The sequence below is a fragment of the Youhaiella tibetensis genome (assembly GCF_008000755.1).
Lineage (GTDB): Bacteria > Pseudomonadota > Alphaproteobacteria > Rhizobiales > Devosiaceae > Paradevosia > Paradevosia tibetensis.
Window position 1 is genome coordinate 2,533,645 of sequence record NZ_CP041690.1, and the last position, 56,569, is coordinate 2,590,213.

Consider the following 56,569-nt stretch of genomic DNA (forward strand, 5'->3'; position numbering starts at 1 on the left):
GCTTGGCAGGCTGCTCGATGTCCTGGGAGCCGTCGGAGACGGCGGCCCCGCCCTGCCCGCCGATACACCGCGCCGCGCCATCCACCAACCGGCTCCGCCACTCTCCGGGCCGCGGGCCAGCACTGATCTCTTCACGACCGGCATCAAGGTCATCGACCTCCTTGCCCCATTGGCGCAGGGCGGCAAGGCCGCCATGTTCGGAGGCGCCGGAGTGGGCAAGACGGTGCTCGTGACCGAGCTGATCCACGCCATGATCACCAGCTATGACGGCGTGTCGGTATTCGCCGGTGTCGGGGAGCGCTCGCGCGAAGGCCACGAGATGCTGCACGACATGAAAGGGTACGGCGTCCTCGACCGCACGGTGCTGGTCTACGGCCAGATGAACGAGCCCCCGGGCGCGCGCTGGCGCGTGCCGCTGACGGCGCTGACCATGGCCGAGCACGTACGCGACCAGCAGGGACGCAACGTGCTGCTGCTGATGGACAACGTCTTCCGCTTCGTTCAGGCGGGCGCCGAGGTCTCGGGGCTCCTGGGCCGCATGCCCTCGCGCGTCGGATACCAGCCCACGCTTGCCACCGAAGTGGCGGACCTGGAGGAGCGCATTGCTTCGTCCGGCCGCGCCTCGGTCACCGCCATCGAGGCGGTCTACGTGCCTGCCGACGATTTCACCGATCCCGCCGTCGCCGCGATCAGCACGCACATGGACAGCACCGTAGTGCTCTCCCGCGAGCTTGCAGCCCAAGGCATCTATCCTGCCGTAGACCCGATGCGCACCACGTCTTCCCTCCTCGACGCCACCGTGGTCGGGGACGATCACGCCCGCGCCGCCGCCGAGGTGCGCGAACTGATCGAGCATTACAACGAGATGCGCGACGTCATTGCGCTGCTCGGCGTGGAGGAACTCAGCCGCGACGAACAGTTGCTCGTGGGACGCGCGCGGCGTCTCCAGCGCTTTCTCACCCAGCCCTTCTTCGTTGCCGCCGCCTTCACCGGCATGGCTGGTCGCACGGTGCCCGTCGCCGAGACCGTTGCTGGATGCCGGGCCATCCTGTCCGGCGAATGCGACGACTGGGACGAAGGCTCGCTCTACATGATCGGCAATCTGGAGGAAGCACGCACCCGAGAGAACGCCCGCAGGAAGGCCGCCGCATGACCGGATTGCTGCAACTGACGGTCAGTACGCCGCTCCAGATCGTGCTGGTGGACAATGCGGTGGCCTCGCTTCGGGCGGAGGACGCGAGCGGCAGTTTCGGCATCCTGCCGGGTCACGCCGATTTCCTGACGGTGATCGATGCCGGCGTGATGCGCTGGCGAGGCGCGACCGAAGACTGGCGGTACTGCGCGCTGCGCGGTGGCATCTTCGCCGTGACCGGAGGCACGCACGTGCGGATCGCCTGTCGGGAGGCCATCGTCAGCGACGAGCTGGCGGCCCTGGAGTCGCGCGTCGCCGCAGCGCGCCTGGAAGCAGAAAATGCCATCCGCAACGCCCGCACCTCCGACACGCGCCTCCACGCCCGCGCCATCCGCCAGCTCATGCATGAGCTCTCGGCCGGAGGCGACACGCTGGGTCTGTTCCCGGAGGGCGACCCGTGAGGGACCAGGAGCATCTCGACCGCACCGGGGAGGCTGCCCACCGGGCCGAGGAGCGCGAACGTGCCGGCCGCGCCGACCCCGAACCCTCGCTGGCCCGCCGTTTCGGCCAGATCGGCGTCCTAGGCTGGATCATCGTACTACCGACGCTGGGCGGCCTGGCGCTCGGCCACTGGCTCGACGCGCGCCTCGGCGGCGGTATCACCCTGGCCGCTGCCCTGTTGATGGTTGGGGCAGCCCTCGGCCTTTGGCTGGCCATGCGCTGGATGCACGAACAATGACCCTTTCTGACCCTGCCGCGCTCGCTATCCCCCTGCTCGCCCTCCTCGTCGGCCTGGCTGCCGGCTGGGCCCATTTCGCAAGCCTTCGCTACGTGACCGGGCTGCTGGCCGCCGGACGGCTCTCCGCCGTCATGCTGCAAATGGTGCGGCTCGCGCTGCTCGCCGGCCTGCTCGTGCTCTTCGCCAGGAACGGAGCTCCAACCCTGCTTTTTGGCGCGGCCGGCATTCTCGCCGGCAGGTATTGGGTCTTGAGGAGAACGCGATGATCGCCTCCCCGCTGACTGCGGCACCGGCATTTGCCATCGGACCGCTGACGATCACTTGGCCGGTCGTCACCACCTGGGCGATCATCGCGGCCCTCGCCCTCGCCTCCTTCCTGGCGACACGACGCCTGTCGCTGCGGCCCGGCCGAGCCCAAGCCGTTCTCGAACTGCTCGTAACCACGCTCGACAAAGAGATCACCGCCACGGTCCCGGGCAATCCGGCGCGGTTCCGCGGCCTCATCGGCATGCTTCTGATCTTCATCCTTTGCGCCAACTGGTCGACGCTCATTCCGGGCGTCGAGCCCCCGACGGCGCACCTCGAAACCGATGCGGCGCTCGCGCTGGTCGTCTTCGTCGCCGGCATCTACTGGGGCATTCGCCTGCAGGGAGTAGGTGGATGGCTGGCAACTTTCGCGCGTCCGAGCTGGATTATGATCCCGCTCAATTTGGTCGAGCAGATAACGCGGCACTTTTCACTGATGGTGCGCCTGTTCGGCAACGTCATGAGCGGCGTCTTCGTCATCGGCATCGTCGGCGTGCTGGCCGGGCTTCTCGTCCCGATTCCGCTGATGGCGCTCGATCTGCTCACCGGAGCCGTCCAGGCCTACATCTTTGCGACCCTGGCGCTGGTCTTCATCGGCTCGACCGTAAATGAGGCCTAGAAACGGAGAATTGGCGTGAATGACCTGATCCAGATCATCAGTATCATCTCAGCGGCGCTGGCCGTAGGCCTGGGCGCGATCGGGCCTGCACTGGCCGAGGGGCGCGCGGTGGCGGCGGCCCTCGAGGCCATCGCCCGCCAGCCCGAGGCCGCCGGGACCATTTCGCGCACGCTGTTCGTCGGTCTGGCCATGATCGAGACCACGGCCATCTACTGCCTCGTCATCGCCCTCCTGGTGCTGTTCGCCAACCCGTTCGTCTCATGACCTTCGACTGGACCTCCTTCGCCTTCCAACTGATCAACGTCCTGATCCTGCTGGCAATCCTCCACCATTTTCTCTTTCGACCGGTGGCGGAGGTCATAACGCGCCGGCAGGCCACGACGGACGCCGCCCTCAAGGCTGCCGAGGATGCCAAGGCCGAGGCGGAAGCCGCCAGGGCCAAGGCCGACGCCGAAGCCAAGGCCAATGCAGATGCCCGCCAGCAGGTATTGGCCAAGGCCAGGACCGATGCGGAGGAACGCCGCCAGGGACTGCTCGACAAGGCTCGCCAGGACGCGGCCAGGATCGTCGCCGATGGCGAAACGGCCCTCGACCATCGCTCCGCCGACGCGCAGGCCCAGGCGCTTGACCGTGCGCGCGACCTCGCCGAGACCATTGCAAGGCGCGCGCTGGCGGCCCAGCCATCCGGACCGCTTGGCTACGCCGAACGCCTGACGCGTTCGCTCGCCGGCATGGGGCACGCTGAACGCGATGCCCTGCTCAAAGGCGACGGCCTGCGTCTCGTCGCGCCAAGCGCACTCGACGACGACGCTCTAAAGGCCGCACAGGCCGCCCTCGCTCCCTACGGCGCCAGCCCGCAAGTCGATATCGACCCGGCCCTGATCGCAGGTCTCGAGCTACGGTCCGCCAATGGCGTGATCCGCAACTCGCTGGCCCACGACCTCGATACCATTGCAGAGGCGATGCGCGATGAACGGGCCGCCTGATCCCGCTCTGGACAAGCTGCGCGGGCGCATCGCTGCCGCCCGCCTGGGCCCCGAACTGGAGGAACAGGGCACGGTGATCGCCATCGCGGATGGGCTGGCGACGATCGCAGGGTTGCCCGGCGCCCAACTCAACGAGGTCGTCACTTTCGGTGGAGGCGCGAGAGGGTTCGTGCTGACGCTCGATGAAGACCGGCTCCACGCCGCCTTCCTCGATCCAATGGCCGGCGTGACCGCGGGGGACATCGTGACTCGCACGGGTCACCTGGCGTCTGTACCGGCCGGGACGGAACTCCTCGGACGCATCGTCGATCCCCTCGGGCGCCCGCTCGACGGAGCACCACCGCCAGACTGGGCGACCATTCTGCCCGCGGAGCGCCCTGCCCCCCAGATCATCGAGCGGGACTTCGTTTCCGAACCGATGGAAACGGGCCTGCTGGTGGTCGATGCGCTCTTTGCGATCGGGCGCGGGCAGCGCGAACTCATCATCGGGGAGCGCAAGACCGGCAAGACCTCGATCGCGGTCGACGCCATCATCAACCAGGCCGGCAGCGACATGATCTGCATCTATGTCGCAATCGGCCAACGCATGTCGGCAGTGCGGCGCGTCATCAATGCCGTGCAGCGGCTTGGCGAGCCGGCACGCACCATCTTCGTCGTCGCCGAAGCCACGGCCCCGGCGGGCCTGCAATGGCTGGCTCCCTTCTCGGCAACCTCCATGGCCGAGTGGTTCCGCGACCAGGGCAAGCACGTGCTGATCGTCTACGACGACCTCACCAAGCACGCCGCCACCCACCGTGAACTAGCGCTGCTCTCCCACCAGCCGCCTGGGCGAGAGGCCTATCCCGGCGACATCTTCTACCTCCATGCCCGCCTGCTCGAACGGGCCGCCAAGATGGCCCCCGAACGCGGCGGCGGATCGCTGACCGCCTTGCCGATCGCCGAGATCGAAGCGGGTAATCTCTCGGCCTACATCCCTACCAACCTGATCTCGATCGCCGACGGACAGATCGTCACCTCCCAGGCGCTGTTTGCCGGAAACCAGCGACCGGCGGTCGATGTGGGGCTTTCGGTCAGCCGCGTGGGCGGCAAGGCCCAGTGGGGAGCCATGAAGGCCGTGGCCGGCAGGCTGCGGCTGGACTACGCCCAGTTCCTCGAAATGAAGGTCTTTTCCCGGTTCGGCGGTTTCGGCGACGCGGCGATGAAAGCCCGGATGACCAGAGGCGAACGCATCGCTGCGCTCCTGTCCCAACCCCGCTTCGCGCCCCTGCCGCTGGTGACCCAGATCGCCCTGCTGTCCGCCCTCAACGAAGGACTGCTCGACGCGCTCGACCCGCCCCGCATCGCTGCCCTCAAGACGGCCCTCCCCGCCCTGCTCGACGCCGATGCACGTCTTGAGGAGTTGCGGACGCATATGCAAACGCTGGACGATGCCACCCGGGCGGTGCTGATCGAAGTGGTGCGCAGTGGCCTGGAGCAGCCATGACCGAGCGCCCCGAAGATATCCAGAAGCGGCTCGCGGGGCTCGATGACATCGGCCAGGTCGTGGGCGCGCTGCGGGCCATTGCGGCGGGGCATGTCGGGGAAGCCCGCACGGCCACCAAGGCGGTGGCAACCTATGCGCAAACCGTCGAGGACGCGCTCTCCCTGCTGACAGCGGAGGACCGCAGCCCTCTCGGCCAGGGCCCCGGCCTGCTGCTGATCGTCGGAACTGCCCAGGGTTTCTCGGGGTCGCTTTCCGCCCGCATCGCCGAGGCAGCCCGTCTGGCGATGCGCGACGAGCCGGGGCTCATCGTCGTCGGCAACCGGACGCTCGAAATGCTCAGGGCCGAGGGGACAGAGGTCCTCTGGTCCTCCGACCTCCCGGGACACCCGGCGAGCGTCGCGGAGCTGGCGAGCTCGGTGACCGATGCGCTGGTGCGCCATGCCGTCGACAACCCCGGCCCCATCCGAGCCGTCATAGCGCCCCTTCACGCGGGCGTGCCGCCGGAAGTCCGCAAGCTTTTCCCACCGCCTCCCCTTCCGGAAGGAACCGCACCACGGGGGACGCGCCCCATCACCACAATGACGGCGGCGGACCTGATCACCGGACTGTTGCAGGAAGCCCTGTTCGCCGCCGTGATCCGCGCGCTCCTGGAAGGCGCGGCGGCCGAAGCGCAGGCGCGTGTCGAGGCGATGGCCCGGGCCCAGAGCAATCTGCGTTCACGGCGTGAGGACGTTGAGCGCCAGTACCAGCAGGCCCGACAGGAAGGCATGACCACCGAGATGATCGAGCTTGCTGTTTCACGCCTGTGAGGCGCCGCCCTTCGGCTCCCATCTCCAGTTCCGGATCTCGGGCATGTCCTCGCCGTATTCGCGCACATAGGCCCGGTGTTCAGCCAGCTTTCCCTCAATCTGCGCAACCACCGGCCCGGCGCGGCCCGCGAGATGCGGCAGGCGCGCGATCGCGCCCAGCGCCAGGTGATACCGGTCCAGCCCGTTCATCACCGCCATGTCGAACGGCGTCGTCGTCGTGCCCTCCTCCTGGAAGCCATGGACGTGGAAGTTGTCGTGGTTGTTCCGCTTATAGGTCAGGCGGTGAATGAGATAGGGGTAGCCGTGATAGGCGAAGATCACCGGCTTGCCAGTGGTGAACAGGGCATCGAATGCCGCTTCGGTGAAGCCGTGCGGGTGAGTGGTGTGCGCCTGCAGGGTCATCAGGTCGACGACATTGACCACCCTGATCTTGAGATCGGGAAAGGCATGCCGCAGCAACTGCACGGCGGCCAGGGTCTCGATGGTCGGCACGTCGCCTGCGCAGCCCATCACCAGGTCGGGCTCGTCGGCAGCCGCACAGGTGCTCGCCCATTCCCACACCCCTGCCCCCTCCCGGCAGTGCTGTTCCGCCTCCGCGGCAGACAGCCATTGCGGCTGTTTCTGCTTTCCGGCCGTAATGACGTTGATGCGGTTCCAGGTGCGCAGGCAATGATCGGTGACCCAGAGCAGGCAATTCGCATCCGGCGGGAAGTAGAGGCGCACCGTGTCCGCCTTCTTGTTGGCGACGAAATCGGCGAAGCCCGGATCCTGGTGGCTGAAGCCGTTATGGTCCTGCCGCCAGACATGTGAGGTCAGCAGATAGTTGAGCGAGGCGATCGGAGCTCGCCAGGACAGCTCCTCGGAGGTCTGCAGCCACTTCGCATGCTGGTTGACCATCGAATCCACGATGTGGATGAAGGCCTCGTAGCAGGAAAAGAGCCCGTGCCGGCCGGTGAGTAGATAGCCTTCGAGCCAGCCCTGACACATGTGCTCGGAGAGCACTTCCATGACCCGCCCCTCGCGCGCCAGATGCACGTCGTAGGGCTCGATTTCTTCCATCCAGACACGGTCGGTCGCCTCGAACACCGCATCCAGCCGGTTGGAGGCGGTCTCGTCCGGCCCCATGAGCCGGAAATTGCGGGTCTCCCGGTTTGCCTGCATCACCTCACGCACCAGGGCGCCCATCACGCGTGTCGCCTCGGCATCGAGTGCGCCGGGCACATGCACGTCGAGCGCGAAGCCGCGCCAATCCGGCAGCACGAGGTCACGCTTGAGCAGGCCACCATTGGCATAGGGCGTGGCGCCCATGCGCTTCTGCCCTGAAGGCACGAGGCTTGTGATGTCCGGCGTCGGCTCGCCACGGTCATCGAACAGTTCGTCGGGACGGTAGCTGCGCATCCATTCCTCGAGAATGGCGCGGTGTCCATCGTCACCCCGGGCGTTGGAGACCGGCACCTGGTGGGCGCGCCAGAACCCTTCCACCTTGAGGCCATCCACTTCCTTGGGACCGGTCCAGCCCTTGGGACTGCGCAGCACGATCATGGGCCAGCGCGGCCGCTCGGGCTCGTCAGCGCCCGCCCTCGCCGCGCGCTGGATCTGCGCGATGCGATCGAACGCCCTGTCGAGGGTCCCCACCATGACCTGGTGCATGGGCATGGGCTGGTCCCCCTCAACGAAGAGCGGTTCGTACCCATAGCCGGCAAAGAGGCTGCGCAACTCTTCGTCGCTCATCCGGCCGAGGATCGTGGGGTTGGCGATCTTGTAGCCATTGAGGTGCAGGATGGGCAACACGGCCCCATCGACGCGGGGGTTGAGGAACTTGTTGGAATGCCACGCCGTGGCCAGCGGACCGGTTTCGGCCTCGCCATCCCCGACCACGCAGGCGACCACCAGATCGGGGTTGTCGAATGCGGCCCCATAGGCGTGGACCAGCGCGTAGCCGAGTTCGCCCCCTTCGTGGATCGATCCGGGCGTCTGCGGCGCCACATGGCTGGGGATGCCGCCGGGAAACGAGAACTGCTTGAAGAGTCGACGCATGCCTTCGGCGTCACGCGAGACCTGGGGGTAGATCTCGCTATAGGTGCCCTCGAGCCAGGTATTGGCGACCATCCCCGGCCCGCCATGCCCCGGCCCGCAGACATAGAGGATGTCGGTGCCACGCTCTCGGATAATGCGGTTGAGGTGCACGTAGATGAAGTTGAGACCGGGCGTCGTACCCCAGTGGCCGAGAAGCCGCGGCTTGACGTGCTCTGCCCTCAGGGGCTGGCGCAGCAACGGGTTTTCCATGAGGTAGATCTGACCGACGGAAAGGTAATTGGCGGCCCGCCAGTAACGATCCATCGCCTCGAGGGTCGCGCTATCGATGCCCATGCCAAGCTCCGCGTAGATGCCTCGTATCGGTCGATGATGACCTGTTTTGCCCGGGGGTTGAACCCCTGGCCCTATTGTCAGTTCGCTTTGATGGTGCCGCAGACCAGGTCCACCTTGACGACGAATGTCAGCATCCCCCCGTTCGCGAAGGGCGCGAGCAATTCCGTCAGTTGTCCGTCAAATTCCGAGAAATGGCTCCCGAGACGATCGGGCGCGAAGCTCTCTCGCGAGTGCTGACAGCGGACGAAATCGTCAACGCTCTGCACGACTGGCGCCGCGAGAAAGCGTTGCTCGCCCGTGATTTCCAGATGATCCTTGTAAGCAGCCCACTGGGTGCTTTTTCCCTTTGGGTCGAACGGCTCGCCTGTCAGCAGAGGAAGCCAACGGACCAGGAAGGCTTGCCACGCCTCGGCCCAGGGCGGCTCGAAGGGATCGTCTCCCGAGACGACGGCAACGCGATGATCGGGCGCGACGCAACCGGCAAGCCGCGGGAACAGGCGTCCGGCATCCATCCAATGGATGCTGTTGGCAGCAACGACGAAATCCACGCTGGCCGGCTCGAGCTCGACATCCTCGCCCCGACACTCGACCCACGTGATGTTCCCGCTGCGTCCATTTTCCAGCGTCCGCGCCAGCGCGAGCATTTCTTGAGACGGATCGACCGCGATCACCCGATCGAAGCTCGCCGCCATCGGTCGCGCCACCTTGCCCGGTCCGCAACCGAGGTCGAGGAGGCAATTCCTGCGTGGAGCGAGGCTGGCGAGATGCTCGAAGAGGGCTTCCGGGTATGGAGGACGAAACGCATAGTTTCGAACAACATCCACTTCCCCAAACGACTTGCCGTCTACCGCTCTGCGATCCATGTCCTCGTCCATCACCTTCTCCAAGGTCGAAGTAGGTCGCACGGGGGCGCATCGTGTCAACGTCACCGGTTGGTTTCGCCCCGGCGACGCACCACGACGTCGACCGTTATGGAGGCGAGCAGCACGACGGCGGTAGCCATGAGCTGGATGGCGGCTGGCAGCCCAAGAAGCGCCATGCCGTTGACGATGGCAGCAATGACGAGCCCCCCGAGGACCGGATGCAGGGGGTGGCCGCGGCCACCAAACATGCTCGTGCCGCCGATGACAGCGCTGGCCACGACGTAGAGAACGATGGTCCCGCCATCAAAGCTCGTGGACATCGAGCGCAGGCGTGAGGCGTAGACGATGCCCCCAATGCCGGCGATCAACGCCGCAATCATAAAGGCGACGGTGCGGATGAGCTTGAGGTTGATGCCCGCACGCCGCGCTGCCTCGGCATTGCCGCCAATAGCATAGATGTAACGCCCGAAGCGGGTGTTGCCGACCAGAAGAGACATGGCCACGAGAACCGTAAAGACGATCGGCACCACCCAGGGCATGCCGCTGACCGGAAAGGCGGGCACGCCGCGGTCCGCATTCACCAGCAGGACGAGAACCAGAGCTGCCAAAGCGGCACCGCAGAGCTTGAGCAGCGTCATCCGCATGGGCGGCGTCACCAAACCGGCAGTGCGGCGTTGATGGTCACGCCAAAGGCTGTAGAGCGCATAACCCGCTACCACGATGACGGCCAGGACCCAGCCACCCATGGGGGTGAGCGTGCCGTTGGCAAGATTGTTGATGACGTCATCCCGGATCGGGATGGTGCCGCCCGTCCCCAGGAGCTGGATCATGATGCCCTGGAAACCGAGGAGGCCGGCGAGAGTGACGACGAAGGACGGCAGCCGCAAGCGGGCAACCAGCGTGCCCTGAAAGGCGCCGAGCACGACGGCTACCCCGAGGCCCGCAAGGATGGCGGCCCACCACGGCCAGCCGAATCCATACTGGACAAGGATGGTGACAATCGTCCCGGAAATACCGGCGATGAAGCCCAGCGCCAGATCGGTTTCCCCCAGCAGGAGCACGGTGGCTTCGCCCATGCCGATGAGCATGAAGACCGAACCCTGGACAAGAAGGTTGACGAGGTTCCCGGGCGACAGGAACCGGGAATTCTGGCTCTGGAAAATGGCAGCGATGGCTATCGCGCCGATAATGACCGGCAGCACCCCGCTCTGCCCCGCCGCGATGCGTGCCCACTGGGCCCGAAGGTAGTCACCGACCGTACCAGGCCGTCCTGCGCCGGCGCCACGCGCCCGCTCGGCGGCGTCCTCGCCCTGCCCTTCGGGTTTGCGGATTTCTCCGGAGCGGAAGATGGCTTCGGCCCGCGACCTGCTGGTGCTGTCCGGTTTCCTGTCGGAATGACCCAGCGTCATCAGCTCGACGACCATCTGCGGATCGAATTTGTCCGTTTCGCCGGAGGCGACCATCCGGCCGAGCCGCAGGACGGCGAAGCGGTCGGCCACCGCAAAGACGTCGTTGAGATTGTGCGAAATCATCACGACGGCCAGCCCCTGCTCGGCGAGCCGCCTGACGAGCGAGAGCACCTGCCTGGTCTGGGCCACCCCGAGCGCCGCGGTCGGCTCATCGAGGATCACCAGCTTGGAGTTCCACATCACGGCCTTGGCCACCGCGATCGATTGGCGCTGCCCGCCCGAAAGCGAGGCGACGGGCTCGCGCGCCGATTGGAGCGTGGTGACACGTAGGTCGGCCAGGGCCTTGGTCGCTGCGGTTTCCATGTCGTCCTCGTTGAGGACGACCCCGCCTATCACGCGCTCGCGGCCCAGGAACATATTCTCGACGACGTCCAGGTTGTCGCAAAGCGCCAGGTCCTGGTAGACGACCTCGATGCCGAGCTGGGCGGCGTCGCGAGGGTTGCGGATCCGCACCTCCCGGCCCTCCCAGAGGATCGTGCCTGCATCCGGCTCGTACGTGCCCGCGATGCACTTGATGAGCACCGACTTGCCCGCGCCGTTGTCACCGACGAGGGCCGTAACCTGCCCTGCCGGAATGTCGAGATCTACGCCGGCAAGCGCCACCACGGCGCCGAAGTGCTTTTCGATGCCGCGCAGCCTAACCAGACACTCTGTTGCGCCAGTCGCCATGTTCTTGCCTCGGACAGGCATCCACCCTGCCGGTCAGGCAGGGTGGATGCAGGTTGGGTTCGCGTTCGGCCGTCAGCCCCCGATCTGGGCGGCCTTGCAGGCATCGCCCAGGTCGCCGGCGCAAAGCGCCTTGGCATCGACGAAGCCGTCCTTGACCACCGTTCCGGCCATGTTGTCGCTGGTGACCCAGATTGGCGTCAGCAGGACCGAGGGAACGTCGACTTTCGCGCTGCTGTCAGGCGTGCTGCCGTTGACCAGTGCCTTCGGTGGCTCGACGCCCGCTGCCAAATGGATGGCCAGCGCCGCCGCCGCCTGCGCTTCGAGGTAGATCGCCTTGTAGACGGTGCCGCACTGATATCCGGCCAGGATATTCTGAAGGCCGGTCAGGGTGGCATCCTGCCCGGTCGTCGGGAACGACTTGGGCGGAACCTTGAGCGTCTTGAGGTAGGAGATCACCGCATTGGCGTTGTCATCGTTCGGGACGAGAACCGCGTTGATATCGGGATGAGCGGTATACTGCTGCTCGAACGTCGTGCGGGCCGTCGCCGGGTCCCACGTGCCGGCAGGTTCGCCGGCGTTGACGTATGACTTGTCATCGAACTTGGGCTGGAGCACGCCCATGTAGCCCTGGGCGAAGAGAGTCGCGTTGTTGTCCGTGGGCGCTCCCCGCATCACCAGGATGTTGGGCGAAGCCACGTTCCAGGCCGTCAGGCACTGCACCATGCCATCGCCGATGAGCTTGCCGACCGCTACGTTGTCGAAGCTGACGTAATATTCGCGATCGCCACCCAGGGTGAGCCGGTCGTAGTCGATGACCTTTACCCCGTGCTCCTTGGCATACTGCTCGATGGAGGCGCCGACGCCCGAGGAAATCGGATCGAGCACAAGAACGGTCGCGCCCTGGGCGATGGCCGATTGCGCCTGAGTCAATTCGGTCGATTCACTGCCCTGGGCGTTGGTGATCGTGAATTGATCGGCGGTGAGGCCCGCACTCTCGAAAGCCTTTTGCAGATAGGGCGCATCGAAAGACGTGTAGCGCGCCGAAGTCGTGGTTTCGGGCAGGAGAACGGCGATCTTGCCCTTCACGTTCGGCGCCATCGATTTGAGCCCGGCCATGGCTGAGAAATCGGCGGTGAACGAGTTGGCCGTCAAATCCTGCGCTCGCGCCGCTGGCGCGAAAGCGGCGGCGCCGATGGCGAGCGCGGCACATGCCAGCTCCCAGCGGCGGCGGTGAGATTTGATCTGGTCCTTCGGATAATTGGCAAAGGTAACCATTTGGATGTTCCTTCATTTCCACGGACGCTTAAGTCCTGAGGAAAAGGCTAGCGCTCGCCGGCGGGGCAGGATTGATCCTGGTCAACCCTGCCCCGCCTCCGTGGGTTGGCGCAGAGCTACCTGGCGGTGTAGCCGCCATCGACCAGATGGTAGCTGCCCGTGATGAAGGAGGCCTCCCTGGAAAGCAGGAAGCAGGTGAGGGCCGAAACCTCCTCGACAGTGCCGAGACGACCGACCGGATGCATGCCGGCAATGCCCTTGAGCGTTTCGGCGTCCAGGTGCTTTGTGACCATCGGCGTGTCGATGAACCCCGGTCCCACCGAGTTCACCCGGATCTTCTTGTCCGCATATTCGACGGCCGCGGTCTTGGTGAGACCGATCACTCCATGCTTGGCCGCAACATAGGCCGGGGCCGTCGCAAACGCGACCGAGCCGAGGATCGAGGACATGTTGACGATGGCGCCGCCGCCGCGCCGGATCATCGCGGGCAGTTCGTAGCGCATGCAATAGAAGACGCCGTTGAGATTGATGTCGATGACCTGATGCCAGCCTTCGATGGTGTACTCGCCGGTGAAATGCGCCTCCCCGCCGATACCGGCGTTGTTGACCGCCAGGTCGAGGCCGCCGAGCTTCTCGGCAAATTCCACCATCGCCTGCACCTGGTCGGGGGACGAAACGTCCACCTCGAAAGCCGACGCCTGGCCGCCACTCGCCTTGATCCCGTCGGCAACGTTTTCGAGGTGCTTGCCGTCGCGGTCCGCCAGCACAACATGCGCGCCGCCCGCTGCCAGTTCCCTCGCGATCGCCGCTCCAATGCCGGACGCGGCCCCGGTTACCACCGCGATCTGATTTTCAAACCTCGTGCTCATGGTCGATCCTCTTTGTTGATCCGGACCGATACTAGCGAGGCGCCTTCGCACACTTATGATCCAGATCAAGCTGCGCAGGGCGCACTTTGGCGCGGTCGAAGAACGGCTATCGGCTTCTATGGACAAGGAAAGTCCGGCCAGACTATCCTTCACCTACATTCCGCATGCCCTTTCCGAGCATTGGGGTCAGTTTGTGAGAAACGCAGATCGCAAAGGACCAGCGATCTCGATCGGGACGGCCAGGCAATGACTGCGCCAGCGAAACGCGCTCACATCGTCGTCGTCGATGACGAGCCGCGCATTCGAAACATGCTGGTCCACTATTTCGAGGATGAGGGTTTCCGCGTCGGGGCCGTCGCTTCGGCGGAACAGCTCCGCGCCTATCTGCGATCCGAGCACCCCGACATCGCCCTTCTCGATCTCAACCTGCCCGATGGGGACGGTCTTTCGCTGGCGCGCGAACTGCGCGCGCTTTCCGACATGGGCATCATCATCGTCACGGGACGGGCCGACGACGTCGACCGCATCGTCGGGCTGGAGGTTGGAGCGGACGACTACATCACCAAGCCCTTCAACCTGCGTGAGCTTCTGGCACGCGTGAAGAGCCTGCTCCGTCGCCTGCAGCCAGCCACGCAGGCGACGGTCGAGCCAACCGGCACCCCCCAGCTTTTCGATGGCTGGAGGCTCGATCGCCAGCAGCGCCGCCTCTTCGATCCGGTCGATCGCGAAGTCAGCCTCACCACCGGGGAATACGACATGCTCTGCGTATTCATCGACAATGCCGGGCGCGTGCTGACCCGCGACTTCCTGCTCGACCAGACCAAGGGCCGAACCTGGGAAGCCTATGACCGCACCATCGATACGCAGATTTCCCGTCTCCGCCGCAAGATCGAGGATGATGTCGATCACCCCCTCAAGATCAAGTCGGTCCGGGGTGTCGGGTATGTGTTCACCGCCAAGGTCGGCGCCGGCTGACCCTATCTTTCCGCATCGAGCACGGCACGCAGTTTTCGCGCCAGCTCGGCGGTCGAATACGGTTTGCGAAGCCAGTTGACGTTGCCCTTCGAACTGCGCGCGATGGCCTCGGGCTCGGCGTAGCCGGACGTGAGGAGGATGCGGACCTCCGGGCGCCGCCGGGCCAGCTCTTCAGCCAGTTCCGCCCCGTCGACGCCGCCGGGCATGACCATGTCGCTGAAAACGAGATCGAGGGCTGTGAGGCCATCGAGCATATCCAGCGCTACCGAACCGTTCTCGGCCTGAAGTACCCGGTAGCCCAGGTCGACAAGGCGCGCTACCGCAACGCGCCGCACGCGTTCCTCGTCCTCGACGACCAGCACTGTTTCTCCGTGCGACTGGGGCATGACCGTGTCGATTTGGGCGACGGCACGATCGCTCGGCTCGGTCAGCCTTGGCACCGGCAAATAGAGGCGGATGGACGTGCCCCGCCCCACTTCGCTGTAGAGCGCCAGATGTCCACCTGACTGCTTGACGAAGCCGTAGACAGAACTCAACCCGAGGCCGGTCCCGGAGCCGGCCGCCTTGGTGGTGAAGAACGGCTCGAGCGCCCGCTCCCTGACCTCGGCGCTCATCCCCACCCCGGTGTCGCGCACCTCGATGACCTCATAGGCTCCGGGTGCGACTTCCTCGTTGGCCGTGGCGTAGTCCATGTCGAGTTCTGCCCGCTCCACGGAAATCGTCAGGGTGCCGCCCCGTGGCATGGCATCCCGCGCGTTGATGGCGAGGTTGAGCAGCGCGTTCTGGAGCTGGCCAGCGTCCACGATGGCGCGATGGCTCCCGGGAACCCTGATGATGACTTCGATGGTTTCCCCGAGTGTGCGGCGGATCAACTCCCCCAATTTGAGGACGAGGGTGCCGATATCGGTATCCTGCGGATCAAGAGGCATCCTGCGACCGAACGCGAGAAGGCTCGCTGTGAGGTTGGACGCAAGATCGGCTGCCTCCTGCGCGTCTCGGATCAGGCCGTGGTGCCGCCCCTCCAGACGCCCCTCGATCATCTCGAGATTTCCCTTGATGACCGTCAGCAAATTGTTGAAGTCATGCGCCACGCCACCGGTGAGCTTGCCGATGGCCTCCATCTTCTGGGTCTGGCGCAGCTCCTGCTCGATGCGCTGCTTATCCGTCAGATCGCGCAGGAAGCCGGTAAACAGCGGTTCGCCCCCCGCGTCGGCTCGGCCCACGTGAAGTTCGACCGGAAAGCGCGTTCCGTCCTTGCGCAGGGCCGTGACTACACGTCCAAGCCCGATGATGCGCCGTTCGCCGGTTTCGAGATACCGATGGATGTAGCCGTCATGGTGTCCCCGGTCGGGCTCGGGCATCAGGACCTTGACGTTTTTCCCGATCACCTCGCCCGCTTCGTAGCCGAACTGCCGTTCGGCCGCCGCGCTAAAGGAGAGGATCGTGCCATGTCCGTTGATCACGATCATGGCGCTGGGGACGGTATCGAGGATGCTCTGAAGGTGGTTGGCGCGGTCTCGCATCTGGGCGGCGACACCACTGAGGATTTCCTGAACCTCCCTCACCTCGCGTACCCGTATCGGAGGCTCCGCCTTGCTTTCGTTATGCGCAAGGGCCAGGCCGCTGCGGCTGAGCGAGTAGATGGCACCCGAAAGACGCGAGGCCATCCAATACGCCGCCCCTGCCCCGAGAGCCAACATGGCAAGGCCAAGCCCACCGACGAGCCACACCGTGTTCCACAATGGAGCGTCAAAGAGCGCGCGCGGCACTGTGACCACGGCCGTCCAGCCGGTCAGGTCGGAACGACTATAGGCCGCCATGCTCTCGGTGCCCGAAGCATTCTGACCGAACCACAACCCTTCCTCCCCGGTCGCACGCGCAAGCCAATCCGGACTGGCGTCGTGCCCGGCCAGGGTCTCCTGATCCTCCGTTCTCAGCAGAACGCTGCCCGAGCCATCGAGCACCACCCCGATCCAGCCGGGCTCGAGATTTATGGGTGCGAAGGCAGCCCCGAGTTTCTTGCTCGTTGCCCATGCCGCCATGACGCGCCCGCGTCCTGCCACCGGCACGGCGATCCAGGCGCCATCCATTCCCGTCTCATTGTCGACCGTCCGGTTGCTGACGGACGGCTGCCCGGCGGCACCGGCTTGTTCGATGAACTTCGTGAGGTCTTCGCCCAGACTCGCTGGCGGCGCTGGAGCGATCGATGCGAACGCCACCCGTCCGTTCTCAAAGACGGCGATGGGCATATCGAGTTGATTGGCCACGATTTCAGCTTGGCGGCCGAGAGCGGTCATGTCGCCCTGATCTGACGCCGCCAGGATTTTCAACGACGCGATCGGCACCGCCGCCACGCCATCGAGCGCGGTTGCCAACTCCCGGGCGGCCGCCCTGGCGGTAACCTCCCTGCCATGGCGTTCCGCGGTGACATATAGGTAGGCGACGGTCCCGACCAGAACCAATAGCGGAACCAGCAGGCCCATGACGAGCACCAGCAGGTGCGTGCGGGTCGACATGTAACTGTTGGGCGGTCCGGCCCTGCTCGCCCCATCCCGGTTGCGTTCCGGCACTTCCGGTGACCCATCCTCGGCCATGAGACCCTCATGCTCGCGCACCGCCGTCGGACGATCCAGAAATCAGGCGGCCACCGCGGCCGGGATCGGCTTGGACATCACGTATTCAAGCACGCTTTCATCGCCCTCGGCCAGTTGCCGGAGCATATGCGGCTTTTCGATCCTGACACGCGACGGCCCGTTGAGCGAGATCACGCCCCGATCGCGCAGCTTGGAAATGCTCCTGGAAACCGTCTCGATGGTCAGGCCGAGATAGTCGGCTATGTCGATGCGCGGCATGGCCAGGCGCAACTCGGAGCCCTTGTCGAGGGTCCGGCCGGTGCGGTCCGCCACAAAGGCGAGAAAGGCGGCGACCCGTTCATCGGCGGAGCGGCGCAACACCAGCATCATCTGGTCCTGGGCGGCGCACATTTCATCGCGTGGCTGCGAGTGTGCGAAACGGTCCTGCAAGGGCGTCCGTGCGACGCGGTCGTAGAACTGGGATTTGGCGATTCTCTGCAGCTTCACCTGCGAAACGGCCTCTGCCGTATGGCGCTGCTCCTCCTGCCAGGAGAGCCCCATGTAATCCCCCGCAAAGAGGAAACCCACGATCACGCGACGCCCATCCGGCAGCATGCGGTAGAGGCGAACCAGCCCCTCGAGTACGAGGAAGATATCCTCCGAGCTGTCCTCTTCCCAAAAGATGCCGTGCCCGGGCTGAACTCTCTCGATTGCAGCGTTTGAAAACAGGTCACTGAGGCATCCGTCCACCTCGCTGCCCGGCATCTGCTGCGCACAATCTATCCTGCTGAAGGTATACATCCGACGCTCCCTGCGCTTGTTCAGCTAGGGATAGCGGGCAAAGGTCACACGGGTTGTCGCCGCACTGTGCCAATGGGTGCTGGATTGTAACGGACTGTGACAGCAGCCAAGGCGCGCCAGATCAGGCCCGTCGACGCATCCCCGCCTCTGCCGCGGCCACCGTCTGCTTCACCGCCACGAAACTGTCGGGACTGACGGAGATCGAGTCGATGCCGCAGTCCACCAGGAACGCGGCAAAGCCGGGGTTGTCGCTTGGAGCCTGGCCGCACAATCCGATCTTGGCGCCAGCCCGATGAGCCTCGGCGATGACCTGAGCGATCATCTGCTTGACCGCCTCGTTCTCCTCGCTGAAGAGATGCGACAGCTCTGCGGAATCCCGGTCGACGCCCAGGACCAGCTGGGTCAGGTCGTTCGAGCCGATGGAGAAGCCATCAAAGCGCTCGGCAAACTGGCTGGCGAGAACGACATTGGCCGGAATTTCGCACATGACGTAGACCTGCAGCCCGTTCCGGCCGCGCTGGAGACCATTCTCGGCCATGACCTCGAGCACCTTGTCCGCCTCCTCGGGCGAACGGCAGAACGGGATCATCACCACCACATTGTCGAAGCCCAGTTCCTCGCGCAGGCGACGGACGGCTTGGCATTCGAGCGCGAAGGCATCGCGATACTGGGGCGAGTAGTAGCGCGACGCCCCGCGGAAGCCGATCATGGGGTTGGCTTCCTTCGGCTCGAACTGGGCGCCACCGACAAGGTCGGCATATTCGTTGGTCTTGAAATCGCTCATGCGCACGATGACAGGATGCGGATAGACACTCGCGGCCAGGCGAGCCAACCCCAGCGAGAGCTTTTCCACGAAGTAGTCGGCCTTGACCCGGTAGCCTTCCGTCAACTCCGATATGCGGCGCCTGGCTCCTTCGTCCTTCAGTTCATCAAAGTGCAGCAAGGCTTCCGGATGGACGAGAATTTCGTTGGCGATCACGAACTCCATGCGTGCGAGCCCCACGCCATCCGTCGGCAACCGCCACCAGCGGAAAGCCGCGCCGGGATTGGCGAGGTTGAGCATGATCTGCGTGTGGGTGGGCTTGAGCGAGGAGATATCGATGTCGTTCGCCTTGACTTGGGCCCGTCCCGCATAGACGAAGCCCTCATCACCCTCGGCGCACGAAACAGTAACCTCCTGCAGTGAATGCAGGGTTTGGGTAGCGTCCCCCGCACCGACGATCGCCGGTAGCCCCAGTTCGCGGCTGACGATGGCGGCATGTGACGTACGTCCCCCCAGGTCGGTAACGATCGCCGCGGCTCGCTTCATGATCGGGAACCAGTCCGGATCGGTCGTGCGTGTCACGAGCACCGATCCGTCGACGAACTTGTCGATATCCTTCACGTCTTCGATCAGACAGACATCGCCCGAAACCACAGCATCGCCCACCGCCACACCACGGGCCAGCAAGGCGCCCTTGCCTGAAATGGAATAGCTGCGCAGCACCCCCTCGCGACGCCGCGTGTGAGAAGTCTCAGGTCGTGCCTGGACGATGTAGAGGCGGCCGGTTTCACCGTCCCGTGCCCACTCCATGTCCATGGGCTGGCCATAATGCTTCTCGATAAGGACCGCCCACCTGGCCAGCGCCAGGATGTCCGCATCACCCAGGACGAAGGCCTTCCGCTCGCGCTTTGAGGTCGGCACGTTCCGCGTGGGGTGCTCGCCCTCCTGGCAGATCATCTTGATCGCCTTTTCTCCGCGACGCTTCTGGACGATGGGACTGAGTTGCTCATTGGCCAGCAGAGGCTTGAAGACCTGGTACTCGTCGGGATCGACCGCCCCCTGCACGATGTTCTCGCCCAGCCCCCAGGAGCCGTTGATCAGGACGACCTTGTCGAACCCGGTTTCCGTATCGATCGAGAACATCACGCCCGCGGCGCCAAGGTCGGACCGGACCATCTGCTGGATGCCGATCGAAAGCGCCACGGCGGTCTGGTCGAACCCGTTCGCCTGCCGGTAGCTGATGGCGCGGTCGTTAAAGAGCGAGGCAAAGCAGCGTTTGCAGGCCAGCAGCAGCGCCGCCTCCCCGCTGATGTTGAGAAAGGTATCCTGTTGTCCGGCAAAGCTGGCGTTTGGCAGGTCCTCGGCGGTCGCGCTGGAGCGAACGGCGACATGGACGCCATCCACGCCAACCCGGCGCGAGAGCTCGCCATATCCCGCCTTTATCTCTTCGGCGAGCTCGCGCGGCCATTCCGCCTTCAGGATTGCCTTGCGGATGGCGCCTCCTGTTTCCCCGAGGCTGGCGGTACCGCGCTGCCACTCATCGATCCTCGCAGCGATCACCCGGCGCAGGTCGTTGGCGTCCAGAAACGACCAGAAAGCCTTGGCAGTAGTAGCAAATCCGGGCGGCACCGTAACGCCCGCTCGCGACAGATGGCCGATCATTTCCCCCAGCGAGGCGTTCTTGCCACCCACCCGGGGCACATCGTCCCGTCCAAGGTCCTCGAACCAGACGATCGAAGCTGAAGCAGTCATTTCCGGTTTCTCCGCAATCTCTCGCGGCCAGACTGCCGGACCACCTCGGGCCGCTCGTTGACGCCGGTCAATTGACCCTGGCGACCATGCGCTAGGCCTAGTGTCATCTTTGCCGAGGAAGGATCATCCCGATGAACGACTACTCGCGCCGCGCCCTCGTGGCAGACATTGGCGGTACGAATTTCCGCCTCGCGATCACCGACATCGACCGGCTGACGATCGAGCACTTCGCGCTGCTCAGCACCGGCGACTTCACCCGGCCGCAGGACGCCATCGAGCGGTATCTCAAGACGGTGCCGTTCCGCCCCGAGATGGTTGCCCTCGCGCTCGCAGGCCCGGTGGACAACGACACGGCGCGCCTGACCAACCGTCCCTGGGAATTCACCAAAGCCGACATCCAGGCGGTGACCGGCGCCGAAACAGTCCTGTTGATCAACGACTTCGAGGCACTGGCTCTCGCAGTGCCTACGCTGACCGACTATGACCTGCACGAGGTCAAGCGGGGCAAACTCGCCAAAGGGCACAACAGGATGGTCGTGGGACCCGGCACGGGACTGGGACTGTCGGGCCTGCTTTGGCAGAACGGCGAATGGCTGCCCATCGCCAGCGAAGGCGGGCACATGAGCTTCGGGGCGCGCGACGCTGCCGAACTCGAACTCGTCGAGGCGATGGATCTCAAGCCCGGCGTGGTGACGGCCGAAAGACTGCTGTCTGGCGCAGGACTGGCGGCCCTCTACAACGCGCTGGCGGGTGGCAAGACCGAGCCGCGCGACCAGTTCAGCGCCGCGCGCATCACCAAGGCGGCCATCGCCCGCCAGGATCCCGTGGCGGTTCGGGCCCTTGACCAGTTCGTGATCTGGCTGGCGCGTTTCGCGAGCGACATGGCGCTCGCTTTCGGGGCGCGTGGTGGCATCTATATCGGCGGCGGCATCGCTCCGAACATCATACCGGCCCTGGAAAGCCCGGCATTCGCGCGTGCGTTCTCCGAAAACCACGAGGTCGCGGGGTTCTTCGAGGACATTCCGGTCTGGGTCATCAAGGACGGCGCGGATGCGGAACTGAAAGGCGCGGCACTGGCGCTCGCGCGCCTGGCGCCCTCAACGGCGCCGGTAACGCTCAAGGCGTGACCAACCGATTGAATGCAATCACTGCTTCAGGATGCCGGACACGATGTGGTCGACGAACCCCGCGGTGCCCGGCGTCGCCTCCGCCACGATGCGCACGACGTCCCTCTCCGCTTCCGACAGGCGCCCGCCCCAGAGGTGGACGACTGCATTGGAAACGGTCAACTCGGGTACGTCGTGGAGCAGCCCACGCACGGAGAGACGCGCCTTGACGCTGCGGCACAGCGCCTCGTCGCCGCGAATGGCCTGCTCGGGCTCGACCCAGGTGATGACCCAGAGCAAATCCGCCCTGCTCACGATGCCAACGAGCCGCCCGTCACTGATCACCGGCAGGCGCTTGACCCCGTTGGCGATCATAGTGGCGGCAATCTCTTCGACCGGCATCTCCTCGCCCGCCGAGATCACCTTGGTCGACATCACGTCGCCGACGCTCCAGGCATTCTCTCTGACATAGGCATGGAGAGAACCGTCGCGGTCCGGCGAAGACGTAGAAGCGCGCTCGGGTGTGCCGTTGCCCAATTCGACCCGGCGCAGCAGGTCACCCTCGGTGATCACGCCCACCACGGCCTCGCTGCCATCCACGACCGGAAGGCCGCTGACGCCACGCTTGAGCATGATCCGAGCCGCGTGGCGGATACTGTGGCCAGGCCCCACCGTCCAAACCTCGGTCGTCATCAGGTCCTTCGCTCTCATGGCTCAACCGCACCGCAACATTGCACCTGCCTTAGGATGGGCGAGTGGCGCGCGAAGGCGTTGACGAAGATCAAGTCGCAGGCCGGAATTCCGCGCCCTCTCCCTCGTCCCGGATGATACGGAAGTAGCGGTCGGTGGCGTCGCGGTCGCAGAGATGGGCAATGTCGGTGCCGACGGCAGAGGCGGCGGCCGCAACCCCGTAGCGCAGCGCATCCTTCATCGACCAATCGCGCTGCAGCGCAAGGGTGAACGCTCCCAGAAAGCTGTCGCCGGCGCCGACGCCGCTGACCACCTCGACCTTCGGCGGCCGCACCTGACATTGGGCGTCCGCGGTTGTCAGCAACGTACCCTCCGCACCATTGCCCACCAGCAAAGCATCGATCGGATAGCGCTCGATCAGTTGCCGGGCGAGGCCAGGCAGGGTTACGCTCGAAATGCTGGCAAGACGCGCCAGTTCGTTGGCCTCGATCGCGTTGATCCGCACCACGAATACCCGCTGCTCGAGGGCGGCACGGAGCGGAGCACCATGCGTATCGAGAATGAAGAAGGCGCCCCGTTCGTGGACCAGGCGCGCCAAACGGCCATAGAAATCGACCGGCATTCCCGGCGGCAGGCTTCCGCTTCCCACCACGAACCGGCAACCGCTCGGCATCGCCCTCATGATCGATGACAGCAGCCCATCCACCTGTTCGGCTGCAAACTCGGGGCCAGGCAGCACGAAACGGTAGTGCTGCCCTGCCCCGCGGTCGATGACGGTGAGCGAAAAACGAAGCTCCCCTTCCACGTGCCAATAGCGCACGTTTAGCCCGGATTCGCGCACGAGCTTGCGGTACCGCCCCTCCATGCCGCCACCTGTGGCAATGAAGGCCCGGCTTTCCCCGCCGAGCTCCCGGATCGCCCTTGAGACATTCACGCCTCCACCGCCAGCCTCGTATTGAGGAGCTTCGCAGCGCAGCTTCCTGACCGGCGCCAGATGCCCAACCGAGGTCGTGACGTCCAGCGCGGGATTAAGGGTTATCGTCAGTATCTGAGGAGCGACCCGGCTTGCGGTCATGCCTGCACCCGCTTTTCAGCAGCCCCATAGACACCGGCGATTTCATCGAGAAGCGCAAGCGCCTCGTCGTGGGTACGCTGGAAGCTATTGCGCCCCACGATGGAGCCGTGACCACCGCCGCGCGCAATGGCGCGCACCTGCTCGACCAGTTCCCGCTGATCGGCCAGCGGACCGCCTGAAAAGACGACGATCCTCTTCCCCGCGAAGGCGGCCTGCATCACATGCGCAACGCGGGTTTCGAGGCTGCGCCAGTTCCTGCCCGCATAGGCATCCTGCGCCTCGTGCTGGGCGATGCGTTCGGTCGGGAGCTTGACCTTGATGATGTGGGCGCCCAGGAGCGCCGCGATATGGGCCGCATAAGCAACGATGTCGAGCGCCGTTTCATCCTCATGCGCCAACGCCCCTCCACGGGGATAGGCCCAGATCATCGCCGCCAGGCCGTTGGCCCGCGCCTCCGCTATTCCGTCGCGGACTTCCTCGAACATTTCGTACTGCCGGTCGGCGCCCGGATAGATCGTGTAGCCGATGGCGGCACACCCAAGCTCGAGCGCGTCCCTGACGGTCGCCGTGACTGCCTGATCGTGCTCCTGCGCAAGGCTGTCGGCGCTGTTTGCCTTGAGGATGAGTGGCACCTCACCGGCAAGGCGATCCGCGCAGGCGCCAAGCAGCCCGACCGGACCGGCCAGAGCGCTCAGCCGCGCATCGATCGCGAGTTGGAAAAGATACTGGGGATGGTAGGCAGCCGGGTTCATGGCAAAGCTGCGCGCCGGACCATGCTCGAACCCCTGGTCGACCGGCAGGATCATCAACTTGCCGGTTCCTGCCAGCCGGCCGTGCATCAACAGGCTGGCCAGCTTCGCCTTGGTCCCCGGGCGCTCGCCGTCGAACCCTTCCAGTATGCGCCTGACCGGTTCGCTGATCGCCATTCGTACCCTCCCACTGAGAGAACCTAGAAATGGAGGTTTTGCTGCGCCCGGCGTTGACGCAGATCAAAGGCGGTGGACGGCGAAACGGCATCCTTGCCGGCAGTCGAGCCCAGGGAGATCGAGATGAGCAACATGGCACAGCGCGAACGCGCTCAATTGGGCCTTCAATACATCGAGGACGCAATCGTCGACCTGCTCTCCCGCCATGCTGAAGGCATGACCGAAAGCGAGATCGCCGACGCCCTGGGGTTGGAAACGGACCTGCCCGATCGGGATGCCATCGCAGCAGGCATCGTTCGCCTGCTGGTCGAAACCGGCCGCATTCTCTGGGACGACGAGACGCGGCGCTACCTGGACAATCCCGACCGAACCTGAGCGTCCCGCTCAGTCCCCGCTCGCATGGAAAGCGCCGCCACTCTCTTCCCCGTCGTTCTCGATCCTGCCTTCGGAGGCGCCAGTTGTCGCGGTCAGCAAGAAAGTACCCGGCAGCAGCGCACAGGCGCCGAGCAAGCCAAGCCACATTGGCTCTACGATGACAGCGCTTTTCAAGTGCTGGAGCGGCACCTGCACCGAGAGCGCTCCGTCTTCCCGCTCGATGGTCAGGGCATCAAGGGCCGGCGTCATAAGGAGATGGTCGATCTCGCCCATCAGATCGGCGGCATCGACACGCTTGACGATATTGGGCTGGTGCTCATCCGGTTCGCTCATCGCGCGCTCCCGTGCTCCATGATTGACCTGGAGGATGCTACGCGGCGAGAACTGCCAGCGGTTGATGCCGGTCAATGATAGGTTCTGCCTGCAACCGAGGAGCAAACGATGACCGATCTCAAGATACGGGTATTCCGTGGTGACGAACGCCACCTCGCAACAACGGTGACTATTCCGGGCGGAATACTGGGAATCGCAGTCCGGCTGATACCGCGCCGCGCGCTCAGCGCCCTGCGCGACGAAGGCATCGAGGTCGATGAACTGGTTCGCCTGTCCAATGATCCGGCGGCGCGCGGCGACCTGGTGCGAATTGAGGATCATGACAAGAACGAACTCGTGGTCATCTCGCTCGAATAGCGCGGCGCAGACCGGACGCTGAGGCATATTGTTACAGCTCGCGACGGTGGACGATCGGGCGCTCTCTTTCTAGAACCTCGGGAGCCGACCGCTTCGCTCGCCTCCCGTGAGTGCGATCCTCGTGGAGCGTCAAGCGGTTGGCTGACAGCCAAGGCCTATCCTGCTAGAGATCGCAATATTCGTATCCCTGCTCCCCCTCCGAGTTCCGCGATGCCCGCCGCTATCAGCGTCGAAAACCTCTTTGCCTCATACGATGGCAAGACGGTTCTCAATGATGTCTCGTTTTCCATTCCGCGCGGCGCCAGCTTCGCCCTGCTAGGCCCCAATGGGGCGGGCAAGACTACGCTGGTGTCGATCCTGTGCACGCTGCGCCTGCCCGATCGCGGCACGGCACGCATCAGCGACTTCGACGTTGTCAGGCAGCCTACCAAGGCCCGCGAGACCATCGGCGTCGTCTTCCAGGACTCGAGCCTCGACGACCGATTGAGCGCCTGGGAAAACCTCGAGTTCCACGGGCTCGTACACGGGCTGGCGCCAAGGCTGCGCCGCCAGCGCGCCGAGGACGTGCTGGCGCTCGTCGAACTGACCGAATGGAGCGACGAGATCGTGCGGAGCTTTTCCGGGGGCATGCGGCGCCGCCTCGAGATCGCCCGTGCGCTCATGCACCAGCCGACGATCCTCTTCCTCGACGAACCCACAGTCGGCCTCGATCCCCAGACCCGACAGCGCATCTGGAGCTATCTCGAGCGCCTGCGTCGCGAACAGCACCTGACCGTGCTCACCACCACGCACTATATCGAGGAGGTCGAGAGCGCCGATCAGGTCTGCATCATCGATCACGGCCAGATCATCGTCCAGGGAACGCCCGCGGACCTCAAGGCGGCACATGGGTCGAGATGGCTCCACGTGGTCCCGCGTGACGAGGCCACGGCCACGGAAATCGCAGCCCGCTACCCGCAGGTCCAGCGCCTGGGCACAGCCCTCGCACTGCCGGTACCGGACGATGCCATGGCGGACGCCTTTCTGGCCACCTACCGGACCCGTCTCGAAGAGATCCGCTTCCAGGAGCCGACACTCGAGAGCGTGTTCCTGTCCTTGACGGGCCGCGAACTACGTGACCGCGCAGATGGGCAGCGAGATGCACAACGCAATGCCGGTCGCCGGGGAGGTCAACGATGAACCGCGCCATCACCCTGTTTCGCGGCGTTTATGGCGTTTGGTTACGCGAAATCACCCGCGCCACGCGCGATCGAAGTCAGATGATCGGCGGCATCAGCCGCCCGCTGATCTGGCTGTTGGTGCTCGGCGTCGGCCTCAACCCCTATTTCCGGGGCGAGGTGTTCGGCGAGGTCAAGTACGTGATCCCCTTCACCTACCTCCAGTTCCTGTTCCCGGCGGTGATCGTCCTCAACATCATGTACACCTCGATCCAGTTCGCCGTTTCGGTGATCTGGGATCGGGAATTCGGCTTCCTGCGTGAAGTGCTGGTCTCCCCCATGCCGCGCTCGCTGATCCTACTGGGCAAGGTGCTGGGCGGCAGCACCGTGGCCATGATCCATGGCGGCCTGGTGCTGATTCTGGCCCGCTTCGCCGACGTCACGCTCGGTATCGATCAGATGGCGATGGCGTTGGGGTTGATGTTCGCCCTCTCGTTCGGCCTCACCTGCTTCGGGGTAGTGCTGGCGTCGCGCGTGCGCAGCTTCGAGGGGTTCGGCGTCTTCTCCAACACCGTGATCCTGCCGCTCTATTTCACTTCGTCCTCGATCTTCCCGCTCGATCCCACGCTCTCGCGCACCCAGACCGCTACCGCCTACCCGGAATGGCTGGTGTTCATGGTCCAGATCAACCCGATCACCTATGCGGTCGATGCCCTGCGCGGCACCATCATCGGCTTCAATCAGTTCCCGCCCTACTATGGACCGGCGGTCATCTTCGCCATGGCGGCCATCTTCTTCGTCTGGGCCCTGATCGGCTTCCGACGCCAATGACCCCGCCCCGCCGACATCGCTGGCGTCGCGCCGCTCTCAACTTCCTCGTCGTCGTCGCACTGCTGGTCGCGGCCAGCTTCCTGCCGCCCGATACCTCGTTGCGCGACCGACAGCAGGCCGGCGTGATCAAAGCCTGCGTGCCGCCGAGCTATCCTCCTCTGGTAACAGGCGATCCGGCCCGGCCAGGTTTCGATATCGAACTGCTCGAAGCGATCGCCAGGGAAATCGGCCTCCGCCTTTCGGTCAACACGCTCACCTCTATCGGCAGCGACTTCAATCCGCGCAACTGGATGCTGACCCGCGCCCAGTGCGACATCATCGCGGGCGGCGTAGCCGACACAGAACAGACGCGCGGTTTCCTGCAGACGATACCCACCCCTGCCCAGACCGGCTGGATGGCCGTCTCGCGAACCGGCGAGTTGCCTGAACGCGGCGGCACGGTTGCCGTCCTCCCGGGAACGGCCGGCCTGGACCGCGTCAAGCTCTCGACCTGGGTGCGCGCCAATGGCTGGACGGCCCGCGGCACCCCCTCGCCGGCCCAGTTTCAAGCGGCCCTGGATGACCCGAACCTGGGAGCCGGCATCGCCGAGCGATTCGTGATCGACTCGCTCCATCTCGAAAATGGAAATTTCAAGCGCTTTTGGCTTCCTGAGCAGGATTTTCCTCGCTACCGAATGGCGCTCGGGCTCTGGAAAGGCGACCAAACCCTCAAGCGGGCAGTGGCCGACGCACTCGATCGCGTCAGCAAATCCGGGGTCCTTGCCAGTATCGAGAAGCGATACGACCTGGCCGCTCCGCCGGAGCAATAGAGGTTCTGCTTATATCGGCTATTGCGTAAGTCGCTGTGAATTTTGCACAAACGGCTCTTTGCGTCATTGAGCGTTTATAATCGGCATGGCAGACGAATGGCTCCAATTCAAACTTGGGCGACTCGCCCATGAATTGAACATAGACAACTACCTTGTGGGGTTATCGTGCCTTTCAACTCGCTGCGGTCTACCGCTTCCGCCGCCATCCTCGCGCTTAGCGTGATGGGTGCCTCTTCTTCCATGGCCGCGGGCTTCACTGCAGAGCAGGCCGACGCTGGCCAGACGGCGTACAATTCCAATTGCGCGCAGTGCCACGGTCGTCAGCTCGAAGGTCCGGATGCTCCTGGCCTGTTCGGTTCGGACGTCATGCAGAACTGGGACACCGCCGGCGGCATCTATGACTTCATCTCCGTCGCCATGCCGCCCTCCGCGCCCGGCAAGCTGGGTGAAGACACCTACCTCAACATCGTCGCCTACATCATGCAGTTCAACGGCGCCGCTCCCGGCGATGCTCCGCTGACCACCGACACGATGGCGAGCGTCTCGCTCTCCGCCGAAACGGCAGCCGGAGCCGCCAGCATGGCTGCCGCGGCGCTCGACGCGGGTGGCGCTGCCACCGCGGACGCCACGCCTGCCGCCACCGCCGTTCCGCAGGCCTTCACCTGGGGCAAGCAGCTCCCGGGCGGCCTCGCTCCTGAGCAAATGGCGCCCGCCGCAGCGGCCGCACCTAGCGTCCCGCAGGCTTTCACCTGGGGTCAGACGCTTCCCTCGGTCGCCAACTAGCTCCCGCTTTCTCTTGGCGTCCAAAGCGCCATTCTACTGGAGGTATCGATGAAAATCGAACTGATGAAAACCCTTTTTGCGGCGACGACCGCACTGGTGGCCCTGTCGGGCACCGCGTTCGCGCAGGGTATCGAGAACTACAAGCCCGTGACGGCCGACATGCTGGCGAACCCGCCGGCCGAGGATTGGCTGATGTTCCGCGGCGCCTATAACAACCAGGGTTATAGCCCCCTCGACCTGATCAACAAGGACACGGTCGGCAAGCTGCAGCTCGCCTGGGCCTGGCCGATGGCTGAAGCCGGCATTCAGGAAACCGCGCCGCTGGTTCACAACGGCATCATGTTCCTGCAGACGAACAACAACATCGTCGAAGCGCTGGACGCCAAGACCGGCACCCTGATCTGGCAGTACCGCCACACCCTGGCCGAGCTCCCGACGACCTGGAGCTACCAGATCAACCAGGCTCGCCGTCAGAAGAACTCGATCGCGCTCTACGAAGACAAGGTCATCCTGACCACGGCTGACGCCAAGATCGTCGTGCTGAACGCTGCCGACGGCAAGCTGGTCTGGGAAAAGCAGGTCCTCGACTACAACAAGGGCTACAGCTACACCGTTGGTCCGCTGGTCGCCGATGGCAAGATCATCTCGGCCATCTCGGGCTGCTCGATCGCCGGCACCGCTGGCGGCTGCTACATCATGGCCCACGACGTGAACACGGGCGATGAAGTCTGGCGCTTCAACACCATCAACGATCCGGACAATCCGGCCCAGCAGGCCAGCTGGGGCGACGTTCCGCCGGAAAACCGCTGGGGCGGCACGCCGTGGACGACCGGCGCCTACGATCCTGAGACCAACACCACCTACTGGGGTGTCGGTATGCCTGGCCCCTACTCCGAGCTCATCCGCGGCTCGGGCGACGGCTCGGTGCTCTACACCAACTCGACCCTCGCCATCGACGTTTCGACCGGCAAGCTCAAGTGGTACTACCAGCACCTGCCCCGCGATAACTGGGACCTGGACAGCCCGTTCGAGCGTATCCTGGTTGACCAGGAAATCGACGGCGTGAAGCACAAGCTCCTCGTCACCGTCCCGGGCAAGAACGGCATCGCCTTCGCTCTCGATCGCGACACCGGCAAGTACCTGTGGTCCAAGGAAACGGTCTACCAGAACGTCGTCAAGTCGATCGACGCCGATGGCACCGTCCACATCAACGAAGACCTGATCTCGAGCGCCGTTGGCGAAGAGCACCTCATCTGCACCTCGGTGTCCGGTGGCAAGCTCTGGCAGGCCGGCTCCTACAGCCCGCTGACCCAGGCCTACTTCGTCCCGCTGACCGAGGCCTGCAACACCGTTGCTCCGACCCAGACCGAGTTCACCGCCGGTAACGCCGTTGGCGCCGTCAAGTTCGGCCCGCGCGTCCTGCCCGAAGGCATCACCGATGCCGGTCTGATGCAGGCTCTCTCGGTCAACCCGACCCAGGGCGAGTCCAAGTGGCAGTACCGCAGCCGTCCGTCCATGACCTCGTCGGTCCTGGCGACCGCCGGCGGCCTCGTGTTCGGTGGTGACGCCGCTCGCGACGTCAAGGCCTGGGACCAGGAAACCGGTGACGTGCTCTGGTCGCAGACGCTCAACGCTCCGATCGGTGGCTACCCGATGACCTACGAGATCGATGGCGAACAGTACCTCGCTATCCCGACCGGCTACTCGAACGCCGCTTCGTCGATCTCCTCGGCCTTCCCGGAGATCCCGCTGCCGACCGGTGCCGGTAACTCGATCTTCGTGTTCAAGCTGCCGAAGTCGGCCAGCTAAGCCTTCCGGCGAATAGCGAAAGGGGCCCGTCGGGCCCCTTTCTTCTTTGTATGGAGACTACAATGTTGCGCTTCGTGGCCCCGGCCCTGTTCCTGCTTGGAACTGGCGTCGCCTTCGCCCAGACTTCGGGCATCCCCCCCGAGGAACTGACCAACACCCGCCGTCAGGCCGGCGACAGCATCACCGTGTGCGTGGACGCCACCGGCCAGAGCCGCGCCTTCGATCTCGACGTGGCGCAGGCCATCGGCGACGCGCTCTTCCTCCAGGTCAAGCCGATCGAGGGTTTCGGCGGTTTCCCCGTCAACGGGGACGGTTTCATGGACGAACTGACGCTGGCCATGAACAACACCTGCGACCTCTTCATGGGCGTATCGGTCTCGACCGAAGTGCAAGTTTCGGAAGTCTTCTCGATCACGCGCCCTTACGTGACGATCCCCTTCGTGCTCGCAGTGGCCAATTCAGACTGGCAGAAGCTCGCTGACATTCCGCTTGACCAGCGGCTTGGCACTTCCATGTCCAGCATCGGCGAAATGACCTACATCACCTGGGCCCAGCAGCGCGCCAAGAGCGAACGCTGGGTGCGCCTGCCCTACGCCGATCCCGACCTCATGGCGACCCGCGTTCTCGACGGCACCATTGCAGGCATGATCCTGTGGCAGCCGACCCTGGCCAAGCTGCAGGCCGATCGCCCTGACGCGCAAAAGCTGCGCACGATCGCCACCGACCCGGTTGCCGAAACGGCCATCCGCGTGGGCGCTCTCGTCTCGAGCCGTGACAGCTTCCTGCGCAACCAGGTTGACCAGGCCATCGACGCACTGGTGGCGGATGGCACCATCCAGGGGCTGCTCGACAAGCACCACTATCTCGGCCACGCCGGCGAATAGGCGATGGCAGACCGCCTGCGGGCTAGACGGCCCGCAGGTAAGGCATCACCGAAGAGGCAGGGTTGGGGATGAGGCCGGCGACGATGGCGGCGAAGACCAGCCCCAGCCCGATGGGCACCAGCCGTTCAAACCGCCGCTCGTGCCCTTGCCATCCCAATTGCGTCAACGCACCTGCCGCCAGACCCGGAACGGGGAGGCAGTTGAGGATGACCGATCCCACCGTTATCGCCTGAAACTGGTTAAGCACGTAGAGCGCCGCGTAGCCGGCCGTCCGCGGCAAAAGCAGCAGCAGCGGTCGCAAGAAGTCGGCCAGCGGCACCAGTGCCAGCATCAGGGCGAGACCCGACGCGACCACCAGTAGCAGCCCCCATCCGCCGAACCGGATGGCGCACGGCTCGTATCTGACCGGCCTTATCCATGTCAGCGCGAAGAGCACGCCTGCGATCACCCCCCACATCGAAACCTGCGTGAACGGATTGACGGTCAGCCGCCCCTCGTTCTGCGGGCGGGCATCGCCCAGGAGGCGCGCCAGCGCCGCGAAGAGGGCGCCTTGCAGCGCGGCATAAATGAGGACCGCCGCAATCCGCGTCACGATTTCGCTCAGGCTGAGGGCGCCAAGCAGGGCCATGGGAAATCCAGGATGGCATCCCACACCCTTTGTGCGGCCGTCAGGCAGCTGCCCGGGAGAGGCCAAGGGTGGGGGAAGCGAAGGTTCGCGAAGCTCCATAGAGCACCCTGCCCGGCCGCCGGGTGGGCAGCTAGGGAGCTGCCATAGTGATCCCGAGATGTCAACGAAACGGAAGGTGTCTGCGCCGCGACAGAGCTTCAAAGCCCGCCCGTATGTCAGGGCCTGACCACCCGCGCTCCCCGCCAGATCTCGTGGAATTCATAGACGATCTCCGGCTTGCCCCATTCCTTGTAAAGGCAGCGCGCCTCGACGGCCAGGTTGTAACCGATAACCGGCCGTCCCTTGGCAAGGGTTAGGCTGGGTGCCATGCCGTTCCACACCTCCCCGTCGCATGTATAGGGAATCGCGGTTGGCCGATCAGCTGCGGCAACCTCGGAGCGCTCCGCAAAGTCCGACGTCCACGACGCCGATTTGCTGTCTTCGCATCCGCCCGTGCAGCTGGCAAAACCGAGCTCGAAGCCGTTGGTGGTGAAGGCCACATGCGGCACGCCATCCGCATCGAGCTTGATATCGGGGCTCTCCCCTACGCCATTGCCAAGCCCGAGCGGATAGCCGAACCAGTTCTCACCCTCGGGCGCGGTGCAACCCTCGTCGCAGTAGATGTAGAGGAGTTGCTGATCGAGCCCCTCGATCTCGGTGCCGTAGCCGGTAAACAGCGCCACGCGCGGCCGCCCGTCCTCCGTCAAATCCATGCTCCAGGTGGGGTTGGGGTAAGACCCGCTCCCCTGGTCGATGACGCGGGTCCGCTGCCAGTTCGCCCGCGTTTCGCAACCATGGTCGCACTCGTAGTAATAGAGCCCATCCGGCAGATCATTGCCCTCTTCGTCGAACGCATAGACGCCGGCAATGAGGCGCGCGCCGCCACCCGGGCTGAGCGCCAGGACCGGATAGCTGAAGCTCTCGGAGCTATAGCCTGCCTGGTTGGCGAGGTTCGTCTCACTCCAGTTCCGCGCCTCCGTGCAATAGCTCTCGCAGGACATGTAGAAACCGCCATAGTGGTCCGGTTTGACCGAGTAATTGGAATCCGAAACCATGAAACGTGGATTGCCGTGTTCGTCGAGCGCGAAGGACCGTTCGGGAAGCCGATGGCGCCCGATGTTGGACATCAGCCCATCCGCCGTCGACATGACCTTGCCGATTTGCCAGTTGTCAGCATCCAGGCAGTCGGAATCGCATTGGGCGAAATAGTAGCTCGTGCCATTTGCCTGCTCGGAGTTCCAGCCGGCGCCAAGGATACGGGGTTTGCCCTCGGCCGTCAGCGCGAGCTGGGCCTTGACCGCCTGGTGCAACGGCAGCGACACGGTCTCCCAATCCTCGTTCTGCTCGCAACTGTCGTTGCGGCAGACCGCGTAATAGAGAGTGTCGCCGTTGCTCTCGCCGAAGCCGACAAAGGCCGCCTGCAAGCCAGTGGCCTCGTGGTGCGCGAGCGAGACGCTGGAACTGTCCTCATCCGGCAGAAGGTAGGCGCCGTGCTCGCTTGCCGCAGTCTCGGCCAGCGCCGGACCGGCAAGAAGCAGCCCCAGGCCCAGGAATATCGTAGCGCGCAGCATTCAAGCCCCTCGAAGCGAAACGGATCGGAAAAGAGGCCTTCTACACATGCGCGAGGGCGTCCGCCCTAGGTAAACGACTAGGTTCGCCTAGCGGGCGTAAGCTACCCAGCCCCGGAAGCTGAAGCCGGCGTAGAAAAGCTCGATACCATCAAAACCAGCCTCGGCCAGCAATGCCTCCTCCTCTTCAGGAGCGAGAATGGTGAGGCGAGTGGCTATCGCCTGGCGCGAACTCTCCAGCTGCGCCGGGTCGGCGCCGTCGGGCGCGCCAAAGGCGACATGCCGCGCGATCCATTGCGACCGCTCCGGCTCGGTCTGCGGAAAGCTGATATGGGCCAGGACGAATGGCGCGCCAGGCTTGAGGCGCCGATGGACCTGCCGCAGAGTTTCGAGCCGCTTGTCGGGCGCAATGAAGTGAAATGTCAGGAGGCTGGTCGCTCCATCGAAGGGGCCGTCGGGCGCGTCCTCAATGTAGCCATGATGGAGACGCACGCGCCCGGCATACTGCTCGGTCGCCTGCTCGGCGATCCCCAGCATATCGGCGGAGGGATCTACGCCATCGAAGGACCAACCCGGATGCGCTTCCGCGAAAGCCTTGAGTTCCAGCCCGCCTCCGGCGCCAAGCACGAGCACCTGTCCGTCGGCCGGCACCCGCTCGGCGAGCAACATGGTCGTCATGCGGTGAAGGCCCAAGAAGCCGGGAACCTGGCGCGGCGGCCCCGCGGAATAGGCGTGGACCGATTGACCGGAAAAGGCGGGCGTCTTCATCGTCGTACCTTGCTTTCGTTTCGACGAAGATGAGGTTCGCATCCTTAAAATTCAAGGCAACGCAGGGACTTGACCAGGCGGGTTGACACGTTGCCCTCAAGCAAAAAGGGCCCCGACCGGGGGCCCTTTCCTCGCTAGCGCTGCACCGATCAGGCGGTAGCCTTGTCCAGCGTCACCGACGTATCGATCGTCTTGCCGCCGCGCAGCAGCGTCAGATCGACCTTGTCGCCGGCGCGCATCAATCCGATGTCCGTGCGCAGTTCCGAGGAGTTCGCGATCGGCTTGCCGTTGAGGGCGGTCACGATATCTCCCGCCGCAAGGCCGGCTCCAGCCGCGGCGGAATTCGCCCCGACATCGGAAACCAAAGCACCCTGCTGCCGATCAGGCAAACCCATGGCTGTAACCAGATCGGGCGTCAGGTTCTGGATCTGGATACCCAATTGCCCACGCTCGACATCGCCATACTTCTCGATCTGGGCCACGACCTGGTCGATCATCTGCGTGGGGATAGCAAAGCCGACGCCAACGCTGCCGCCGCCGGGGCCAACGATGGCAGTGTTCATACCGACCAGATTTCCGTTCATATCAACCAGCGCGCCACCCGAATTGCCGGGGTTGATCGAGGCGTCGGTCTGGATGAAGTTCTCGTAGCCTTCAATGCCGAGGCCCGTGCGACCGAGGGCGCTGACGATGCCGGAGGTCACGGTCTCACCCAACCCGAACGGGTTGCCTACCGCCACGACATAATCTCCGACGCGAAGGCTTTCGGGCGTCGCCATCTTGATGGCGGTCAGGTGATCGGCCGGCACCTGCACAAGGGCGATGTCGGTCGCCGGATCCTTGCCGAGAACCTTGCCGGTCAGGACGCGACCATCCGAAAGCGTGACGGAGATCTTGTCGGCGAAGTCGACGACATGGTTGTTGGTGATGATCAGGCCCTTGTTGGCATCCACGATCACGCCGGAGCCCTCGCCCTGAACCTGCTTCTTCACCGGCGGGCCGGAATTGGGCAGGCCGAACTGCTGGAAGAGCGGGTTGTCCCCGCTCTGGTTGACCGGTTGCACCATGTTGCCCTGCACGGCGATGGCGACAACGCTCGGCAGCACCTCGCCGACAACCGGCGCCAAGCTCGGCAAGGCGGTGCCGGCCGCGGGCGGCGGCACGCTGATTGCAGATTGGGCAGCAACGATGCTGACGGCGGAGCCGGCCATGACGGCCGCCGTCAATCCAGCCAGGATAGGCAAAGTCTTGGTACGCATGATCCGTCTCCAAACGAAAAGGTTGCCACCATCTTAACCATCCCAGCTTTCCCCGACATTTCGTGGAATTTACATCTGCGTAATGTTTGAGGCACTCGCTGGGCGAACCGTCTAGGACCGCAATGCTTGACAGAGGGCACCTGCATGGGGACTTTCCAACCAAGATGCCCGGCGCCCTGCGCCGCGCCGGTCCAGGACAGCGACTTCACGACATGAACCTGATTGCAGACTTCGACCTCTCCGGGCTCAACACGCTCGGCCTCGCCGCACGCGCCCGTTTCGGGGCGCGGATAGAGTCGGCCGAAGCCATCGAAGAACTGGCCGCACTGGCATCAGGAACAGGCTTGCCGTTGCGCATCCTCGGCGGCGGCAGCAACGTGGTGCTTCGCGAAGAGGTTGCCGCCGTCGTCGGCTTCATGGCGACCAAGGGAAAAAGCATCGACCAGCGCGCCGATGGCTCTGCTACGGTGACGGCGCAAGCGGGCGAAGACTGGTCCGAATTCGTCGCATGGACCATCTCGCAGGGGCTACCGGGCCTCGAAAACCTTGCAGGCATCCCAGGCACGGTGGGGGCAGCGCCGGTACAGAACATCGGCGCCTACGGTATCGAGCTGGCCGACCGCATGGAATCGCTGCTGGTCTGGGACACCCAGGAACGCCGCCAAGTACGCCTGGGACGCGAGGACTGCGATTTCTCCTATCGCCAGAGCATGTTCAAGCGTTCCGGCAACCGGTTCATCGTTCTTGAGGTGACGTTCGCCCTGCCCCGCGACTGGACGCCCAACCTCTCCTACCCAGGCCTCGACAGCCTCCCGTCGGACGCGGACGCCCGCACCATTATGGAGCGGGTCCTCGAGGTGCGTAGAGCAAAACTGCCCAATTGGCGCACCCTGGGCAATGTCGGCTCCTTCTTCCACAATCCCATCGTCCAGCCAGAGCTTGCGCAAGGCATTGCGGGCGTGCCGCGCTATCCGCAGCGCGACGGCTCGGTCAAGCTTTCCGCCGCCTGGCTGATCGAGGCCTGCGGCTTCAAGGGCTATCGGCACGGCCAAGCCGGTGTCTACGATAAGCACGCCCTGATCCTCGTCAATCACGGTGGCGCCACCTATGGCGAGATCACCCAGCTTGCTGCGAGGATCGTCGAGACGGTACGCGACCGGTTCGGCGTCACCCTGATCCAGGAACCGATCGAACCCTGACGATCCGCGCTCCGACCGCTGCCGCTAGTTGTCGGCGCCGTCGAGGTTGAACCAGATCGCCCTTTCGCTCAAGCCGGCGCCCGTTTCAGGAGATCGTTGAGGCCCACACCAAACGGCTGCCTTCGAATTTCCTCACTTTCGCCACGCCTTCAGAGTTGCGCCGCCAAGAGGTCGCCCGCTTTCGTCGCCCAGATGGAACTACCTCAAAAGGCGTACGTTGGATTCGTCCTGAAGGGGTAGCCCGCACCACAGAGGAGCCCTGAGAGGATGCCGAAAGTCCGCCACACGCTGAACGAAGACGTCGGCGACCCCAAGGAATGGACCTTTACCTGGGAAATCACCGACGATGTAACGCTCGGCAGCGCCTGTGGGTTTTGCGGACGAAGCGAGCAACGCCTCACCTACGAGGTCGTCCGAGGCGCAGATTCCCACTGGATTTGCCAGACATGCGTCGCTCGCTATCCCGTCAAGGGATACCTCGACGGCATGCAGCTCGACCCGATTTCGACGCGAGATCAGGTCCATGGGCTAACGGCACGCATTAAGCAGCAGACCTGCCAGGAAGCGATCCGCAGGCTCCAGGGTCTAACCAACGATCCTGAGATCGACGAGATCCTGGTCTACTTCGACAGAAACCTGCAACTATCGCCGCGACGGGCAGCCCGGCTCTTCGCTGCCCTCCCCCTTCTCGCCGAACCGTTCGATCCCCGCGTTTTCGAAATTCGCACGCGAAGCGCGGAACATCAGAGCGAATACGGGAGCCTCGACGAGACGTCCCGGGTCCTGATCTGGCCGGCCCTCTCTTCAGTGCAACGCCGAAGGATGATTGCCCTCGGCTATGCCCCCGCGGGCGTTTCGATTCCGCCACGAAACGGAAGACGCAGCCATGTTGCACCCCAGAAGTTGCCCGAGCGGCGCATGCCTGCCTTGAGTGAGCCGACGATACTCAATCGTGAAAAGAAATCCTTTCAATAACAAAGCGTTACCAGAACGCCCGGTTTTCCACGCTTCGCGAGCGGGAGGTACCCTCGCCCCATTGAGGGCGTGATCGGCCGCGACCATCGCCCCATCAAGAGACCAGTTAAGAGGATGGGGAAATGATCCAGCGCCCGAAAGGGATAAGGCCCCTCGCCTTAAGCGCGATTTGGCTTGTGGTGGGGTTGGGCGCATTGGGTGCCGCCCAGGCATCCGAACCCTACGCTCTCGGAATTTCCGACAAGCTCAACATCAAGGTGGTGCAATGGAAGGCGGCCGAGTCCGACTTCGCTGAATGGACCGCCCTTGGCGGGGAATACGTCATCGGCGCCGACGGCAACGTCAACTTTCCCGTGGTAGGACCAACAGAAGGAGCCGGCAAGACGAGCGCGGAACTTGCCACGGCACTCGGCTCCGCCTTGCAGCAGACGCTCGGACTGGTGACCGCCCCAACCGTGACCGTGGAAGTGGCCGAGTACGGGCCGATCTACGTCTCCGGGGACGTCGGATCACCGGGTGAATACACGTTCGCGCCCAACCTCACTGTCATCAAGGCACTGGCGCTGGCCGGGGGCGAACGGCGCGGCAGCGAAGCGGTGGCGCGCCCGGAGCGCGAGATGCTCACGACGACCGGAGCGCTCGATGTCCTTGAAGACGACTATTCCCGCCTGATGATCCGCCGAGCCAGGCTGGACGCCGAACTGGCGGGGCAGGATCGGATCACCGTTCCCGCCGACCTCGAAGGCGCCACCGGCATCAGCGGCATCGTCGATGCGGAAACGGCCATCCTTAATGCGCAGAAGCGCCAGGTGGAATTCCAGTCGCGCTCACTTGCCGACCAGGTCGAGCTGCTCAAAAAACAGATCGAAGGCTTCCAGCAGAAGCGCGCAAACACCGAAAAGCAGCTGGTGACGGCCAGAGATCAGCTCGACAAGATCACGGCCCTCTCCGACGACGGACTGGCGCTTGCCTCCCGGGTTTCCTCGCTCCAGACCAATGTCGCGGACCTCGAAGCGCGCCTGCTCGATAGCCAGACCGCATCCCTGCAGGCGCAACAGGACATCGCCGCCGTCGAACGGGAGCAATCGCGACTCTCCGAACAGCGGATCGCCGACCTCACGCTCGAGCGCCAGACCGTCGACGGGCAGATCGGCGCCAGCCAGCTCAAGATCGTGACCCAGAAAGGGTTGGTTCAGGAGGCCGCACTTCACACCGGGGCTGAAGTCCCCGGAGAAACCGCTGCAACCTACCGCTACGCGATCATACGGAATGGCGAGGAGATTGCCGCCGACCTCAACACTCCGGTCGCCGCCGGCGATGTCGTCGTCGCGCGGTTGATGCTCGTGGGTGACAAGTGATGAGGCACGAGATGCGAATTCTGCTCAATGCCGCAGCGCTTGCGGGCATCGCGTTCACCGGCCCCGCCTTCGGGCAAGAGGCAGGCTTCTTTGACGGCTTTTACAGCCTCGACCAGGGCCGCTGGTATGTTTCAGACGGATGGAACAACGGCGCCCACCAGAACTGCAACTGGTCGGCAGACCAGGTCAAAGCCGGCGACGGCATGCTCCATGTCGGTTTCGCTCCGCTGCCGAAAGGCGACCGCCAATTCCGTTGCGGGGAGATCCAGACGCGAAAGGCCTACGGTTTCGGCACCTACGAGGCGCGCTTCAAGACTCCGACGGGTTCGGGCCTCAACGCGGCATTCTTTACCTATATCGGCCAGCAACAAGGCAAGCCGCACGACGAAATCGACTTCGAGGTGCTGCTGCGCGACCCCGGCAAGGTGGACACGACGACCTTCGTCAACGGCAAGAGCGGCGACGGCAAGGTCGGCAGCGGACAATCCCTCGCGCTTCCAACACCTTCGACCGAATTCGTGACCTACGCCTTTACCTGGGAGCCTGATCGCATTCGCTTCTATCTCAACGGCCAACTGGTGCGAACCATGGATGATCCCAAGACGATTCCGACCAACCCGCAGCGGGTATTCTTCAGCCTGTGGGGCTCGGACACGCTGACGGACTGGATGGGACCTTTCGACAACGTGACCGACCCGATAGCGATGGACGTCGATTGGGTCGCCTTCACCCCGCTCGGTGGAGCCTGCGCCTTCGACGCATCCATCCTCTGCCAGAACAAGGGAGACAGCCAATGAAGCTGGTTTTCTTCCGCGGCAAGGTGCCCAACTTCGGCGACGAGCTCAATCTCCACGTCTGGCCGGCGTTGCTGCCGGCGGGATTTCTCGATGACGACGACAGCGAGCTTTTCGTCGGCATCGGCTCGATCATCGGCAATCACCTTCCCCAAAAGTCGCGAAAATTCGTCATGGGCTCCGGCTACGCCGGCTATATGGGCCTGCCGGACGTGCACGATGGCAGCTGGGACATCCGCTTCGTGCGCGGCCCCAATACGGCGCGAACGCTCGCAATCGATCCGAACCTCTCCATCTGCGACAGCGCCATCCTACTCCGCGCCATGCACCTGCCCGCCCCCGACGCGAGCGCCGGCATTGCCTTCATGCCGCACTACGAAAGCCTCGAGCGGGGCGACTGGGCCGAGGCCTGCCGCTTGGCAGGCATGACTCTGATCGACGCCACCGCACCGGTCGAGACGGTGCTGAGCCAGATACGGGGTGCCCGGCTGCTGATTACGGAGGCGATGCACGGCGCCATCGTTGCCGATGCCTTGCGAACCCCGTGGATCGGCGCGCGCCCGATCTACGGCGGTCATCACGGCAAATGGCTCGATTGGGCCGGCGCTCTTGGGCTCGACGTCAGACTCAACCCGCTCAAGCCAACCAGCCTATTGGAATTCTACATCGGAAGAACCGGCAGAGGCGGTAGCCTGGGAAAGGTAGGACGCTTCAGCGCCTCGCCCTTGGCCGCGCTGCCCAACAGGGCCTTGACGGCGGCGGCGGCCCGGCATCTGTCGGCGATGGCGCGCCTCGAGCCGCAACTGAGCAGCGACGCCCGCATTGCCGAGGTGACCGAACGCGCCCAGGAGGCCGTGGACACCTTCGTCCGAAGCCGCCTCGCGGTGAGCTAGCGGCGACGCCTCACGAAAGCGGCCAGCATTTCGACCTGACGTCGACCCAAAACCCAAACGACGGCGCCGTAGCTCAATGTTGCGGCGCCCATCGTTGCGACCAAGCGCGTCAGAACATCGGCATCGCCGAGCGCCAGCTGCGTGAGCCAGCCCGCCCCGCCCATGATGACCGTCGCCGCGACCGGCAGCGCGAACGAGGCCAGGTAGGCAGGGATGGAAATGCCCAGGATACGCGCCACCATGCCGACGGTCGGCAGCCACATCACGATATTGAGGATGACGAGAGACATGCTGAGGGCCGTGATACCCCACCGGGCGAAAAGAAAGATGTAAAGGACCGTCACACCCTGCTTGAGGGCTATGTAATAGAGCCAGAGATCAGCCTGGCCCTGGCTGCGAATAAGCGATGCCTGCAGGATCCCGATCGCGGTAAGCACCCCGAGCACGCAGAACGCCTGCACCACCGGAACCGCCTCGAGCCAATGCGCCCCGAAGGCGAACGGGATAAGGTCGCCTGCAACCAGCGCCAGGCCCGAAAATACCGGGAACGCGACGACCGAGGAGGCAAAGGTCCCTAGGAGATAGGCGTCACGCCGCTTGCCTGGCTCGTCCTGCATCGATGAGAGCAGCGAATAGGAGACCAGGTTCAACGCGCCCGATAGAACATCGGTCAAAATTTGAAAAATTCGCCGGGCAAAACCGTAGATGCCCAGCCATGCCGGCCCCAGCAAGGCCCCGATCAACATCTGGTCGAGGTTGATGGTTGTGATGAAGTGATTGCCGGTTGAAAAGAGCCCGAAGGCCCGCAGCTCCCCCAAGGCTTGCCGGTCGAACCGCCAACCCGGAACCCACCGCGCTGCGACCAGTGCCGCGACGCAAGTCGCGACGGAACTGGCCAGTTGCGAGGCCGCGAGCGCCCACAGGCCAAGTCCCAACCAGAGTAGTAGCAGACATAGCAGCGCCGCAACGACTGACGCCGCCGTCGTCCGCAACGCCAGCATGCGAAATGACATGGTGCGCACCAGCAGTGCGTTGGGCACCGCGGCTGCCATATCGAAGATCACTCGCGCGGCAATAAACGGAATGAGGGCCCCCAACAGCGGCTGTCCGCTCGCGGCCGCCACAAATGGCGCACTCGAGCACAGGCCGGCGTAAATCAGCACTCCCGCGCTGAGGCAGAGCCAGAACACGGTGTCGAGGTGCCGTGCAGAAATCGATGGTCGCTGGATCAGCGCCTCGCGAAATCCTGCTGGCGCGATCGCAAGACCAATGGTTCCGATGCTTGCAGCGAACGCCACGATGCCGAACTCCGCAGGGGTCAGTACCCGCGATGTCACAAGGAAAACCAGGAAGCCGAGGGCGGCCGGCGCAAAGCTGCCTGCAAGCGACCAGAGTGTGCCCTTGATAGCGGCGCTGGCGCGGCCGCTCTTGAGGTGGTCGAGCCTGCCATCCGCTTCCGCCACAACGCTCATGGTCGAGCCGCTCCATCGTGGACGCGGCTGCGCGAGGCCAGAAAGTTCTCAAAATCGGGCGTCAGGCGCCCCAACAGGCGAATGGCAAGCCCCCTCGCTCGCAAGCGCAGGAGTTGCGCCGATGAGATATGACCAGCAAAGCGCGGATCGAGCAGCGCCTTGCCAGCATGAGAAGCGCGCACGGCGACAGGCGCAGCGAAGCGTGGATCTGTTAGGAAGCCTCTTCGCTGAATCACCGACGCCTCGGCCCAGGTCTTCTGGCGCAACGCCTGTACCGTCCGCTTGAGATCGAGTTCGCGGCGCAGGTAGCCAATACCCAGCTCGGCATTGCGCGTGGTCTGGTCGCCATTTTCCGCCCAGACCGCAAGCGCCTCGAGGGCGACGTAGATGGGTTCGGCAATGGAATAGGTGCGCAGGTATTCCTGCACGGTCGCTGTACAAGAATACCGAATCTCCAGGGGGGAGCGGGCCCGCACGGACCAGAAGAGGCCACCGTTGGAAACACCGATACCGGCGAGGAGCGACATGCGAAATTCCCGCGCCTCGTAGACGCCGTCGGTAAAGAGGTCATCCAAAACGCCAGTGGCACTCAGGAAGGCACTGGGTTTGCCGCTGTCGTGCTCGATGAGTTGATTACGCAGGACAATCTCGACCTTCTGCTCGCGCGCGAGGGCGATGTTGGCGGCGCAGAACGCGGGCAAAATGAAGTTGTCGTCCTCCACTACGCAGAAGAACTCCGCCCCGTGCGGATTGGACGCCGAGAAGCAGTGATCGATGTTACGCGAGGCGAAAAGCTGGGGCGTGTTCGCGGTGTAGCGTATGCGCGGATCGGCGAACTCCTCGACCACGCGCCTCCCCGACTGGCCGCTGTCATCATCGTAGACATCGCAGACCCAATCCTGCCAGGTTTGGGCCACCATAGAGGCCAAGGCGCGGCGCAAAGCCTCCGGGCGCCGGTAGGTCGGCGTGCGAATATGAACGAGACCTGTCTGGAAGTCAGGCATGTCTGAACAACCCTCTGTGTGACAAATGCGGAGCTGGCGTGCTGGGCTGGCGACGCAGAACCAAAAGGCCGGCCAATGCATAGATGAACGTCGCGATCCCCATGATCGAGCGGATGGAGAACTCGAAGAACACCTCAACCTCGATGAAGCTGCGCAGGATCATCAGCAACTGAAGCGCCAGCAGCAGGGCGTTGGCTGGACTGGGTCGGGCGAAGGTGTAGGCCGCCATGAGCAGCGCGCCGCCATAGATAAGCACGATCTGCATCGCGAGCCCCACGAGGCCGATCTCGACCGCGTTCGAAATGTAGGTGTTATGGAAGTTGAAGCCTGCGCCCGCCGGGACATCGAACATCGCCCAAAGCTCCTCGGCCGGCGCGAAGCCGATGACCCAGAACGAGCGGTAGCCAAGCCCCTGCAGTGGCCGCTCGGCTATGTAGCCGAGACCGGTCGCCCAGAGGTCGGTTCGTCCGGTGAGCGTGGGATCCTTGCCCGAACCTTCGAGCACCTCTGCCAGCAGCGTGTCGCCCAGGACTAGCACCACCAGCGCGAGGGCGGCAGCGGCAATAGCCAGCATGACGAGAAGGAAGAGCTTCTGGTTCTGGGAAAGCCGTGTCGTCACCAAAGTGAGCACGATGACGGCCAGGCACGGCAGGACCATCAGGGTAGCGCCGGCAGATTGCGCCAGGATCAGCAGTGGCCCTGATATGACCACGCCCCCCAAAGCGCAGAGGCGCAAAAACCATGGACTGTCGCGATCGGCCGTCAGGGCGGCGGCGATCAACACAAACACCGCGATATGTGCCGCAAAGGCATTCTTGCTGCCGAAGACGCCCAGCCAGGTCCCACCTGCCCCGGTTCGGCCAAACGCTACGCTCGCGACGACTCCTATGGCGTAGACGATGAACATCAGCCGCATCAGCGTCGCGGTGGAAAGCCGCCCCGTGATGACGACCGCGACCATCGCGGTAAACATGAGCTGCACGCCATAGCGCACTGAATTGGTGGGAAATTGCGACCACAAGGCGGTAAGGATGCAATAGGCAGGCAGGAGCAGCACGAACCACCAGCGGCGAAGGCTATCGACGCTTCTTGCCGGATTGCTGACTATGAGCAGCATCCCGCAGAACATGAATGTCAGCGCCGCCAGCGAGCCGAACATGGCGTTGAGGACCAGGGCAGCAAAGGCCCCGAAGGTGAGAACGCTAGCCAGGTTGACCGTAATCCTGTCGGGAAAGGTGGTCACGGCACCCTCCCCGCCGTCTCCATCGGTGTGATTTCGGCCTCCGGGATGAACCCGGTCGCATAGCGTCCCGCGCGATCGAGCGGGACGCACCGGGTGGTGCCGGCGCCGCGACGTGCAGCGAGAGAACGCCAGATCTCACGCTGCCGGGGCGCCGACCAGTCGACCTGCTCCGTCGGCACGTAGTCGGGCACGACCTCCGCGATACTGCCGGCATCCACGCCGCCCAGAAACAGGACCGGAGACTGTGAGGGCATCTGCGTCGGCAAGCGTCGACGACGCCCCTCGGTGAACGACGCCCACAACCGGCCCAGATGTGTTGGATCGCGCGCGATAAGCGACACGACGCGCGCCAGGCTGCGGCTTTTTACGCCGGCCACGAGTTGCTCGTAGGCCAGTCGCTGCCGCAACGCATCTTGCCGCGCAGTGAAAGCAGCAGCCACAGGCACCGAGAGCGGACCGTCCACCGCGGCCGCGACGACTGTCTGCCGGTCAATCATCGCTTCAACGTCAGCGGCTGAGAGGCGATGTGAAATGGAGGCGGTGTGGCGCCGGTAAAGGTAGAAGGGCTCCGGAACCACCACCATCGCAGCCCCCTCCAGCAACAACCGGAGCACGAGATCGTAGTCCTCGCCGATGCGCAGTGTTTCGTCGTACCGAACATGGCCGAGCTTTTCGGCGCGGACCAGGGGTTTGAGGTATCCAAGCGCGGGCGTATTCCCGATCCCCCCCATGATCCAGCGCTCCGTGTCGACGAGGAAGTTGGTGCTGGCCTCCTCTCCGAGCATCAACCGTGGGGCCGTGCCATCCTCGTAGAACAGCAGCAGATCGTCGGCGACGATATCGGCGTCATGGTAAGCGGCGGCGGCGAGCAGGCGCTCGAACCGTTCGGGATGGATGATGTCATCGGAATCGACCACCGCGATCCAGCGACCGCGAGCCACTTCCAGGGCGCGATTGCGGGAGCGCGCCGGCCCACCATTGGATTGCGTGGTGACGAGACGGACCCGACCATCGTTTCTCATCGCATCACGGACATAAGCGATGCTGTCGTCGCGCGAGGCGTCGTCACTGACAATGACCTCGATGTCCGCAAGTGTCTGTGCCAGCACAGAACGCAGGGCGTGGACGATCCTACCCCCTGCCTCGAAATTGGCCATGATCACGGAGACAAGCGGCGTGCCCGGCTGATCTGGATTGCCGGTTCGTTGGGCCTCAAGCACGAGTGACCGGTCGCCCTCAGGCGACCACCTCGGTGTCCGTACCGGCAGCCGTCGCGTCAACTTCCGCCATGAAGCGAGTGAGCCGGGCGATCTGCGCGTCGAGCTGCGCAAGCCGCTTGCGTCCGTTGGAGGCGCCCTGCTCCGCACTGCGGATCATGGCCTCGTCCTTGGCGTCTCGAGCCCCATATTCATCCGAGCTGTCGAGGACGCTGACCGCTTGGGCATAGTGCATGTCGATGCGTTGCTGGAGCCCGTCACGCTCGCGACGCGCGTCGTCGAGTGCCATGGCGATGGCGTTGCGGATGGTTTCGAAGCGCGCGGCATCGGTTTCGGCATCGCGCCCCGGATTGCGGGACCGAAATGCGCGCGGGCGAAGGGACAGAAGAACCATTTGTACGCTCCCTGCTATCGGCTGCCGGTACGCAGCAGCACAACTTTGACGGTCTTGACGAGGATGACGATGTCGCCGGCGAAGGACCACTCGCGCACGTAGCGGCTATCGAGCTGGACGCGCTGCTCGTAGTCGACGTCGCTGCGTCCACTGACCTGCCAGAGGCCGGTGATTCCGGGCCGCACTGCGGCGTATTGCGCGATCTCGTCGGCGTAGCGCGCTACCTCGTCCTCGACGATGGGACGGGGGCCGACCAGGCTCATGTCGCCACGGATGACGTTGATTAGCTGCGGCAGCTCATCGAGACTCGTTGCCCTGAGGAACCGTCCGATTGGGGTCACCCGGGGATCGTTCGTCAGTTTCTGGTTCGCCTCCCATTCCACTCGGGCCTGTGGCGACGCCTCGAGGTGCTTTCGCAGCGCCTCCTGGGAGTTCACGACCATCGAGCGGAACTTGAGACACCGGAAGCGGCGTCCGTTCCGGCCCACGCGTTCATGCGCGAAGACGATCGGTCCCCGGTCGGTGGAGAACAGGATGACCGCGATGAAGAACATCGCCGGGAGGGCGAAGATCAGCATGGCCAAAGCCGCAGTGACGTCGAAAGCCCGCTTTGCGCGTGCGCCTCTGGGAACCTCCGATTTGGTGGGGGTACGCGAACCCATTTCAGCATTGATGATCGACATGATGTCCTCTCACCCAGACTAGAGCTTCCCATGGGCCCACTAGGACCTGTTTCGGGACGAGCGAAGGGGAGCGCGCAGGCGCAGAGCGCCCAAACGACACCAGTCTCTTCCCATTCGTAAGGTTGGCCGCGGCTTTGTTGCCCGACGGCCGGCTTATTGCGAACCGGTCAAGCTTGGCGGCCCGCACATCGCAGAGGCAAACATGAGGGATAATTGAGGGCAACGTTCACAGAGCATGGCTGTCATGCATGCTCACGTCACAAAATCACCCAAAATAGCGTAGCGGACGCGCGGCAAATCAAGGGATTGCAGTCGTCCTGCCAGCCTCGAGGCGCCTTTACTGCCTAGGATGCCCAAGCGTTAGGCATGAGCGAAGAACCGCAAGTAACGGGGCAGCCCAACAGCGTAAAACCGGCCTCGCCCTATTTGGCGAAGAGGAACACGATTCCGTTCCACATCAGGTAGATGCCGACCCAGGCCAACGCCATTACGCCTATCGCCACCAGCCCCCACGGCCACGCAAACTGCGCGCGTTCGCCAGATGCAGGCGGCACCGCCGCCGGTACCTTGCCCGGCGTGCCCTTGTCCTGCCTGTCACTGTCCAACGAACCCTCCCCCTGTCCCTAGAGGGACCAGAATGGCCGACCGATACCGAGCAGCTGACCACTTGGTACCATGACGGGGTAAATACACCCCTCCCACAGCCATGAAAATGCCTGGGTCGATCACGTCTGCGTAGTCGGGCCTGCCCCGCCCACGTCCACGACGCGTGTTGCGCGCGTGCCTCTACTTGGAGCTTCAACCACGAACCGCGCGACAACTAGGGCGTCCTGCATAGTTACTGCACAGATCGTCCCGGCGCAGGAGGCAGAATAGAGGCAAAGGCAGGGCAAGGACAGTCAAAGCAACGAAAGACGATAAGCGGCATATCTGCAATCGAGCCATGCACGCCTAACAGTGTTTTCGGCTGGATCGACTGAAGCGCGCCATGTTCAAATTTGCGCGTGACTACCCATACCCAGGAGAAAGCCATGGTCAAACAGGTAAAAACCGCCGTCTTCCCGGTGGCGGGCCTTGGAACCAGATTCCTTCCGGCGACGAAGGCCATGCCCAAGGAGATGCTGACGGTCGTCGACCGGCCGCTCATCCAGTATGCCGTCGATGAGGCCAGGGAAGCCGGAATCACCCACTTCGTCTTCGTCACCGGACGCAACAAGGGTGTTATCGAGGATCACTTCGACCGTCAGTTCGAGATCGAGGCGATGCTCGAGGCCCGCGGCAAGATGGCCGCTCTGGAGTCGCTCCGCGAGGACCTGCCCTCGGCCGGACGGACCAGCTTCACGCGCCAGCAGGAGCCGTTGGGGCTCGGCCACGCCGTCTGGTGCGCGCGCGAGCTCGTCGGCAACGAACCGTTCGCGCTGCTGTTGCCGGACATGCTTTTCAAGGGCCGCCGCGGCGTGCTCAAGCAGATGATGGAGACTTACGAGGAAACGGGCGGCAACGTCATCGCCGTCGAAGAGGTGCCGCGCCAGGAGGTGTCATCCTACGGCGTCATCGGGCGGGGTCGAGGCGATGACGCGGGCTTCCAGATCACGGAAATGGTCGAAAAACCCGATCCCCACAATGCCCCCTCCAACCTCATCATCTCTGGCCGCTACATTCTGCGGCCGGAAATCTTCTCGTTGCTCGCCGACCAGCCGAGAGGCGCGGGCGGAGAAATCCAGCTCACCGATGCCATGCAGAGCCTGATGGGGATCCAACCCTTCTTCGGAGTTAAGTATGAAGGCCAGTCCTTCGACTGCGGCTCCAAGATCGGGTTCCTAACCGCCAACGTCGCCTACGCTCTCGACCGCGAAGAGATCGGTGAGGGGTTCCTCGCCGCTCTGGCCAAGCTCGGCCTCCACACCGCCCTGATCGACGGCTTCAAGGTCGCAGCCGAATAGCCAAGAAAAACGGCGCCCTAGTTGGGCGCCGCTTCCTTTCCGCTCCCGATACGGCGCCTCTCGCCGCGATAGGCGAAGCGCTCGATCCCCCCAAGCTCCGTAAACCTGGGCAACGCGCCCAGATCGACCTTGTTGAGGATCACCCCGATGGTGTGATCGGCAAGCTCGGGTTCGTGCTCGAGCATTGTGCGGAGCACGCGCCGGGGCGTCCTCCCCCACTCGGCCACCAGGATGCTGGCATCGGTAAAGGGCAGCACCGAAAAGGCGTCGACGACGGTTCCCAGCGCCGGTAGGTCGAGGATCACGTAGTCGAACTGCCCGCGTGCTTCCGCCAGCACCTTCTGCATTGCCACGCTTGAGAGATCGCCGCTCCCTGCCTCAGGCGAAGCCGCCGACAACCTGACCAACCCGGTTTCGGGATCGGCTGCCGCGACTTTGCGCCAGTCGCCCAACTGGGAGGGAAGCAGCCGGACAGGCAAGCCCGAGTGTGATCCGGCCCCCTCATCCGCATCGATCAGCAATACGCGGGCCCCACTGGCGGTCAGGATCTCCGCAAGCGCCAGCGCCACCGTCGATTTTCCCTCTCCGGGGAGGACCGACAGGATGCCGAGAACGGCGGTTCCCCGATCGGCGACCGGCTGCAGCAACAAGCGCGTCGTCTTGAGGGTCTCCGCCAATGGCGCACCCCAGCGTCGTCCCATGCGGGGCGCGAGTGCCGTCCGCACGGCTCCCCGCAGACTTTCGTCCGGCCGGGCCGCATCGAGCTGCAGTCGAGGCATGTAGCCAAGGAAACGCAGGCCGAGTTGCTGCCGGATCTGCGCGCCCGTCCTGAAGCCGCGCTCGCGCAGCTCGTTGAGCAGCCCGATGACGGCGCCGATGAAACATCCAGCGATGACCGCAGCGGCGATGATGATTATCGTCCTCGGGCTAGACGGATTCTCCGGGAGCAGTGCATCGGTCACGATCCGAACGGAAGGAATCGGGAAGCTCTGGCGCTGGACGGCCTCTTCGTAGCGCGTGAGATAGCTGTTGTAGAGCGAACGCAAGGCGTCGGAGCGTTGCTGGAGCTCGTTGAGCCGCACCTGCTCCTGGCTGATGGCCCCAGCGCTGTGGCCTTCTGCGTCGATGTCGGCGCGCAGGCCGGTCTCCTGCTCCTGGGCAATGGTGTACTGGGTGCGGTACTGCTCATCCAGGTTCTGCAGAAGCGCGAAAATGCGGTTGTCCAGTGCCGCCTTTTCGGCCTTGAGGTTGGCCAGTTGCGGATGATCCGCACCGTACTTGGCCTCGACATCCCCGATCCGGCTGGCAAGGGTGGCGACCTGGTTTCGCAACGCGGCGATTTCGGCCGGGTCGGCCTGTGTGCCCCCGAGCAGCGAAACATAGTTGGATGCCGATTCCGGCCCAGCCTCGACCACCGACTTGAGCTGCGCCGACAGCGCCCGCAGGCGAACCGTCTCGGCCTGCGCCTCGGCGAGCTGATTGGAGAGCGTGTTGATCCGCTGGGTGGTGAGGTCGCGGTCCTGGCCGACAGTCAGGCCGGTTTCCTGGCGGTATTTCTCGATTGCGAGGCTGGCCTGACGCTGGCTCTCGCCGATTTCGGCGAGGCGCTGTTGCAGCCAGTCGGCCGCGGCACCGGTCGCTTCCAGCTCGGCGTTGAGCTGGTCCTGCAGCAAGGCTTCGGCATAGGCGCGCGCGATGCGCTGGGCGAGTTCTGGCGTCGCGGCCTCGTAGCCGACGCGAATGATCGAGCTGCGTCCCATCCGGTCGACCTGCACATTGGCCCGCAACATACCCACGACCTCATCGAGAGTTGCCTCCAGAGTCGCCGGGCGCGGCGGAGGGCCCATGCCAACCAACCCCCTGACCCGCTGCGAGAACGACGGCGGCGGATTGAGAAATTGCTGGTCGGTCATCAGGTTTTCGGCGCGGGCGACCGCCTTTGCGACCCGGCTGGAGCGCAGGACTTCCACCTGGTTGAGAACCTGGGCTTCGAGATCGGTGGCGCTGGTCGACGTGGTGCCGTTCTCGCCCGTCACCTGCTCCAGGTTCCTGTCGATGAGAATCTGGCCGGCCGAGACGTAGCTTCGCGGCGCCAGCGTGAGATAGACGCCGGCCAGCAGCAGCATGAGCGCTACGCAGCTAGCCAGAACCAAACCCTGCCGGCGCACGAGCGACACCAGGCGAGCCAGGTCAATGGTCTTGATGTCAGAGGGCTGCGGCAGCCCCGCTTCAGGGTATCCGGTTCGTTCAAGCATGCTGTTTCTCCGCCACGATGGCCGGGTTGGAATTCGTTCTCAAGGCGATGACGCCTCCCCGTAGTGGGCGCGCTGGCGCACGCCGATCAGTCCTCCCAGGACACCGACATGCAGGACGGCGCGCAGCCAGTTGCGCCGCCGCTTGACCGGCGAAAAGGCCGTCAATCCGGTCATCGCGCAGCAATAGCCGACCTTGGATGCGGCCAGCACCGCCGTCGCCGCGCGTGAACCGCCCAAGAGCATTCCGTGGGTCTGGCCGAAACGCAGCCGCCTGCGCACCAGCCAGGCCATGGTCGCCCGATCCGCCGGCACGGGTTCTTCCACCCTGGCGTCCGGCGCGAAAGCGATCACGCCCCCCAGCGCCACGAGGCGATTGAAGAAGTCCGTGTCCTCTCCCCCGCTGCGGCCGAGGGCAGGATCGAAACGAACATCCCGGAAAGGCGGGCTCCAGCGGACCAGCACGTTGCAGGTGTAGCCGGTGCGGATCGTCCCGTTCACGAAGACCGGAAGGGTCGAATGGAAATCTCCCTCGACCATCCAGCCTGGCGCGTTCTGGCCATAGACGGCGCGAACCGGTCCCAGAACAGCCGCTGCCCCCGTGGCTTGAGCCTGCTCCACCAAGGCGCGGATCCATTCGCGCCCGACCACCTCGTCGTCATCGACGAAGGCAATGAAATCGCCATCCGCCGCGTCGAGGCAGGCATTCCGCGCGATACTGATGTTGGCTCCGGGTGCGTGGACGTATTGGAGAGGAAACGGCATCTCGCGCGCCGCCTCCCGAACCAGTTCGCGGGCCGTCGGCATCGCGTCGTTGTCGGCCACGATGACCCGGATTTCGTACTCGCCCCGGTCAAGCAGGGCGATGGACCGGAGGGTCTCGGCAAGGAAGGAGCGGCGGAAAGTGCAAACGCAGATATCGACTCGGGCCATGGGCTTCACGAAGGTTCGCGCCTGAACGGACGCTGCGCGACATGCAGCCAGAAGCCAGCCGACCAGCCCAGGTGCATGACCATCGCCGCAATGCCCACCAGCGGCAAGAACACGGCCGGAACCGCGTCATCAGGGTAGAACTTTCTGGCGGCACGCATGCCGAGCGCGATGCACCCGACGCCCCAGAGCGCCAGCGGCACGAGAAACCCCCAGTGCCAAATAGAGAGCGCCGCCAGAAGCACCACGGGCAGGATTGCAAGCGGTGCAACCTGGCGCAGGCGGGGGCGCATGTGGTGTTTGAAGATGTTCCGCGCCCTGCCCCCGCCGTACGCGAAATACTGGCGAAAGAGCCCCCACGCGTTGTCGCGCGGGAAATAGGTCATCCGGGTCCGATCTGTGAGCCAGATGGTATGGCCCGCCATCCGCAGCCGGTGATCAAGTTCGGCATCCTCGTTGGCGCGGAACGTCTCGTCATAACCACCCACCGCCCTGAAGGCGTTCACGCGCATGAGGGCGTGGTGCCCGTGGTCGACCGGTCCGCAGGCTCCCCCGATGCGGTGCGCCGAACCGCCCGTCCCGATGGGAGAGTTCTGCGCCGCAGCCACGGCGCGCTGGAACTGCGCCCGGCCCACGGTCACCATCGGCACGACAATGCTTGCAACCCGCCGCTGTTCGGCTTCGGCCACCAGCGCCCGGCAATAGTCGGGTGGGTAGGCACCATGGGCGTCCACCCGCACAAGGTAGTCGGCATCGTCGCCGAACTGCTCGACGGCCAAATTGACGGCGGCGCTCTGAACGCGCCGGCGGTTGTGGACAATGGCGATACGGGAGGTCCCTAAGGCGAGGCGCCCCACAATCGAGAGCGTCTCATCGGTGCTCCCGCCATCCGCGACGACGATGCGTGCATCGAGGGCCTCGGCTTCCACCAGAAGCGCATCGAGCAGCGCCCCTATGTGCCGGCTCTCGTTGAGCGTCGGGATCACGATGAGCACAAGCACACTCATGCCGCCTGCTCCATCGTTTCGCCGGTCGATTTCGTCCGGGCGAGTCGCTCGACCAGTTCCGCACACGCTTTTGCATCGCAACGGAAAGCGGCCGGGTCCATGGCCGCGACGGCGTTCGCCAGCGCTCGAAGCCGCTCTGGTGAGATGCTGGAGAAGAGGTCCGACAGCGTCTGCGGTTCAATATCGGGGATGGTCAGGCCAATGCCCAAACCCTCGATGAAGGTGGCGGTCTCGGTTCCTGCAAGGGCAATGGGGATGGCGCCGTGCAGGCAGCCCTCGTAGAGCCGGTTCGGCAGGAGCCAGCGCGAATTCTGGCCCTCCTCGAAGAAGTCGATCGCCCAGGAAAAGTGCACCGCAGAATAGAGACCTGGCAGATCATCCGGATAGCGATAGGAACCGGCAAATTTCAGGTTCGGCGAGGCGGCGACCTCGCCATGGAAATCATCGAACTCGGTGAGCGCTGGCCGCCCGCGCAACGTCACATCGAGACGCCCTCCAAGCGCCCTAGAAACCTTCTCGAGCGCGTTCAGCGACTTTTGGCAGCGCAGGGCGCCGAACCAGCCGACGCGGATGGGCGCCATGCTTCCATCGAGCGCGGGATTGCGGCCTCGTTCGTCGTCTGCCTCTGCGAGCACCTTGTTCTCAACGAGGAAGGCCGGAGGGGCTCCCACGGTATCGAAATAGTTGCTCAGAAAGGCCGGGGAACTGGTCAGCAGCAACGAGGCGCGGCGGAGCAGACGCTGTTCGATTGCCCGCATGCCCTTCCCCAACCCGTCGCTGCGCAACATCAGGCGGTGGATATCGAGGCACTCGTAGACGAGTGACGGCGCTTGCGGCCAAAGGTCGAGCAGACGATTGGCGATGCCCAGCATCTCCAGGTTGCGCGCGACGATGATGTCGGGGCGAGAGAGCGAACGTCCCCAGCCGCGAGCGCGGCTCGCCGCGCCCAGCGCTGCGACCAGACGCTGGAGCATACGGCCGTCATGAGTGATATCGAGCTCCACGAGCCTTTCCAGCGGCAGCTCGGCGGGAGGCGCATCCGAGCGACGGAACCCCGCAATCTCGACCTGCGCGCCGCCCAGGCGGAACATGGCCACGCGGCGCGCCACGGCCGGATCGGACAGGTTTGGAACCAGATAGAGGATTTTGAGCAAGCGAGTCTCCTGTCCCAAACGGCGGACCACGGCGCGTGGGAGTCCATGCGCGGCCCAGGAGCACACGAGTTGAGGATGGAGGGCAGATGCGGTCAACCGAACGAGCGATGACGCTGAATTGCTTCTCGCGCATAACACGAAACAGCCACAATCGGAGCCGGCCCGGGCGGTCTCGAAGCGTCCACTCCATCAATGGCGATCATAATTCTCGCGGCGGCCCGTCAATGCTAGGGTCCGGATAAATCTGGCCATTTCGTTGGGAGGCAAATGTGCGACTTGGAATGATCGGGACCGGCAACATTGCCGCACGCCACCTCTCGCTGCTCGGCGAAACCGATACCGACGTTGAGGTCGTAGCCCATCTCTCTCGCAATCCGGCCAGGGCGGAGGCTGCGGCGGCGGAGTTCGGCGGTCGCGCCTACCAATCACTCGACGCGCTGCTCGGTGAGGGGCGGCCCGACGCCGTGATCGTCACGGTGCCGCCCGCGGAGCATGGCGCGATCGAAGACGCCCTGATTGCGGCCGGCGTGCCCTTCCTGGTTGAAAAGCCGATCGGCCTCGATAAGGCGGTGCCTGCCGCCATAAACGAGCGGATCCTGAGCAAGGGATTGGTCGCCGCTGTCGGATACAACTGGCGCGCCCTCGATACGCTTGGTGCCGTAAGGGAACAACTCGCGATAACACCACTGCGAATGGTGCTGGGCCGCTTCCATGTCGGCACGCCAGCGGCGCCCTGGTGGCGCTTTGAGGCGCAGAGCGGCGGACAGATGGTCGAGCAGGCCTGCCACATGATCGACCTCGCCCGACACCTCGCAGGCGAAGGCCGGTTACTCGGCGCAGCCGGCAGCTTTGGCGCCCTTCCAGGGTTCAGCGACGGCGACGTCGCCGGAGCCAGCGCGGCGCTGTTGCAGTTCGGGACCGTCCCAGGCGTCGTGACGGCCACCTGCGTGTTGCCCGATGGTCCGGGGCCGGAACTGCGACTCATCTGCGAAGGCTGCGAGATCGTGGTTACGCTCGGTGCTGTCGAGTTCATCAAGGGCAAGACCGTGTCTCGCGTCCCAAGCGGCGCGAGCAGCTACACGCTCCAGAACCGCGCCTTCTTTGCGGCCGTGCGCCAGGGAGATCCGAATGCGGTGACCTGCAGCTATTCGGATGCGCTGGGCACCCACCGGCTCGCGATCGAAATCGCCGCCAATATCCAACATAACTAGCCAACCATTTCATTACTCCACTCCTCTGTCTCACATCGGCTTGACCGGTGAGAGTAATCGTGTTCGTATCATCACAAATAATGAACTGCGTTCCACAATGCTGAACGCGATAGGGAGGGGAAACTGAGCGCTCACACGCTTTCAGAAGGTGATCTGCTGCGCCTGCGCCGCTTCTCGACGCCGACCGTCTACAATGGATGGGAACAGGTCAGCCGGGTCGATCGTCGCAGCGTCGTCAATCGCGATGTTGTCCAGGATTTCATGCCCCAGTTCGGGCCGATGATCGGCTACGCCGTCACGCTGGAGGTCGAACCCAGCAATCCGCGCCATATCGATCGCTCCGAGGCACCGCGCGAATACCGCGCTTATCTCGAGAGCGTGCCCGGTCCCAAGATCGTGGTGGTCAAGGACGCCGACAGCCCCAACGTCATCGGCACTTATTTCGGCGAGGTCAATGCGAGCCTCCACCGGGCCCTTGGCTGTGTGGGCATGATCACCGACGGGGGCGTGCGCGATATCGTCGAGATGGGCTCGCTCGGTTTCAAGGCGCTCGCCCAGCGCCTCTGTGTCGGGCACGCCTATGCTTGGCCGGTGCGCTGGGGGCATGCGGTGGAAGTCTTCGGGCTAACCATCGAGCCTGGCCAACTGCTCCATGCCGACCAGCACGGCTTCATGGTCATCCCCGAGGAGGACCAGGCCCGTGTTCTCGAAGCCACCCAGTTCATGGATGCCAACGAGTGCCACACCGTGATCGGCGCCAGCCAGTTGCTGCGCGGAGGCACGATGGCCGAAACGCGCCAGGCCATGGTCGAGGCGGAAAAACGGTTCGGCGCCGCGGCGCGCCAGCAATTCGGCAAGTCCGGAGAATGGTCTGACTGACGAAACGGCTCCCCGGCGCCCAGCCGGGACATAACAGATCCACGGGAGGGGATTGGAATGCATAGTAAGTTGAAAGGACTATTGGGGGCCGCCGCCCTCGCCATAGTGGCG

55 protein-coding genes (2 of these 55 running past the window's edge) are annotated in these 56,569 nt (G+C 64.4%); 28 read left to right on the top strand and 27 right to left on the bottom strand.

From position 1 onward, the window contains the following. The 9 genes in view from atpD to FNA67_RS12265 are tightly spaced (at most 15 nt apart) and all read left to right on the top strand, a layout consistent with a single transcriptional unit that may run on beyond the window. Positions 1-1,153, top strand: the 3' portion of a protein-coding gene (atpD, locus tag FNA67_RS12225) for a F0F1 ATP synthase subunit beta (RefSeq protein WP_147656209.1). It extends 254 nt beyond the left edge of the window; the window shows 1,153 of its 1,407 coding nt (coding positions 255-1,407); its start codon lies beyond the left edge, outside the window; its stop codon occupies positions 1,151-1,153. Continuing rightward, the gene (locus FNA67_RS12230) at positions 1,150-1,593 is read left to right on the top strand and encodes a F0F1 ATP synthase subunit epsilon (protein ID WP_147656210.1); all 444 of its coding nucleotides are present in this window, start codon (positions 1,150-1,152) and stop codon (positions 1,591-1,593) included. Before atpD ends, FNA67_RS12230 begins: the two co-directional genes overlap by 4 nt. Continuing rightward, the gene (locus tag FNA67_RS12235; protein WP_147656211.1) at positions 1,590-1,871 is read left to right on the top strand and encodes an AtpZ/AtpI family protein; all 282 of its coding nucleotides are present in this window, start codon (positions 1,590-1,592) and stop codon (positions 1,869-1,871) included. The genes FNA67_RS12230 and FNA67_RS12235 overlap by 4 nt, the downstream gene beginning before the upstream one ends. Next, on the top strand, positions 1,868-2,137 hold the full coding sequence (locus tag FNA67_RS12240; RefSeq protein WP_147656212.1) for an N-ATPase subunit AtpR: 270 nt from the start codon (positions 1,868-1,870) through the stop codon (positions 2,135-2,137). The genes FNA67_RS12235 and FNA67_RS12240 overlap by 4 nt, the downstream gene beginning before the upstream one ends. Next, on the top strand, positions 2,134-2,796 hold the full coding sequence (locus FNA67_RS12245) for a F0F1 ATP synthase subunit A (protein WP_147656213.1): 663 nt from the start codon (positions 2,134-2,136) through the stop codon (positions 2,794-2,796). Before FNA67_RS12240 ends, FNA67_RS12245 begins: the two co-directional genes overlap by 4 nt. Before the next feature lie 15 nt (positions 2,797-2,811). Further along, positions 2,812-3,060 carry a F0F1 ATP synthase subunit C gene (locus FNA67_RS12250; protein ID WP_049705440.1) on the top strand — a complete coding sequence of 83 codons (249 nt, stop codon included), beginning with the start codon at positions 2,812-2,814 and terminating at the stop codon, positions 3,058-3,060. Beyond that, a complete protein-coding gene (locus tag FNA67_RS12255; RefSeq protein ID WP_147656214.1) occupies positions 3,057-3,782 on the top strand; it encodes an ATP synthase F0 subunit B in 726 nt (241 codons plus the stop codon). The genes FNA67_RS12250 and FNA67_RS12255 overlap by 4 nt, the downstream gene beginning before the upstream one ends. Continuing rightward, positions 3,766-5,265, top strand: a complete 1,500-nt coding sequence (locus FNA67_RS12260; protein ID WP_147656215.1) for a F0F1 ATP synthase subunit alpha — start codon at positions 3,766-3,768, stop codon at positions 5,263-5,265. The genes FNA67_RS12255 and FNA67_RS12260 overlap by 17 nt, the downstream gene beginning before the upstream one ends. After that, positions 5,262-6,074 carry a F0F1 ATP synthase subunit gamma gene (locus FNA67_RS12265; RefSeq protein WP_147656216.1) on the top strand — a complete coding sequence of 271 codons (813 nt, stop codon included), beginning with the start codon at positions 5,262-5,264 and terminating at the stop codon, positions 6,072-6,074. Before FNA67_RS12260 ends, FNA67_RS12265 begins: the two co-directional genes overlap by 4 nt. On the opposite strand, the gene FNA67_RS12270 is transcribed toward FNA67_RS12265, so the two are convergent. From FNA67_RS12270 to FNA67_RS12290, 5 genes are all read right to left on the bottom strand, one after another. Then, positions 6,063-8,444: a phosphoketolase family protein gene (locus FNA67_RS12270; RefSeq protein WP_147656217.1), complete on the bottom strand. Its 2,382-nt coding sequence runs from the start codon at positions 8,442-8,444 to the stop codon at positions 6,063-6,065. The two genes, FNA67_RS12265 and FNA67_RS12270, sit on opposite strands and share 12 nt — an antisense overlap. 77 nt (positions 8,445-8,521) lie before the next feature. Next, positions 8,522-9,319 (bottom strand): class I SAM-dependent methyltransferase, encoded by a 798-nt coding sequence (locus tag FNA67_RS12275; protein ID WP_244616338.1) that lies wholly within the window; start codon positions 9,317-9,319, stop codon positions 8,522-8,524. Positions 9,320-9,369: 50 nt separating this feature from the next. Next, complete coding sequence (locus FNA67_RS12280; RefSeq protein WP_147656218.1) at positions 9,370-11,445, bottom strand: ATP-binding cassette domain-containing protein; 2,076 nt, start codon at positions 11,443-11,445, stop codon at positions 9,370-9,372. A gap of 72 nt (positions 11,446-11,517) precedes the next feature. After that, positions 11,518-12,720, bottom strand: coding sequence for a sugar ABC transporter substrate-binding protein (locus FNA67_RS12285; RefSeq protein ID WP_082202128.1), 1,203 nt, complete (start codon positions 12,718-12,720; stop codon positions 11,518-11,520). A 116-nt stretch (positions 12,721-12,836) separates the two neighbouring features. Further along, positions 12,837-13,589: an SDR family NAD(P)-dependent oxidoreductase gene (locus tag FNA67_RS12290; protein WP_147656219.1), complete on the bottom strand. Its 753-nt coding sequence runs from the start codon at positions 13,587-13,589 to the stop codon at positions 12,837-12,839. Positions 13,590-13,835: 246 nt separating this feature from the next. On the opposite strand from FNA67_RS12290, the gene FNA67_RS12295 reads away from it, so the two are divergent. After that, complete coding sequence (locus FNA67_RS12295) at positions 13,836-14,564, top strand: response regulator (RefSeq protein ID WP_147656220.1); 729 nt, start codon at positions 13,836-13,838, stop codon at positions 14,562-14,564. Positions 14,565-14,566: 2 nt separating this feature from the next. Here the strand turns inward: FNA67_RS12295 and FNA67_RS12300 are convergent, their stop codons facing one another. The 3 genes from FNA67_RS12300 to ppsA all read right to left on the bottom strand — a co-directional run bounded on the left by FNA67_RS12300 (position 14,567) and on the right by ppsA (position 20,453). Further along, positions 14,567-17,158 (bottom strand): PAS domain S-box protein, encoded by a 2,592-nt coding sequence (locus FNA67_RS12300; RefSeq protein WP_244616339.1) that lies wholly within the window; start codon positions 17,156-17,158, stop codon positions 14,567-14,569. 42 nt (positions 17,159-17,200) lie between these two features. After that, entirely contained in the window at positions 17,201-17,938 is a 738-nt protein-coding gene (locus FNA67_RS12305) for a helix-turn-helix domain-containing protein (RefSeq protein ID WP_147656221.1), read from the bottom strand. Between the two features lie 121 nt (positions 17,939-18,059). Beyond that, positions 18,060-20,453, bottom strand: a complete 2,394-nt coding sequence (gene ppsA / locus FNA67_RS12310) for a phosphoenolpyruvate synthase (RefSeq protein WP_147656222.1) — start codon at positions 20,451-20,453, stop codon at positions 18,060-18,062. A gap of 131 nt (positions 20,454-20,584) precedes the next feature. On the opposite strand from ppsA, the gene FNA67_RS12315 reads away from it, so the two are divergent. After that, positions 20,585-21,580 carry a glucokinase gene (locus FNA67_RS12315; RefSeq protein WP_147656223.1) on the top strand — a complete coding sequence of 332 codons (996 nt, stop codon included), beginning with the start codon at positions 20,585-20,587 and terminating at the stop codon, positions 21,578-21,580. An 18-nt stretch (positions 21,581-21,598) separates the two neighbouring features. On the opposite strand, the gene FNA67_RS12320 is transcribed toward FNA67_RS12315, so the two are convergent. From FNA67_RS12320 to FNA67_RS12330, 3 genes are all read right to left on the bottom strand, one after another. Next, complete coding sequence (locus FNA67_RS12320; RefSeq protein ID WP_170267301.1) at positions 21,599-22,252, bottom strand: CBS domain-containing protein; 654 nt, start codon at positions 22,250-22,252, stop codon at positions 21,599-21,601. A gap of 88 nt (positions 22,253-22,340) precedes the next feature. Continuing rightward, entirely contained in the window at positions 22,341-23,324 is a 984-nt protein-coding gene (locus FNA67_RS12325; RefSeq protein ID WP_147656225.1) for a 1-phosphofructokinase family hexose kinase, read from the bottom strand. Further along, the gene (locus tag FNA67_RS12330) at positions 23,321-24,250 is read right to left on the bottom strand and encodes a class I fructose-bisphosphate aldolase (protein WP_147656226.1); all 930 of its coding nucleotides are present in this window, start codon (positions 24,248-24,250) and stop codon (positions 23,321-23,323) included. The genes FNA67_RS12325 and FNA67_RS12330 overlap by 4 nt, the downstream gene beginning before the upstream one ends. A 123-nt stretch (positions 24,251-24,373) precedes the next feature. Between FNA67_RS12330 and FNA67_RS12335 the strand changes: the two genes are divergently transcribed. Further along, positions 24,374-24,625 (top strand): hypothetical protein, encoded by a 252-nt coding sequence (locus FNA67_RS12335; protein ID WP_147656227.1) that lies wholly within the window; start codon positions 24,374-24,376, stop codon positions 24,623-24,625. Positions 24,626-24,634: 9 nt separating this feature from the next. Here the strand turns inward: FNA67_RS12335 and FNA67_RS12340 are convergent, their stop codons facing one another. Next, complete coding sequence (locus FNA67_RS12340) at positions 24,635-24,958, bottom strand: hypothetical protein (protein ID WP_147656228.1); 324 nt, start codon at positions 24,956-24,958, stop codon at positions 24,635-24,637. A 108-nt stretch (positions 24,959-25,066) separates the two neighbouring features. On the opposite strand from FNA67_RS12340, the gene FNA67_RS12345 reads away from it, so the two are divergent. The 7 genes from FNA67_RS12345 to FNA67_RS12375 all read left to right on the top strand — a co-directional run bounded on the left by FNA67_RS12345 (position 25,067) and on the right by FNA67_RS12375 (position 31,588). Further along, the gene (locus FNA67_RS12345) at positions 25,067-25,315 is read left to right on the top strand and encodes a hypothetical protein (protein WP_147656229.1); all 249 of its coding nucleotides are present in this window, start codon (positions 25,067-25,069) and stop codon (positions 25,313-25,315) included. 210 nt (positions 25,316-25,525) lie between these two features. After that, complete coding sequence (locus tag FNA67_RS12350; protein ID WP_147656230.1) at positions 25,526-26,494, top strand: ABC transporter ATP-binding protein; 969 nt, start codon at positions 25,526-25,528, stop codon at positions 26,492-26,494. Then, positions 26,491-27,303 carry an ABC transporter permease gene (locus FNA67_RS12355; protein WP_147656231.1) on the top strand — a complete coding sequence of 271 codons (813 nt, stop codon included), beginning with the start codon at positions 26,491-26,493 and terminating at the stop codon, positions 27,301-27,303. The genes FNA67_RS12350 and FNA67_RS12355 overlap by 4 nt, the downstream gene beginning before the upstream one ends. Next, positions 27,300-28,112, top strand: a complete 813-nt coding sequence (locus FNA67_RS12360) for a substrate-binding periplasmic protein (RefSeq protein ID WP_147656232.1) — start codon at positions 27,300-27,302, stop codon at positions 28,110-28,112. Before FNA67_RS12355 ends, FNA67_RS12360 begins: the two co-directional genes overlap by 4 nt. Positions 28,113-28,277: 165 nt before the next feature. Then, entirely contained in the window at positions 28,278-28,895 is a 618-nt protein-coding gene (locus FNA67_RS12365; protein WP_049705459.1) for a c-type cytochrome, read from the top strand. Between the two features lie 48 nt (positions 28,896-28,943). Next, positions 28,944-30,704: a pyrroloquinoline quinone-dependent dehydrogenase gene (locus tag FNA67_RS12370; protein WP_147656233.1), complete on the top strand. Its 1,761-nt coding sequence runs from the start codon at positions 28,944-28,946 to the stop codon at positions 30,702-30,704. Between the two features lie 62 nt (positions 30,705-30,766). Further along, entirely contained in the window at positions 30,767-31,588 is an 822-nt protein-coding gene (locus FNA67_RS12375) for a substrate-binding periplasmic protein (protein ID WP_170267302.1), read from the top strand. Positions 31,589-31,610: 22 nt separating this feature from the next. On the opposite strand, the gene FNA67_RS12380 is transcribed toward FNA67_RS12375, so the two are convergent. The 4 genes from FNA67_RS12380 to FNA67_RS12395 form a co-directional block, all read right to left on the bottom strand. After that, entirely contained in the window at positions 31,611-32,216 is a 606-nt protein-coding gene (locus FNA67_RS12380) for a zinc metalloprotease (RefSeq protein WP_147656235.1), read from the bottom strand. 215 nt (positions 32,217-32,431) lie between these two features. Further along, complete coding sequence (locus FNA67_RS12385; protein ID WP_147656236.1) at positions 32,432-33,826, bottom strand: hypothetical protein; 1,395 nt, start codon at positions 33,824-33,826, stop codon at positions 32,432-32,434. A gap of 87 nt (positions 33,827-33,913) precedes the next feature. Continuing rightward, complete coding sequence (locus tag FNA67_RS12390) at positions 33,914-34,591, bottom strand: class I SAM-dependent methyltransferase (RefSeq protein ID WP_147656237.1); 678 nt, start codon at positions 34,589-34,591, stop codon at positions 33,914-33,916. A 149-nt stretch (positions 34,592-34,740) separates the two neighbouring features. Beyond that, positions 34,741-35,850 carry a trypsin-like peptidase domain-containing protein gene (locus tag FNA67_RS12395; RefSeq protein ID WP_053167899.1) on the bottom strand — a complete coding sequence of 370 codons (1,110 nt, stop codon included), beginning with the start codon at positions 35,848-35,850 and terminating at the stop codon, positions 34,741-34,743. Between the two features lie 212 nt (positions 35,851-36,062). Between FNA67_RS12395 and murB the strand changes: the two genes are divergently transcribed. From murB to FNA67_RS12420, 5 genes are all read left to right on the top strand, one after another. Continuing rightward, a complete protein-coding gene (gene murB, locus FNA67_RS12400; protein ID WP_147656238.1) occupies positions 36,063-37,049 on the top strand; it encodes a UDP-N-acetylmuramate dehydrogenase in 987 nt (328 codons plus the stop codon). A gap of 267 nt (positions 37,050-37,316) precedes the next feature. Further along, on the top strand, positions 37,317-38,024 hold the full coding sequence (locus tag FNA67_RS12405; RefSeq protein ID WP_147656239.1) for a hypothetical protein: 708 nt from the start codon (positions 37,317-37,319) through the stop codon (positions 38,022-38,024). Between the two features lie 194 nt (positions 38,025-38,218). Continuing rightward, positions 38,219-39,382 (top strand): polysaccharide biosynthesis/export family protein, encoded by a 1,164-nt coding sequence (locus tag FNA67_RS12410; RefSeq protein WP_170267303.1) that lies wholly within the window; start codon positions 38,219-38,221, stop codon positions 39,380-39,382. 11 nt (positions 39,383-39,393) lie between these two features. Then, positions 39,394-40,179: a family 16 glycosylhydrolase gene (locus FNA67_RS12415; RefSeq protein ID WP_244616340.1), complete on the top strand. Its 786-nt coding sequence runs from the start codon at positions 39,394-39,396 to the stop codon at positions 40,177-40,179. Next, positions 40,176-41,069 (top strand): polysaccharide pyruvyl transferase family protein, encoded by an 894-nt coding sequence (locus FNA67_RS12420; protein ID WP_147656242.1) that lies wholly within the window; start codon positions 40,176-40,178, stop codon positions 41,067-41,069. The genes FNA67_RS12415 and FNA67_RS12420 overlap by 4 nt, the downstream gene beginning before the upstream one ends. On the opposite strand, the gene FNA67_RS12425 is transcribed toward FNA67_RS12420, so the two are convergent. The 7 genes from FNA67_RS12425 to FNA67_RS21935 form a co-directional block, all read right to left on the bottom strand. Continuing rightward, on the bottom strand, positions 41,066-42,541 hold the full coding sequence (locus FNA67_RS12425) for a lipopolysaccharide biosynthesis protein (protein WP_147656243.1): 1,476 nt from the start codon (positions 42,539-42,541) through the stop codon (positions 41,066-41,068). The two genes, FNA67_RS12420 and FNA67_RS12425, sit on opposite strands and share 4 nt — an antisense overlap. Next, positions 42,538-43,545 carry a glycosyltransferase family 2 protein gene (locus FNA67_RS12430; protein WP_147656244.1) on the bottom strand — a complete coding sequence of 336 codons (1,008 nt, stop codon included), beginning with the start codon at positions 43,543-43,545 and terminating at the stop codon, positions 42,538-42,540. The genes FNA67_RS12425 and FNA67_RS12430 overlap by 4 nt, the downstream gene beginning before the upstream one ends. Next, positions 43,538-44,788: an O-antigen ligase family protein gene (locus FNA67_RS12435; protein ID WP_147656245.1), complete on the bottom strand. Its 1,251-nt coding sequence runs from the start codon at positions 44,786-44,788 to the stop codon at positions 43,538-43,540. The genes FNA67_RS12430 and FNA67_RS12435 overlap by 8 nt, the downstream gene beginning before the upstream one ends. Further along, the gene (locus FNA67_RS12440; protein WP_147656246.1) at positions 44,785-46,008 is read right to left on the bottom strand and encodes a glycosyltransferase family 2 protein; all 1,224 of its coding nucleotides are present in this window, start codon (positions 46,006-46,008) and stop codon (positions 44,785-44,787) included. The genes FNA67_RS12435 and FNA67_RS12440 overlap by 4 nt, the downstream gene beginning before the upstream one ends. A 16-nt stretch (positions 46,009-46,024) precedes the next feature. Beyond that, complete coding sequence (locus FNA67_RS12445; protein ID WP_049705474.1) at positions 46,025-46,399, bottom strand: hypothetical protein; 375 nt, start codon at positions 46,397-46,399, stop codon at positions 46,025-46,027. A 14-nt stretch (positions 46,400-46,413) separates the two neighbouring features. After that, the gene (locus FNA67_RS12450) at positions 46,414-47,082 is read right to left on the bottom strand and encodes a sugar transferase (RefSeq protein WP_147656247.1); all 669 of its coding nucleotides are present in this window, start codon (positions 47,080-47,082) and stop codon (positions 46,414-46,416) included. A 422-nt stretch (positions 47,083-47,504) separates the two neighbouring features. Next, complete coding sequence (locus FNA67_RS21935; protein WP_049705476.1) at positions 47,505-47,687, bottom strand: hypothetical protein; 183 nt, start codon at positions 47,685-47,687, stop codon at positions 47,505-47,507. A gap of 426 nt (positions 47,688-48,113) precedes the next feature. On the opposite strand from FNA67_RS21935, the gene galU reads away from it, so the two are divergent. Continuing rightward, positions 48,114-49,025, top strand: coding sequence for a UTP--glucose-1-phosphate uridylyltransferase GalU (galU, locus tag FNA67_RS12455; RefSeq protein WP_147656248.1), 912 nt, complete (start codon positions 48,114-48,116; stop codon positions 49,023-49,025). A gap of 17 nt (positions 49,026-49,042) precedes the next feature. Here galU and FNA67_RS12460 read toward each other — a convergent pair whose 3' ends face one another. Genes FNA67_RS12460 through FNA67_RS21945 form a run of 4 tightly spaced genes read right to left on the bottom strand, consistent with a single transcriptional unit; the run spans position 49,043 to position 54,368 of the window. Further along, a complete protein-coding gene (locus FNA67_RS12460) occupies positions 49,043-51,280 on the bottom strand; it encodes a Wzz/FepE/Etk N-terminal domain-containing protein (protein WP_147656249.1) in 2,238 nt (745 codons plus the stop codon). A 39-nt stretch (positions 51,281-51,319) separates the two neighbouring features. Then, positions 51,320-52,210, bottom strand: coding sequence for a glycosyltransferase family 2 protein (locus FNA67_RS12465; RefSeq protein ID WP_147656250.1), 891 nt, complete (start codon positions 52,208-52,210; stop codon positions 51,320-51,322). Between the two features lie 5 nt (positions 52,211-52,215). Continuing rightward, on the bottom strand, positions 52,216-53,214 hold the full coding sequence (locus FNA67_RS21940; RefSeq protein WP_170267304.1) for a glycosyltransferase family 2 protein: 999 nt from the start codon (positions 53,212-53,214) through the stop codon (positions 52,216-52,218). Beyond that, positions 53,211-54,368 (bottom strand): glycosyl transferase family 1, encoded by a 1,158-nt coding sequence (locus FNA67_RS21945; protein WP_170267305.1) that lies wholly within the window; start codon positions 54,366-54,368, stop codon positions 53,211-53,213. The genes FNA67_RS21940 and FNA67_RS21945 overlap by 4 nt, the downstream gene beginning before the upstream one ends. 281 nt (positions 54,369-54,649) lie before the next feature. On the opposite strand from FNA67_RS21945, the gene FNA67_RS12475 reads away from it, so the two are divergent. The 3 genes from FNA67_RS12475 to FNA67_RS12485 form a co-directional block, all read left to right on the top strand. Next, positions 54,650-55,579, top strand: a complete 930-nt coding sequence (locus FNA67_RS12475) for a Gfo/Idh/MocA family protein (RefSeq protein WP_147656251.1) — start codon at positions 54,650-54,652, stop codon at positions 55,577-55,579. Positions 55,580-55,741: 162 nt separating this feature from the next. Beyond that, complete coding sequence (locus FNA67_RS12480) at positions 55,742-56,458, top strand: RraA family protein (protein WP_342211039.1); 717 nt, start codon at positions 55,742-55,744, stop codon at positions 56,456-56,458. Between the two features lie 57 nt (positions 56,459-56,515). Beyond that, positions 56,516-56,569 carry the 5' portion of an ABC transporter substrate-binding protein gene (locus tag FNA67_RS12485; protein WP_147656253.1) on the top strand. The gene runs 1,947 nt beyond the window's last position, so only the first 54 of its 2,001 coding nucleotides appear in the window; it begins with the start codon at positions 56,516-56,518; its stop codon lies beyond the right edge, outside the window.

Coding starts and splice junctions, on each gene's coding strand:
- FNA67_RS12230 (WP_147656210.1), top strand. CDS start 1,150: ATGACCGGATTGCTGCAACTGACGGTCAGTACGCCGCTCCAGATCGTG.
- FNA67_RS12240 (WP_147656212.1), top strand. CDS start 1,868: ATGACCCTTTCTGACCCTGCCGCGCTCGCTATCCCCCTGCTCGCCCTC.
- FNA67_RS12245 (WP_147656213.1), top strand. CDS start 2,134: ATGATCGCCTCCCCGCTGACTGCGGCACCGGCATTTGCCATCGGACCG.
- FNA67_RS12255 (WP_147656214.1), top strand. CDS start 3,057: ATGACCTTCGACTGGACCTCCTTCGCCTTCCAACTGATCAACGTCCTG.
- FNA67_RS12260 (WP_147656215.1), top strand. CDS start 3,766: ATGAACGGGCCGCCTGATCCCGCTCTGGACAAGCTGCGCGGGCGCATC.
- FNA67_RS12265 (WP_147656216.1), top strand. CDS start 5,262: ATGACCGAGCGCCCCGAAGATATCCAGAAGCGGCTCGCGGGGCTCGAT.
- FNA67_RS12270 (WP_147656217.1), bottom strand. CDS start 8,444: ATGGGCATCGATAGCGCGACCCTCGAGGCGATGGATCGTTACTGGCGG.
- FNA67_RS12275 (WP_244616338.1), bottom strand. CDS start 9,319: ATGGACGAGGACATGGATCGCAGAGCGGTAGACGGCAAGTCGTTTGGG.
- FNA67_RS12280 (WP_147656218.1), bottom strand. CDS start 11,445: ATGGCGACTGGCGCAACAGAGTGTCTGGTTAGGCTGCGCGGCATCGAA.
- FNA67_RS12285 (WP_082202128.1), bottom strand. CDS start 12,720: ATGGTTACCTTTGCCAATTATCCGAAGGACCAGATCAAATCTCACCGC.
- FNA67_RS12290 (WP_147656219.1), bottom strand. CDS start 13,589: ATGAGCACGAGGTTTGAAAATCAGATCGCGGTGGTAACCGGGGCCGCG.
- FNA67_RS12295 (WP_147656220.1), top strand. CDS start 13,836: ATGACTGCGCCAGCGAAACGCGCTCACATCGTCGTCGTCGATGACGAG.
- FNA67_RS12300 (WP_244616339.1), bottom strand. CDS start 17,158: ATGGCCGAGGATGGGTCACCGGAAGTGCCGGAACGCAACCGGGATGGG.
- FNA67_RS12305 (WP_147656221.1), bottom strand. CDS start 17,938: ATGTATACCTTCAGCAGGATAGATTGTGCGCAGCAGATGCCGGGCAGC.
- ppsA (WP_147656222.1), bottom strand. CDS start 20,453: ATGACTGCTTCAGCTTCGATCGTCTGGTTCGAGGACCTTGGACGGGAC.
- FNA67_RS12315 (WP_147656223.1), top strand. CDS start 20,585: ATGAACGACTACTCGCGCCGCGCCCTCGTGGCAGACATTGGCGGTACG.
- FNA67_RS12320 (WP_170267301.1), bottom strand. CDS start 22,252: ATGACGACCGAGGTTTGGACGGTGGGGCCTGGCCACAGTATCCGCCAC.
- FNA67_RS12325 (WP_147656225.1), bottom strand. CDS start 23,324: ATGACCGCAAGCCGGGTCGCTCCTCAGATACTGACGATAACCCTTAAT.
- FNA67_RS12330 (WP_147656226.1), bottom strand. CDS start 24,250: ATGGCGATCAGCGAACCGGTCAGGCGCATACTGGAAGGGTTCGACGGC.
- FNA67_RS12335 (WP_147656227.1), top strand. CDS start 24,374: ATGAGCAACATGGCACAGCGCGAACGCGCTCAATTGGGCCTTCAATAC.
- FNA67_RS12340 (WP_147656228.1), bottom strand. CDS start 24,958: ATGAGCGAACCGGATGAGCACCAGCCCAATATCGTCAAGCGTGTCGAT.
- FNA67_RS12345 (WP_147656229.1), top strand. CDS start 25,067: ATGACCGATCTCAAGATACGGGTATTCCGTGGTGACGAACGCCACCTC.
- FNA67_RS12350 (WP_147656230.1), top strand. CDS start 25,526: ATGCCCGCCGCTATCAGCGTCGAAAACCTCTTTGCCTCATACGATGGC.
- FNA67_RS12355 (WP_147656231.1), top strand. CDS start 26,491: ATGAACCGCGCCATCACCCTGTTTCGCGGCGTTTATGGCGTTTGGTTA.
- FNA67_RS12360 (WP_147656232.1), top strand. CDS start 27,300: ATGACCCCGCCCCGCCGACATCGCTGGCGTCGCGCCGCTCTCAACTTC.
- FNA67_RS12370 (WP_147656233.1), top strand. CDS start 28,944: ATGAAAATCGAACTGATGAAAACCCTTTTTGCGGCGACGACCGCACTG.
- FNA67_RS12375 (WP_170267302.1), top strand. CDS start 30,767: ATGTTGCGCTTCGTGGCCCCGGCCCTGTTCCTGCTTGGAACTGGCGTC.
- FNA67_RS12380 (WP_147656235.1), bottom strand. CDS start 32,216: ATGGCCCTGCTTGGCGCCCTCAGCCTGAGCGAAATCGTGACGCGGATT.
- FNA67_RS12385 (WP_147656236.1), bottom strand. CDS start 33,826: ATGCTGCGCGCTACGATATTCCTGGGCCTGGGGCTGCTTCTTGCCGGT.
- FNA67_RS12390 (WP_147656237.1), bottom strand. CDS start 34,591: ATGAAGACGCCCGCCTTTTCCGGTCAATCGGTCCACGCCTATTCCGCG.
- FNA67_RS12395 (WP_053167899.1), bottom strand. CDS start 35,850: ATGCGTACCAAGACTTTGCCTATCCTGGCTGGATTGACGGCGGCCGTC.
- murB (WP_147656238.1), top strand. CDS start 36,063: ATGAACCTGATTGCAGACTTCGACCTCTCCGGGCTCAACACGCTCGGC.
- FNA67_RS12405 (WP_147656239.1), top strand. CDS start 37,317: ATGCCGAAAGTCCGCCACACGCTGAACGAAGACGTCGGCGACCCCAAG.
- FNA67_RS12415 (WP_244616340.1), top strand. CDS start 39,394: ATGCGAATTCTGCTCAATGCCGCAGCGCTTGCGGGCATCGCGTTCACC.
- FNA67_RS12420 (WP_147656242.1), top strand. CDS start 40,176: ATGAAGCTGGTTTTCTTCCGCGGCAAGGTGCCCAACTTCGGCGACGAG.
- FNA67_RS12425 (WP_147656243.1), bottom strand. CDS start 42,541: ATGAGCGTTGTGGCGGAAGCGGATGGCAGGCTCGACCACCTCAAGAGC.
- FNA67_RS12430 (WP_147656244.1), bottom strand. CDS start 43,545: ATGCCTGACTTCCAGACAGGTCTCGTTCATATTCGCACGCCGACCTAC.
- FNA67_RS12445 (WP_049705474.1), bottom strand. CDS start 46,399: ATGGTTCTTCTGTCCCTTCGCCCGCGCGCATTTCGGTCCCGCAATCCG.
- FNA67_RS12450 (WP_147656247.1), bottom strand. CDS start 47,082: ATGTCGATCATCAATGCTGAAATGGGTTCGCGTACCCCCACCAAATCG.
- galU (WP_147656248.1), top strand. CDS start 48,114: ATGGTCAAACAGGTAAAAACCGCCGTCTTCCCGGTGGCGGGCCTTGGA.
- FNA67_RS12460 (WP_147656249.1), bottom strand. CDS start 51,280: ATGCTTGAACGAACCGGATACCCTGAAGCGGGGCTGCCGCAGCCCTCT.
- FNA67_RS12465 (WP_147656250.1), bottom strand. CDS start 52,210: ATGGCCCGAGTCGATATCTGCGTTTGCACTTTCCGCCGCTCCTTCCTT.
- FNA67_RS21940 (WP_170267304.1), bottom strand. CDS start 53,214: ATGAGTGTGCTTGTGCTCATCGTGATCCCGACGCTCAACGAGAGCCGG.
- FNA67_RS12475 (WP_147656251.1), top strand. CDS start 54,650: ATGATCGGGACCGGCAACATTGCCGCACGCCACCTCTCGCTGCTCGGC.